This is a genomic window from Leptotrichia sp. (assembly GCF_057270615.1).
In genome coordinates this window covers 1-57,671 of the sequence record NZ_DBHIXN010000002.1, presented here as the reverse complement: position 1 = coordinate 57,671, position 57,671 = coordinate 1, and the positions used below count along the sequence as shown (strand labels likewise).

Here is a 57,671-nt window from a genome sequence, read left to right as displayed (position 1 = left end):
TCTTCTTACAACAATAGTTCTTGTAGGTTCACTTGCAATGCTAGTATTTGGAGGTTATAAACTTTTAGACAGTTCATCAAAGTTTATTGTTGTTTCATTGACTATAGCTACGATTATTGCTGTTGTGATAGCATTGTTTAAACATCATCCAATGGCACCTGACTTTGTAGGTCCGTCTCCATGGAAATTAGCTGCATTGCCATTTATTATATCATTAATGGGGTGGATGCCTGCACCAATTGAAATTTCAGCAATTAATTCAATGTGGACAGTTGAAAAGCAACAGGCAATGAAAGTTTCTCATAAAATTGCAATGCTTGACTTTAATGTAGGTTATTTTGTTACAACAATATTGGCATTTGTATTTTTGGCATTAGGAGCGTTAATTCAATATGGTACAGGAACTGCAATTAAAGGTGCAAGTGCTGCTTATATTTCTCAGTTTATAAAAATGTATTCAAGCGTAATTGGAAGCTGGTCAGGACTTCTTATTGCATTTATCGCATTTATGTGTATTTTTGGTACGACAATAACAGTTGTGGATGGTTATTCACGTGCGAATGCTGAATGTTTACGTTGGATTCGTAAACAAAAAAAAGTGACAACAAGACATTTTAATCTATGGATGATTGTAACTGTAATTTTAGCAATGATTATCGTATTTTTCTTTGCTGGAAATGTAGCTAAAATGATGAATTTTGCAATGATATTTTCATTTGTTTCAGCTCCTGTTTATTCTTACCTTAATTTTTCACTTGTTAAGGATAATAATAAATTACCTGCCTGGCTATGGTTTTTGTCAGTTGCAGGAATTATATATTTAGCAGGATTTACAATATTTTTCCTTGTTTATTTGTCAGGAATTTTAAAATAAAAAGATAATTAATATATTTTTAATAGGATGTTTATAAGTCGAAAATAATTTTATTAACGTAGATTTATAATACATCCTATTTTTTATTTACAAAAAAATCAAAGTATACTCAAATTTATTAAAAATTATATAAATTTACGATTTTAAGGTCATAGTTAAGTTAAAAAATAAGATTGCTGTTATAGTAAAATTATGATATAATATTCTTTAGAAAAATTATTAGGTGTGAAAAGAGGGAAAAAAAGGAAATGAGAAAAAAAGTAAAAATTGGTATTAAAAGTAAAAAGCTGATGCTAACTATGGCATTTTTAGCTACATCTGCATTTTCATTTGCTGAAGGTGAAAATTATCATGATTATAAGGCATTATTAATTGGAGATGTAAATGGAAATATTATAAAGGAAGACAATAGTTTAGCAGTTCGACCTTTGGCATCAGTTACAAAAATTATGACATCAATATTGACATTAGATAAAATAAAAACAGGGCAAATTTCTTATGATGATAAAGTAACAGTTTCATCAAAAGCTGCTTCAGTTCCTTATGGAGTAAAATTAACTGCTGGGAAACAGTATACAGTAAGAGACTTGTTAAAAGCTACAATTATAAAATCTTCGAATAATGCTGCTTATGCTCTTGCCGAATACGTAGGAGGAAATATTCCAAATTTTGTACATTCAATGAATGAAAAAGCAAAAAGCTATGGATTAGATTCGCTTAGATATTGTTCACCAAATGGATTGCCGCCTAGTTATACAGGTTCTTGCATGGATCAAGGAAATGCACGTGATTTGTATAAACTGGCTCAAATAACTTTAAAAGATTATAGTGAGTATTTAAATTTTTCAAAAAACAAAGTAGATTACATTGACAACGGAAATACAAAAGTAACTTCTACAAATACTCTTTTAGGAAATGTAGAAGGAGTCGATGGGTTAAAAACAGGTTATCACGATGCTGCAGGTTCAAATATAGTATTGACAGCAAATAGAGGTAATGATAGAATGATAGCTGTTATTCTAGGTTCAAATCATGCAAAAGACAGAAATGCAATTGGAGCAAGAGAAATAAATGATTACTATATAAATGGTTATGCAAAGAAAAATAATGGAGCAAATAATAATTATGGTTATGTAAATGACAACAGTAAAGTAAATAATAATAATCAAAATAATTATACTGACAGCAGTTATAACAACAGTGATGAATCTGACAGTGAAACTCAAAATAATAATGCCCAAAAGAAAAATAAAAAAGGGAATTTTTTTGATATGATTTTTGGAAAAAATAATAATAGTAATAATTCAGCAAAAAAAATGAAGATTATAAGTAAAAATGATATAGTGGCAGTAGTAAAAATAGGTGAAAATAAATATAATTTATATCCTACAAAAGATGTGGAAATAACTGCAACTCAACGACCCAATCTGACTTATACGGTAAACTTAAATTCAGGAGTGAATAAAAGCAGCAAAGGAAAAGTTGTAGGAACTTATGTTGCAACTGATGGAACGTTGACTTATAGTGGAGAATTAATTATGAAATAATATAAAAAGGGCTGTTTTTATAACGGCTCAATTTTTTTAAAATCACAGTCTATTTCACAAGGGTCAAGATCCTTGTTATCAAATAAATAATTATAACGGAAAGGAAATAAAATGTCTATTGGAGTATTTGATTCAGGAATTGGAGGACTTACTGTATTGAAAGAAATTAGAAAAGTCTTGCCAGATGAGGAAATATATTATCTTGGAGATACAGCAAGAGTTCCTTATGGAGAAAAGACAAAAGAATTGATTATAAGATATTCAAAAGAAATTGTTGAATTTTTACTTGAGAAAAATGTAAGTGCTATTGTAGTGGCTTGTAATACTGCTACGGCACTTGCGTTAAAGGAATTGAAAGAAACTTTTAAAATTCCGATTATTGGAGTGATTGAAGCTGGGGCAAGAACAGCAATAAATACAACAAAAAGTGGTAAAATTGGCGTAATTGGAACAAAAGCAACTATAAAGTCTGGAAAATATGAAGAGGAAATAAAACTTTTTAATAAAAAAGTGGAAGTATTTCAAAAGGCTTGTCCACTTTTTGTTCCTGCAGTAGAAGAAGGAATTTTAAGCGGAAAACTGGTGAATCAAATAATAAAGACATATCTTGATGATTTTAAAGGGAAAATAGATACTTTAATATTAGGATGTACTCATTATCCGTTGTTAAAAGATGCCATAAGTAAAATTTATCCAGATATAAAAATAGTTGATCCAGCTAAGGAAACAGCATTGGATTTGAAAGAGATTTTGCAAAAAAATGAATTTTTGAAAAATGATGCTAAAAAAAATGAAGAAGTAAAATATTATGTAACAGATGGGCAGGAAAAATTTAAGGAAATTGGTATTATGTTTTTGGAGGAAAATATTTCAAAAGTAGAACTGGTAAAATTATAAATGTTATTTATCAAGGAATCAGAATAAATAAAACAAGTCTTATTTTTATTTAATAGAAAATATAAAAAATAGAGAAAGGATGTAGATGTTTGAATATATTTTAGGAAAATTGGCAGTAAAAAAAATAGATTATGTTGCATTAGAAATAAATGGATTGGCATATAAAATTTATATATCATTAAAAACTTTTGAAAAAATAGCTGATATTGGAAATAATGAAAAATTATATATTTTTACAAATGTGAAAGAAGATGATATTTCACTTTATGGGTTTAAAACGCAAAATGAAAGAGAGCTTTTTAAGGCTTTGATAAGTATAAGTGGAGTAGGACCAAAACTTGCGATTGCAATATTGTCAACTTTTAATATGAGAGAAATTATAGAGATTGTTATGGAAGATGAGTCTAAAATCTTTACAAGAGTTCCAGGTCTAGGAATGAAAAAGGCTCAAAAAATAATATTGGATTTAAAAGACAAAGTTAAAAAAATAAATGTAACAGAAATAATTGAAGAGACTAGCAACATATCAAGCGGAAAATTGATAGCTTTAGAATCTTCTGATCCTAAAATTTTATTAATGAAAGAAGATTTAAAATTAGCTTTAGAATCTTTGGGATATACAAATACTGATATTTCCAAATGGATAAAAGATAGTGAATTGGCTCAATTAAAAGATATTAGTGAAGCTATAAAATTAGTTTTACAAAAAATTCAAAGTAAAAAATAGTTGTGTAAAAATAATATTAGTGCTATTTTTTAATAGGATTTAGTATTAAATTAAAATATATAAAAAATGTACCTTCAAACTTTTTATTTTAAAGTTAAGTTTTTAGGTACATATTTTTTTTAAAAAATTTTTCATATTCATATTAATCATCTCCATTCAGATTTATCTTTATTTTTTTATTTTGTTCATATCTCTTCTTGAACAAATATATAATATCATTTAATTTTGACAAAAATATGTAAAATTTGTGATTTTTTATGAAGTTTTAAATTAATATTTTTAAAATTAAATTAAAAAAGTATTGACAAAATCATAAAAATATAGTATTATTTAATTAATATTAAATATTAATTAATGAAAAGGAAGAAAAATGAATTATTATGAAGTGTTAAATGTATCTGAAAATGCTGATATTTCAGAAATAAAGAAAAAATATAGGAAATTGGCGATGAAATATCATCCAGATAGAAATTCGGGAGATAAGAATACTACAAAAAAATTTAGAGAGATAACAGAGGCTTATGAAATTCTTGGAGATGAAAAGAAAAGGAAAGAGTACGATTATAAAAGAAAAAATATTCAAAATCAAAGAAATGATAAAAGTAAAAATAAAAATTTCAAAAACAAATTTTCAGAAAATAATTTTACTTTTGGAAAAGATTTTTTTAAAAGTGCTAAAGAAATGAAAGGAATGTTTGAAAGTAGTTTTAAAATGGATAAAATGGAAGAAAAAAAAGCAAGGGCAGAAAAAGAAAACATAAGAAATAGATTTGATCGTTTTTTTGATGTAAAAAAAAATAAATAAATTGGGGAAAGGAAATTGAAAATGTTATGGGGAATTAGAAAATTTTGGGCAAATACTAGAAATATTTTTAGGCGACCATTTGGGCGTGGGAGCATTTATCGGCTGGAAAGACTTAGAAGTGTTGCACGAATGAGAGAAAATGGTAAAAGTAATACTGAAAGAAGCAGTTTGGGAGTTGACAAAGGGATAAAAAAATATGAAAAGCGAAAATTAAATGCAAGAAATCAAAAAAGTTATAAATTTTTTAATGTAAAAAATATTTTGATAATGATGGTTTTGATGTTTACATTTATTTTTGTGCATTTTTCAGGATATTCTACAAAAAGTCTTTATTTTTCAATTTTTATTTATATTGGAGTTACACTTTACTTGCTTATTGTGGAAAGATTTTTTGAAAAAGTAGAAGTTCAGGAGGAAATTAGAAATATAAAAAATGATAGAGAAAGGGAACATAATGTTTTTTTAGAAAGAGTGAAGGAAATAGAGGATTTAGAAAAAAATCAAATTGATCATATATTTTTGAAGGATTCAGAAGATTATGATATAAAAATTTGGAAAGTTGGAAGGGCAACATCGCTTTTAATTGGAAAACAGTCGCCTAGAAATAGAGTGGATATTGATGTAAGTGAAGGAATTTATTCTAATTTGGTTAGCAGAGCTCACGGTATTTTAAATCGTGTTAATGGAATTTGGTATTATGAAGATTTAGGATCGCAAAATGGAAGTGGAATTGAAAGAAATCTAGATAAGCGAAAAATAAAATTAAAAAAAAATATACCTGTAAAAGTGGAATCAGGCGATATAATTTATTTGGCAACTACAAAAATATTATTAAAATAAATAAAAAATGGAGGAATATTTTAAAATGAAATTGGATAGATGTAAAAATGGTCATGTATACGATGTTTCAAGATATAGCACGTGCCCTTACTGCAAATCTGAAGGGCTGGAAACAGAAATCCAAGATGACAAAATTAATTTAGTTGAGCAAATGGAAGATGAAGATAGAACTACTGCCTACTGGTCAAAAGACAGCACCATAGATCCTGTTGTAGGATGGCTTACGTGCATTGAAGGGCATGACAAAGGAAAGGATTACAGGATTGTGAGTGAGCGGAATTTTATTGGTCGTGGAGAAAATATGGATATTCAGATTTCAGGTGATACTATGATTTCTAGAAAAAATCATTGTTCGATAAGCTATAATCCAAAACAGCGTAAGTTTATGCTAACTCCTGGAGATTCTAACGGGCTAATTTATTTAAATGGAGAAGCTGTTTATAATACGGTAGAATTAAGGGCTTATTCAGTTATGGAAATGGGGGAGAGTAAGTTTGTGTTTGTAAATCTTTGTGGAGATTATTTTGATTGGGAAAAGGAAAAAGCAAGAGAAGAAAATATAAAAAGAAGATATGAAAATTTGACTGATGAAAAAATAGACAAAAATATGAATTTTGTGAATAGAAATAGTAAAAATGGGGATTTAGAAGTAAAAATTGAAGATTATGAAGAATAAATCTGTTAGATAATTGTATAAATTTAAAAATATAACGAAATAAATAATTTAATGACTTGGATTCTAATTTATCTACAATAAACTGATTCAAAATAAATCTTAAGAAAAATTAAAAATATAAATAAAAAAAGTTGCTGAACAATTGATTAAAAATATATTTTATAAAAATTGAATAATAGCAATACTTATAATCACAAGGGGGCAAGCCCCCTTGTCAGAGATTGGAGAAAAATAAGAAAAATAAAAATTTAGAAAAACTGTGTTTATTGGAATTTTTAAACTTTTACAAGTGGCTATTAATAAAAATAGAGGGAGAAAAAGATAATATGAGGAAGGATGAGGCAAAATTTATTACGGAATTTTTGAGCGAAGCTGGGACAAAAGCTGAAAATAGTGATTATTTTGGATATGTTTTGCTGGATAATTATGGGATTTGGGCTGTGGCAGATGGATTTGATGAGGAAGAAGGGGCAAAAGTTGCAGCAAGGATTGCTGTAGAATCTGTAATTGAATATTTTATGCTGCGTCCACGATTTAATTATGACGTAATAAAGGAAATGATGGATTATGCCAATTTAAAAGTTAAGGAAAAGCAGGAAGAAAGTCAAAAATATTCTCTTATGCATACTTCTCTTTTAATCGTCATAAGTAATTATAATTCAATTTTATATGGAAATATTGGAAATACAAGGTTTTATCATATTAGAGGCGGATATATTGTTTCTCAAAGTAAAGATGACACGATAGCACAGCTGTTGGTGGATGAAGAGGCATTAAATATATCAGATATGAGATTTCACAGGCAAAGAAATGATTTGCTCCAGGCAATTGGGGATTTTGGGAAAATTAAGCCCAATATTACAAAAAGTCCTGTGGAGCTTATGGAAAAAGATGTTTTTTGCTTGACAACTGTGGGATTTTGGGAAAATATTGATGAACACGATATGGAAAATGATTTATCCAGATTTGAGGATAAAAAGCAATGGCTAAATTCATTGGAAAAGAGGATACTTGCTTCGCTTAGGGATAATATTGAAAATTATACGATTGCACAGGTGGAAGTGCAGGCTGTGGCGAGTCCAGAGCCTATGGAAAAGGATAGAAGTAAACTTATAAAAAAGATAATTTTAGTAGTAATGATAGTTGTTGTGATTATTTTATTTATTATAATTTGGAATGTAAAAAGGCGAAATAGTATTTTACAGGCGGCAACACAATATGAAAAGTTAGCAGACGAAGAGATTTTGAAAAAGAATTTCAGTAATTCAATTGATAACTTGAAATTAGAAGCTGGAGAATATGAAAAATTAAAGCCAAAAAGCAAAGGAATAATAGGATTTCTTACAAATGCTGAGAAAAAAAGAAATGATGCGGATAAAAAAATTAATGAGATAAATAAGAAAATTGAAGAAACTGAAAAAATTAAAGAGGCATTTTCAGATATTAATGAAGGAAATGAACTGTTTAACAATGGGAATTATGATGAGGCAAACGTCAAATATCAGCAGGCTAAATATAATTTGAATGACAATAGCTATAAGCGTGATGAACTGAATACAGAAGAAATTTTAACGACGCTAGATTCACGGATAAATTCGGCTGTGAAATTAAAAGAGGCAAAGGCTTTGGAAATGGCTGGAGATAATGCAGTTAATGAAGGAAGCTATAATTTGGCAAAAGCTAGTTATAAAAATGCAGAGGACATGTATCTGGCAAATGGAAGGGCGGATTATGTTTCACAAATCGAGAAAAAAATAGAAGAAATAGCGGATAAGGAAAAAACGGCATATAATGGTGCAATGCTTGCAGAAAACAAAGGAGATTCGCTAGCACAAAGTAACATTAATTCTTCTAAAGAGGCTTATTATCAGGCACGTCAGATGTACCAGACGCTTGGAGATACTGTGAAAGCAGGAGAAATTGACAATAAGATACAAGAGCTTAATTCACAGCAAAATGCTGATTTACAGACTGCTAATAATCTTGTTCAAGAAGGACTTTCGCAAATAACAGCAAACAATCCAGCACAGGCAATAGGGATTTTGACACAGGCTAAAAATATTTATCAAAAAATGAAAGATACAAATAATGTAAATGCTGTTGGGAAATATATAAGCCAGGCACAGGAATTTATTAAATTTGAAAGCCAGAATGCCGAAAAACTGAAGGAAAAGGAATTGGAATATTCGGAAAAATTAAAATCTCAAGAAACAGAATATTCAGAAAAGCTAAAACAGCAGGAAATTCAGCTACAGCAGCAATTGCAGGCAAAAGAAGCAGAAATAAAAGTACAGCAAGAACAAATGGAAAAAGAAAGGCAAAAGCGGGAAGAAATCTCAAGAAAAGTAGAAAATGCTTCAAATCTAGAAAGGCAGGCTGATCAACTGGCTATAGATGAAAAATATGAGGAAAGTATCTCAAAATATGAAGAAACTAAAAAATTATTGGAAGAAGTAAATGCTGATGGAAATTTTGGGAATCAAGCAGGTAAGATTGAAGATTTAAATAAGAAAATTGAAAAAAATGAAGGATATTTGCTGAAAAAAAAGGGAGAAGAGGATCTGAAAAATAAAAAATGGAAAGATGCTATGGAAAAACTTACACAGGCAAAGGAAAAGCTGGAAAAGGCTGGCATAAAACAAAATGAATTGGAAAAAATAGGAAAAGAATTGAAAAGAGCCGTGAAAAAGGTAAATAAGAAATGGTGGCAGTTCTGGAAGATTTTTTAAGACGGGAGGGGAAAAAATGGTAAAAAATATAAAATTAAATACTTTCTTTTTTAAGGAATATGTGCAAATTGCTGAAAAAAATACATATTCAGCATACATTCCAAATGGAAATAGAGGAATTTGGTGTATTGCTGATTTTGAAGAAAAAATATATGATAAAAAGCAAGAAAATATAGAAATAGATCAAAAAATAGAAAATAATAATATTATAAATAAAAAGAATGTTAAAAGGAAAAATTTGGCAAAAGCTGGAGTTCATAAAGTTATTGAAAAATATTTAGAAAACAGTAGTTTTTCAATAGAAAATATGAAAAAGATAATACAGTCTTCCAAAGATAAAGTAATTTTTGAAAAAAGTAAATTTTTTAAAGTTGAAAAAAATAATAAAAAATATTTTGACTTAAAAGATTTTTATTCGCAAATCGTTATTATTATTGATAAAGAAGATATGATTGTGGGAAATATGGGGAAAACTGAACTTGCTTTGTATCGGGAAAATAAAATTATAGAAAAAATACGTGGAGAAGAAATTAAAAAAATAAAGTTACAGAAAAATGATTATTTGCTAGTTGGAAGTTCTGAATTTTGGAAAAATATTAATGAAAATGAAATTGAGGAAGTTTTTGTCAATATGAAAAGTAAAGAAAATATTGAAAAAAATTTGAGTAATAAAGTAAAAATTGCAGAAAGAAAATTAAAAAAGGTCATACCGTTTTTATCAATTTTTGTGGAAAATATTGAAAATGAAGACAATAAAGAAGAACTGAAAAGAGAAATTGAAAATAAAAACCAAAAAAATAAAATAGCTGTAAAATATATTTTTTTAGCTGCGATATTTGCACTTGTATTTGTTTCTGTGGGAAAAAATATTCAAAATAGGAATATAAAAATTCAAAGAGAAAAAAATATTAAAAATGTAATAGTTAAAAAAATTTCAGAACAAGAAAGGCATCTTAAAAATAATCTGGCTGTAAAAATGGAAGTTGAAAAAAATAGAATCAGAAATGAGAATACTGAGAATATTGAAGAAAAATCAGAAGATGCAAGAAAAAATGAGATAGAAAAAACAGTTGTAAGTGATAAAAAAGTAAATAAAAATATTAAAAATTTGAAAACAGTTCAAAATACAAAAAAAATCAGAAAAAACATAAAAACTAGAAAAATAAAAAACAGAAAAGTAAGAAAAAAAATTGATAGAAATAAAAAATACAAAGATAAAAGGTATGGTGATAAACGTTTAAGTGTAAATAATAATGGTTTTAGAAGAAATTCTAGTTTAAGAGGCAAAAGTGATAAATTTTCACAGCTCGAGAAAGAAATTGAGCAAAATTGGGAAATTTTGGGACGTGACAGAAATGGCAATGATATGAAAAGAATATAAAAGGGAAAAATAAAGATGGATTTTTTATCAAAGGGAACAATATTAAATGGGAAATATAAGATTATAAATTATGTGGCTAAAAGTGATTTTTCTAATATTTATTTGGCTGAAAATGGTCGAAGAAAAAAAGTGGCTGTGAAAGAATGTTATCCCTCTGAAATTGTTATGAGGTATGAAAATAAAGTTTTTACAGAGAAATATAGAAAAGATTTTGAGAAATTGAAAGAATGTTTTTGGAAAGAGAAACATATTTTAGAAAAGTTTTGTAAGAAGTCTAAAGGAAGTAAGGGGAAATTTTGGAATAAAGTTATTAAAGATAGTGTCATTAGGATTTTAGATTTTTTTAGCGAAAATGGAACAAATTATATCGTTATGGAATATTTTGGGATTACTTTGAAAAAGTATATTTTAGAGAATAAGATTCAAGATGACAAAACAAGAATAAACGATATTTTAAAAATATTTAGAAAAATTGTAAGAGTTGTTAGTAAGATTCATAAGAAGGGTATTATTCATTGTGATTTAAAACCTTCAAATATTTTAATTGATATTAGGGGAAATATTAGAATTATTGATTTTGGGTCAAGTTTGAGAAAAGGGCAAAAGATAGATTTTATTGAGGTTTCAGAAGGATATTCAGCTATTGAAGTTTATTCAAAAAAGGTTCGGATTGATGAGAGAGCAGATGTTTATTCACTTTCGGCACTTTTGTATTTTATGCTTTGTGGGAAGAAAATTGATGGGGCAGTTCAGAGATTTTATAAGCCAGAATTGGAATTTACAAGAGAAGTGATTTTGGGATTTGAGAAAATTGGGAAATTTAAGGAAGTGGAAAAAATAATAAAAAAAGGATTGGAATTTGAAAGGAAAAAGAGATTTGGGAGTGTTAGAGAAATGCTTGAAAAATTAGAATTATTATAAATAATATTTGTTAATTTTTAAAATATAGTCCATGTAAAAAAATTTTATAATTTTATATAAATGTATAGTAAAACTAATTTAAAACTGAACTCAAAAGCTATGGATATTTTGCTCAAACTCTAAGTTTATATAGTTTTTAATAGTTTAATTTTGAATGTGTATGAGTATATATAAATTTATCGGTATAAAGATTTTTTTATAAATTATACAAAAAGTTTAAATTTTCACAAATTTAATAAATAAAGGGGAAAATATAGAGATGAAATTGTTTTATGAGGAAGAATTACGGAGAAAATCCTATTATGAGATGTATCAGATTGCGATTGAGGAAAAGTTGGTGGATGTGTATTTGGAAACGCCTACGAGAGAGGAGCTAATTGCACTTTTGATGAAATATCGGGGAGTGAAGGCTAATTATTGTATTGACAAGTATAATAAAAATGGGCTTGTGAATGTTCAGCAGCTTTTTGACAGTAAGCTTGGAGAAAGGATTCATCATGAAAATAAAATACGAGTGCCGCACAAAATTATTTTGTATAAGGAACTTGATTTAATGAGAGAGGATAATTATAAAATTGAAATTCCTGAAAATGTGAGCAGTGCAAATGTTTTTCTTATAAATGCAAATAATTATCTTTGTGGAATTTTTCAGCTGGAAAAAGATTTGAAAAGTAGGAATAAATATTTTTTAATTAGTAAAAAAGAATTTTTTAGAGTTGAGACATTGAGAAATAATAAGTTTTCGTTTTTATTTTTTAAAGAAAATGACTTAAAATTTATTCATGAATTTTATAATTGGAAGGAAGATGAGCCATATCCGCTTTATCCATATCAGATGGATTATTATAAAGTTGAAATTGAAAATTTTGTTGTAAAAAATCTGGAAACTACCAATACTCCGCTTTGTATTGATTTTGGGACTGTAAATACAGCTTTGGGAGCATATCTGGATAAAAATTATGTAAGGGATTTGCCAACTAATGATATTTTGAATGGGAATGTTGTCATTGATGCGATAAACTATGTGAAATTTGATGATGGGGAAAGGCATTACCGTGAGATTTTTCCAACATTGGTTTATGTTGAGGATTGCAGCGATAGTAATAATATTAAGTATTCGTTTGGATATGATGTGGTAAGAAAATTGGAAAAAAATGATTATATTGTTAATGGATCGATTTTTTATAGCTTGAAAAGGTGGGTGCATGAGCATAATAAGCTGGAAAAAATTAATGATGAGTTTGGGAATATTTTGTATGTAAAAAGAAAGGAAATAATAAAGGCATATTTGGAATATGTTGTGAATCGTGCAGAATATATGTTTAAATGCAAATTTAAAAAAATTCATGCTTCCAGTCCTGTAAAATTAAAAGAGCAGTTTTTGACAATGTTTCAGGAAATTTTTATGGTAGAAAATAAATTTAATAAAAGTTCTGGAAATGAAGCTGATAAACAGAATAAAATTTCTTATGAAAAAAATTATGAATATGAAATTATTCGTGAAAATGCAATGGATGAAGCGATTGCTGTGCTTTATAATACGATTGAGATACAGATAAGGAAGGGGAGATATAAGGAAAATGAAGAATATAGTGCTTTAATTATTGATTGTGGTGGCGGGACGACGGATTTAGCAGCTTGTAAATATGTGATTAATAAGGACAGGATTTCATATTATTTGGATATAAGAACAAGTTTTGAAAATGGAGATGAAAATTTTGGGGGAAATGACTTGACTTATAGGATTATGCAGTTTTTGAAAATTGTGCTGGGGGCAAAGTATTCTGAGAATAGGGTTGTTTCTGTTAATAATTTGATAAAATATGATAATGATATGATTTATAAAGTGATTGATGATAGCGGTGTTGATAAAATTTTTGAAAATATGAATTTGGAATATGAAAAATATGAGAAAATAATACCGACAAAATATTCACACTTTGAAAACAAAATGAGCGAAGAATATCAAAAAATACGAAATAATTTTTATATGCTTTGGGAAGCTGCTGAAAATTTAAAAAAAGAATTTTTTACATCTGATGGAAGATTGCGAACACGTTTTGATGCACCTAGAAATTATGAAAAAAGAAATGACATTCATATAACACAGTTAAAAAGCTGGAAAATTCATACTTATGAAAATGAAATATTTAATACAATAACAGATTATCCAAGACATATTTTTACAATAAAGGAAATAGAAAAAATTGTAAAAGCCGATATTTACGGAATGCTCAGAAAATTTTTGAACACTTACTATAAGGAAGGACTGCTTTTTGAGTATTCGCTTATAAAGTTGAGTGGACAGTCGACTAAAATTAGTACATTTCAGGAAGTTCTAAAAGAATTTGTGCCAGGGAAAATGATTGAATATAAGGAGCTTAGTCATCGTGATGATTACGAACTAAAATTGAACTGCCTGGATGGAGCTATAAAATATTTGGATTATAAGAGATTTGGGCATATGGACGTAGAAATTGTAAATGAAGTACCGCTTGTGCCATATTCTGTATGGGTGGAAAAATACGATGGAGAAAAGGTTGAAATGATTCAGACTTCACGAAAAGCTGATATTTTGATTGGACAAATTGATAAAAAAAGTTCAGCTGAAGAACTAAAAATTTATGTCTATAATGCTGAAGGAGAACTTAAAAAAGAGATGATCTATAAAAATGAAGATGACTATGAGGAAATGGATGCAAGAGAAATTTTACCAGAATTTGTAAATATTATTTCTCAAAATGATACTGATACAATTCAAAATGATACAGTTAGATTTTTTGTTTATACTGATCTAAATAACTGGGGATTTTTTGTTGTTCCAATTCAAAGAAAGTCAGATCAGCTTTATCTTGGACGTAAGCAATATTTTCCTTATGAAGATAATTTAAGTGAAAATTCTTATTTTGATGGAAATCACTAAAAAAGGGGAAAAATATTGAAAAAAAAAGATGAACTAATTTGGTTAATGCCGACGATTTTTATTTTTATTATTCTTTTTATGATAAAATTTTGTACACCTAAAATTAATAGAAAATATATTATTAGTAAAATAAAACGTGAAAATCTTGAACTTTTTGTAGATATGAAAGGAACTGTTGCTGCAAATAATGTTACTAAAATTGGATTAGATGTAAATTTATCAGTTGATGATGTTTATTTTAAAGCTGGAGATTTTGTGAAAAAGGGCGATATAATAGTAAAATTTAGCGATTATCAGAAAAGTGATGTTAGTGAAAAAAGAGCATTGCTGGCTGTAAAAAATTCACAGTTGAGGAATCTTGAAAAACAGCAGAAATTAGGGGCGGATGTGAGTAAAAAAATTCAAGAAGTAAAAGGGGAAATAGATGGATTGGAGCTGGAAGTAAAAGATGAAATGAAAAATGCTGTGTTAGTTCAGAGAACTGTGAGAAGTCCGTTTGATGGATATATTATAAAAATTAATGCTGTAAAAGGTGGAATTGTAAATAAAAATGATACTATAGTTGTTTTGGCGAAAAAGAATGATCTAAAAATAGTAAGTGAAAGTATGACAGATGAAAAAATTAAAAATTTGGGTATTGGAAATATGGCTGAAATAAGTCTTTTTAGAAGAGAAAATAAAAAAGCTGGAGAAGAAAAAACACTTGAAGAATTAGTTGAAGTTAAAAATGATAAAAGTGAAAAAGATTTTAAAAATAGAAATAATAAAGGGGATTTAGATTTGTTTTCTGAAAAGAAAGTGATTGAAGCGGAATTATTTAGAATTAACAAAGTTGTAAATATGAATGTACTTGAGTTTTTGCCGATTTCTTTTAGGGATTTATTTTTAAGTGAGCAAGTGGATATTCGTGTGATTTATAGAAAGAAAGAGAATGTTTTAGCTGTTCCTAAAAAAGCGGTTATTTTTAAAAATCAGAAAAAGTATATTTATTTGATTGATAAAAATAATTTGGTTAAGGAAAGGGAGATTTTTGTTGGGGTGGATAATGGAGAAAAAGTTGAAATTTTTGGAATGAATATTGAGAAAGGGATGGAAATTGTGGAAAATCCTGATGATAAAATTACAAATAATGTAATTGTGGAAAGAAGAAATATTCAAGATGAAGAAATTGAAAAGAAAAAGAGAATAGAAAAATTAGAGAATGAAAATAAAAAAATAGAAAATAAAATGAATGAAAATGAGAGGGAAATTATTAGATTGAAGAAAAAATTATAATTTATTTTGATTACTTGAAAGTAAATATTAGGTTTAATCTACTAAAAAGATTTATGATGTATTTATTATTTAAATGGGGTTTAATATAAATAGTAGATCAATTAATCATGAATTTTGTGTGGGCGAGGCTTTTTTTAGTAAATAATATGAAATATGTTTTTGTTTTTTTAAATGGTGTCTAGTATAAATAAAAGATTTTTTACAAGGGGTAAAAACCCCTTGTCAGTAAACAAATAAAATTTTCTAATTTGAATTTCCAATTTTGTTAATTTTTCCATTATTAGTTACAGAAAGTTCATTTCCATTTGGAAAATCAGATTTATTTAAGGAAATTATTTTTTTGATAACTAATTTTTCTGAATCTATGAAAGGGCCTAAACTTTTGTAGGTTTGTCTTACAGGGATAATCTCTCCAGAGATAAAATTCCCGTTGCTGTCTATTTTAATTTTAAAAATTGGAGCAATTCCCATTGATCCAGAAACATTTATTTTTCCGAAAGTTGCAAAATTTCCTCCACTGTAAGAGATAAATTTATTTTTGTAAAGTTCAATTGCTCTTGTGACATGAGGCCCTTGTCCGAAAATGATGTCAGCTCCGTTGTCTATCGCAAAATGGGCAAATTCATAGACATTTCCCCGATCTTCTCCATGAAAAATTTCGTGATTTCGAGTAATATGTTCTGCTCCAGCACCTTCAGCTCCACCGTGAAACATAACAATTACAATATCAACTTTTGATTTTAATTCAGAAATAAGTTTTTTTACATAATTATAATCATTTAGTTTTACAGTAGCTGAATTTGGAGCGAATGAAACAAATCCAAATTTTTTTCCATTTTTTTCCAAGATGGTGCTTTCAGCGATACCTTTAATTCCAGAGTATTTTATATTCAAATTATTAAGATTTTGGATAGTTTCCTTAATTCCTGTTTGTCCAAAATCATTGCTGTGATTATTGGCAATACTTAAATAATCAAATCCAGCCTGCTTTAAGTATTTTCCATATTTTGATGGCATACGAAAAGCATAACATACATTTGGATTATCACAGCTTTTCGGAGTTCCACCAGTATCAAATAACGTTCCTTCCAGATTTCCCACAGTAATATCTGCATTTTGAAGCACATCTTGAGTATTTTTCAAAATATTTTCATCATTTTTTGGAAGTAAATCAGATGGATAATTTGAGCCAAGCATTATATCTCCAACTCCAATTATTGTAAATTCTGATTTTGTGTCTTTCTTGTCATTTCCATTTTTAGAAACATTTGTTTTTTTAGTGGTTAATATTTTTTCCAAATTAATAAATTTATTACTAAAGCCTTTAAAATGGGGAATTGTAATAATTAATGCAAGTACAAAAGCTAAAAATGCAAGTAAAATTAATAATATATTTTTTTTCATTTATTTAGTCCTTTCATAATTTATCAAATATATAGTAAAACTAATTTAAAACTGAACTCAAAAGCTGTGACTATTTTACTCAAGGCTTAAATTTATATGATTTTTAATAGTTTAATTTTAAATGAGCTTGGGTATATTTATAGTCAATTTTTGGCAAAGAGTTAAGTTTTTTATTGAACAAGAAAAATATAGTGTTAATATATTTTACATATATTTTTTATAAAAAGCAATATAATTTAAAAAAATAATTTAAAAAGAAAAATATTCTTTACATTTTATGTTTTTTCTATTATACTTTAACTATCTAAAAATAAAGAATGGGAGGATAAATAAATGAAAATTGCTGAAGCTCTTATTTTGCGTGCTGATATTCAAAAAAGAATTGCACAATTGAGAACAAGACTTAATAATAATGCTAAAGTTCAGGAAAATGAAGAACCTGCCGAAAATCCTGAACTTTTATTAACAGAATTAGAGGATTTGACTTCTCAATTAAATGATTTGATAATAAAGATAAATAGAACAAATACTCTTTCAAAAATTGATGGAATTTCATTGGTAGAATTAATTGCTAAAAGAGACACACTTTCTCAAAAGGCAGGGATTTTACGTGAATTTGTTGAAATTGCAAGTCAAAAGGTAGATTTATATTCTACAACAGAAATAAAAGTTTTTAGTACAGTCAATGTGCCAAAACAACAAAAAAAGCTAGATAAATTATCTAAAGAAATTCGTGAAACTGATACAAAATTACAGCAAGCAAACTGGACTATTGATCTAGTTGAAGAATGAAAAATATAATTTTAAATAAAAAAATTTGGCGTAGATATTATTAAGGTGAACATAAACCTTTGGATATTAGGGAAAAAATATCTTACAATGGAAGTAAAGTAATGCGGGGAAGTTACAAAGTTATAGTTAATCCCAGTATTGTTACATCTGTACGAATTATTGTAATTGTTACTACCGTATGTTAATTAATAATATTGAGGATGGGTTGTGGGATTGGTTTTGCTATGTAAAAATTTATAAGGAGAGAAAATATTTTATGAAAAAAATAGGACTTGTGCCACGTTTAATTATTTCAATAGTTCTTGGTATTTTGCTAGGATTAGTTTTACCGAGTCCAGTTATAAGGATTTTTGTTACATTTTCATCGTTGTTTAGTAAATATTTGTCGTTTATTATTCCATTTATGATTATTGGGTTTGTTGTAACTGGAATTTCAGATTTACGACATGGAGCTGGGAAATTGCTTGGTATTACAACTTTGATAGCTTATATTTCTACAATTGTTGCAGGAACGCTTTCATATTTTATGGCAATTAGCATTTTTCCAAAAATTCTTAATTTTGCTTCATTTGTAACAGTAGAACATCCTGAAAAAAATCTTTTGACAGCTTATTTTGACATTCCTGTTACACCAATGTTTGATGTAACTTCAGCGATTATTTTCGCATTTATAATGGGACTTTCGATTAGTTGGCTTAGAAATAATGGAGAAGGGCAGACTACCTACAATCTTTTTCGGGAATTTTCAAAAATAATTACAAAGTTGTTAAGCACATCAATTATTCCGTTACTTCCAGTTTATATTTTTGGAACATTTATGAATATGACTTACAGTGGACAAATTTTTGCAACACTTTCAATATTTTTTAAAGTATTTATTTGTGTAATAATTTTGCATATCTTATATACTGCAGCTTTATTCATATTTGCTGGCGGACTTTCAGGAAAAAATCCGTTTGTTTGTATGAAAAATCAGATTCCTGGATACTTTACAGCTCTTGGAACACAATCTTCAGCTGCTACAATCCCAATAAATATTGAGTGTGCTAAAAGAAATGGAACATCGCCTGAAATTCGTGAATTTGTAGTTCCTTTATGTGCCACAATTCATTTGGCTGGAAGTATTATTACAATTACAAGCTGTGTTGTTACTGTACTTATGATGCACAATATGTCCTACGGAATTTCAACAATTTTCCCATTTATAATGGTTCTTGGTGTAGCAATGGTAGCAGCACCTGGAGCACCTGGAGGAGCCATCATGTCTGCACTTCCATTTTTAGGAATGGTTGGAATTGCTTCCAGCAGCCCAATAGCTTCACTATTAATTGCACTTTACATAACACAGGATAGCTTTGGAACAGCGGCTAATGTTTCTGGAGATAATGCGATTGCCATTATAGTTGACTGGATATATCATAAATTTATAAAAAAATAAAATTAGTATGATTGAAAAAGTAGAAAATTTATGCTATAATTAATCTATAAAGGTAATGGATATACTCCATTTTAAGGTAAAAAATAGCGAGAAAAATACCTTCTTCTTAGTTGAAGGGGGTATTTTTTTATGTTATAATATTTTTGGGTTCGCTACCCAACCTTGAAATGGAGGGAGGTGAACAGTAATGATGAATGGTGATGTTGTTACTTTCATTGTTATGGTTATAATTTTGTATATAATCTTTAACAAATAGATGACAAATTGCCATTTTTTGCCTCCAAGATCTGCAGGAAATTATAACCTGCAGGTTTTTCCATAAAAATTATGAATATAATAAATTTTAATACTAAATTATATTTGAAAAATAGAAATTATATTTTATTTATTTCATAACAGGTGGTTATGTAGCAGGAATTATAACAAAGCTATTATTTTAGTAGGAATAGAAGAAAATAATAAAAAAAGTGAATTACTAATTAATTTTAGTTTTTCACTTTTTATTATGTTATTTTTTTGTTTTTTATATTAGTACCATAAAAGGTTAATTCCATTTTCCTTACATGTTTTTACGATTTCTGGTGTCCATACAGAAGCTTGAACTTCTCCAATGTGGGCTTTTTGTAATAAAAACATGCAGATTCTTGATTGTCCGATTCCTCCACCAATTGTTAATGGTAATTCATCGTTTAAAAGCATTTTGTGGAAATCAAGATTTTTTCTTTCTTCTAGGTTTAATTCTTTTAATTGACGTTCTAATGAAGCTTTGTCAACACGTATTCCCATTGAAGATAGTTCTAGTGCTCTGTCTAGGACTGGATTCCACATAATTAGATCTCCGTTTAATTCCCAGTCATCATAATCTGGAGCACGTCCGTCGTGTCTTTGTCCAGAATTTAACATTTTTCCAATTTGCATAATAAAGATTGCTTTGTGTTCTTTTGCAAATTTGTCTTCTCTTTCGTTTGGAGTTAATTCAGGATATAAATTTTCTAATTCTTGAGAAGTAATAAAAGTAACTTCTTTTGGCAAGAATTTTTCAAATTTTTCAAATTTTTCAGTCAATTCTTTTTCTGTATTTAAAAAGGCTTGATATATTTTTTTAACAGTTGCTTTTAAAAAGTCAATATTTCTATCTTCTTTTGAAATAACTTTTTCCCAGTCCCATTGGTCAACGTAAATTGAATGCATATTGTCTAAATCTTCATCTCTTCTTATGGCATTCATATCTGTATAAATACCTTTTCCTTTTTCGACACCATATTGTTTTAATGCGATTCTTTTCCATTTTGCAAGTGAATGTACAACTTCCAATGTTACATCTGGCATTTCCTTCATTTCAAAAGCCACAGGACGTTCAACGCCGTTCAAATTATCATTAATCCCAACAGACTTTCTAACAAACATAGGTGCTGAAATTCTTGTTAAGTCTAATGCTTTTGCAAGTTCTCTTTCAAAACAGTCTTTTACAGCTTTTATTGCAATTTCTGTTTCCATGATTCCATATTTTGGATCATAATTTTTTGGAATTATAGTTTTTGACATATACTCTCCTTCTTTCTCAATTTTTTATTCTACCTTTAGATGTTATCAAAATTATTATATATTGTCAAATTTTTTTAAATTAAGACTATTTTTTGTAAAAATAATTCTTTTTTTGATTAATTTTTAGATAAATTTTTTTGTAGAATAGATAAGAGCTGTTATTTATGATAAATTTTTTTAAAATAAATATATATTAATATTGTAATGATTATAAGAGATGTGTATTTTATTAAAGTTTTTTCTGAGACCTAGAAACTCTTTAAAATATGGGAATCCCATAGATACGTATATTTGTCATTTTATAAAAATATGTACAAAAATGTATAATTTTTTAACAGTAGTATACAGGTAATATACAGGTAATACACAAGAAAAATTAAAAAAAAGCCGGGATAATTCCCAGCAATTTAATTTATTTTTTCCAATTCTTTTCTCATCTTTTCAATATTAGTATGTGTATATCTCTTAGTCATGCTTATATTGGTGTGCCCAATCATTCCAGTTATGGCACTCTCATTATTTGACACCTCGGTTATCATTGTAGCAAAGGTGTGTCTGGTATCGTGTATGGTGTGCTCCATTCCTAATTTGGACATTATCATTTCAAATTCATTTTTCCGGAAATTGTTGTATACATAATAATTTTTTCCCGTTTTGTTAGGAATGAGATATTCTGTTTTGTTTTCCATCCGTTTAATTACAAGTGGAAGTATTTTTGGGTGTATCGGAATTATACGGTTTTTTCCTGCTTCGGTCTTGCTTCCTCCAGTAATTATGTTTTTTGTCAAATCCACATTTGACTTTGGAAGTTTCAGAAGTTCATTTACCCTCATGCCGGTATAAATTAATATAAGTATGACATCCGCATATCTTAGTTCTTTAATGTTATCCCAAAGCAGCGATATTTCTTCTTCAGTAAATATCTTCCTAACTATTTTAGCCTTATGCTTAGGGAGTTTAATAAATTTGCTGTAATCCTTGCTTATTATATCCATTTCCATAGCCTGCTCAAAAATCATGTTTATGTAGGATTTTACACGTTTAAGAGTTCCGGTTGCTAAGGAAAGGCTGTCAATAAAGTTTTGAAGCTCCACCGCTTTAATACTGCTTATCTTCTTATTGTGTAAAGGTTCTAAATAGTTGTAGTATGTCCTGTATGTCTTCATAGTTCCTGCTTCTATTCGGTTTTCTTTTTTCTTCATGCACATATCCATTACCTCTTTCAATGTTATGTCGGCTAAATGGACATCGTATGGGTTGATATTGTATTCAGCAAGGGCCTGCATAGCCGCTTTCCTGTTTTCAAAATATCCTATATATTTAAAAATTTGTTTTCCTTTATCGTTATAGCCAATTGTAATTCTGGCACCAAAAGGTTTTCTTCTTTTTCCACCTAGTTTTATAACGGATCCGTATCCATTTGGATTTTTCATAAAAAAATCACACTCCTTGTATTGAATTTTAAAGGTTTGTGTGATATACTTTTACTGGTGTTTGTGAGTATATCACATTACTTAGTCCCTATTGCCGTAGGGGCTATTTTTTTGTTTATTTTTTACTTTTTATCAATTCTTCACCATCGAATATAAATGACGTCATCGTTTCTTTTATAAGTCTAATAGTTGTTTCTTTTTAGTTTGAAATTCTTCTTCCGAGATTATTCCCTTATCCATTAAATCCTTAAATTTAAGAATTTCGTCAGGAACAGATATCTCAGATTTATTTTCTAACTGATTTGGGCTACTTTCATCAAATGTTGATTTAACACCAACTAAGGTTTTTAAGATAGCTCGGTAAACCTTATCGTCAACATCAACAACGCACTCTTGTCCATCTTTAAATTTAAGAGCTATGAGTTTACTCTTTTTATTCTTTGCACTCAGTCCTGCAAGTAAACCAACAGGTCCCAATAAAGCTGCCCCAATAGCACCTCTCATTACTGCACTTGAGGCAGATTTTGTGCTTGTTGCGTCCAGAATTTCATAATTTGTTACTTGTCCTTTGAGTTCTAAAGTTTTCAAGAACCCTGTCTGTATGTATGGGGAACCCAAGGCTTGATTTATTAACTTACCTTGATATGCCCCCGCAATAACTCTGTTTTTTGCCATATAAATCACTCTCCTTTCTGTGATTTTTTTATTTTAGTAGATTGAACACTAAAATAAAAAGTCATCTTCATCGCTGTTAACTTCATCTTCATCTTCACTACTGACTATATGATAATCTACTTTTGGTTTTGATTCTTCAATAAAGCTATCAAAGAGATTCGGATTTTCAAAGTTGCAGTATTTTACATCTTTTTTAAAAACCCAACCTAGCCTGTTTTTGGAAAACTCTCCACTAACGTTAAAAACTTTTTTTATATCATCCTTATCTAAAGGCATTCTTATGTACTTTTGTAATTCTAAAATAACTTTGGATGGAGCTAAAAGATTTCGACAAAAACAATTAGCTTCTTTTTCTAATTCGTCTATAACTTCCGAATTATTGCAAATTAAATCTTTTTTATGTAGTACATGATGGTTTAGAATAATGTGTCCTATCTCATGTCCTAAGGTAAAACACTTTCTTTCATCAGGCATCATCCAATTGTAATGAATTGTAAAGATTCCATTTTCGTATGTTGTGAAGCCTTCTTGCGAAATGTCGCAGTTTTGGTCAAAATCTGTATACTGTTTTAATCGCCATCCGTTGTTCACTATTATTTCCTCTAATTTCGCAACCGTCAAAGGATAATGATTGAAAAGTCTTTGTTCCTCTATAAACTCTACTAACATTTTGCACACGTGTTCGTATTGTGCTTTGTACTTCGCTGTCAATGTATATCCCACCTCTTTTATTTTTTCATTTGTTCAATCATATTATTTAGTAAATCTATCTGATTATCATCTAATCCTTTTGCATTTCTTGCAAGAATTGTAGCTTTTGCACTATCTTCATCTTCCCCATTTACCAGATAATCAATTGTAACCCCTAGATATTTCGCAACTCTTTGAAGTTTATCTCCTGTGGGTAAAGATTTATCCCAACGACGAATTACTCCATTTCCGATATCTGCTCTTCTTTCTAATTCGGCAATTGTGATTCTTTTCTGTGCGACTAAAAATTTAATCCGATCTAAAATACTTTCCATTTTATCCTCCTAAAAATAAGGGTTCAACATTGTTTTTAAAAAATGTCAAAAAACCTATTGACAATTAGGAATAAATACAGTATAATGTATTTAAGCTAAAAACAAAGCATAATGACCCATAAATTACAAGATATTTATAAATGTGGATTTGATAAGTGTCATTTACGTAATATCTTATTTTTATGCTTTAATTTTAGCACAAAATCTAAATTTAGTCAACATAAAAACTAAGTTATTTTAACTGAAAAGTGAGGTGGTGAAATTTGAACAAACAGGAATTTGAGATCGCCGTAAAAACAGCTCTAATAAAAAATGAGAAATTAAATTTATCGAAATTGGCGAAAAAACTGGGAATTAGTGCAGCATATCTTTCTGATGTAGTGAGAGGAAATAGAAAGGCTGAACATTACAGAAAAAGAATTTGTGAGATCCTAGATTTGGACTACGAAAATTTAAATTAAGAAAGTGAGGAAATTTAAATGTGTGAAATTTCAAATGTAAATGGAATGAGCAGTTTAGAAATTGCAGAAATTGTAGGAAAGGAACACAATAAAATTTTAAGGGACATTAGGGATGAAGTAGAAAAGCTAGAAAAACAAGGTATTAGAGCCGAAGCCATTTTTGGACTGGGCGAATACATAGATAAAAACAATCAGAAAAGACCTATGTACGTCCTTACAAGAGAAGGGGTACTTCAGCTGGCCGCAAGATACAGTGCAGTAGTCAGATTCAGGCTGATTGAAAAAGTAACTGTTCCAGGAAATTCGGTATCAGTACCACATCAGTTATTAGCACAGGCACAGTACCTTGTAGATGTGGAGAACAGGCTAAGCACTGTTGAAGGAAACATGGCGGGATTACAGAAAGGTATATCAAGGCTCGAACATAACGAGAGAAGAACAATAACAAGTAACCATTTGACAGTGATAGCCTACGCAAATATGAAAGGTATTAAACCTAACACATATAATTCAAGTGCTGTTGGAAAAAAGGCAACTAAACTCTGTAGGGACAGAGGGCTGTTGACAGGAACTGTTGTGGATAGCAGATATGGTTATATAAACACTTACCCTATTGAGGTCTTGGACGAGATATTTTTTGGGTAAATTAAAATCGATGAGTATGACAAATATCTGAAAATTAGAGAAGAGGAAGGTGATTGAGTGAAAAGAATTTTTAAATTAGGTTTGTTATTTTTAATAGGAATTTTGATTTACCTAAAAGGAGAGTAATAAGTTATGCAGCGCCATAAATATACATACTGGACAACAGAAGAACTTCAGACATTAAGAATTTTAAGATTTGTGGAAGGTCTCCCGTACAACGAGATAGGTATTGCGTTAAATAGAAATTGGCAATCCTGTTGCAATGCAGTTCATAAGTATTTCAAAAAAGAACTTGAAGATTATAAAAACAAGAAAAAATGTAAAGAAGAACTTATTTATGAATTGGCAGAAAAAGGAATTAAACGGGCGGCTATTGCTAAAAGATTGGGAATAAAAATACCAGCAGTAGATTATGTCATTCATATTAAAAAAAATCGTTTAAGGGCTAAGTAATGACAACAAACACCAAAAAAAATTAAGGGACGGCAATCCCAGAAAGGAAAAAAGCTATGGAAGTTTCGGAATCCTGGATAAGGAAACAGGCTACAAAATTACAATTATCAATAAAGGAAGCCGCTGAATTTGTCGGCAAAGGGCAGCAGTATGTGAGAGTGGGCCTGCAAAAAGGAAGACTTAAATTTGGAACAGCGGTACCTAAATTTAAAGACGAAAATGAAAGAGAAGCAAGAAGAAGGGCTGGGAAGCACAATTGGGATTATGACATTCAGCGTATTCAAGTTGAAAAGTACGTTGGGATAACTTATGAAGAATTTTTAAAAATGAAATTTGGAGGAATTTAAAATGAAATATGATGCTTTAGTAATGGTAAACAACCAAAACAAGGAAACGAGAAGAAAAATGGAAGAAAGAAAAATTAAGAACAGAATCAAGAAACTTGTAAGAAAGTTTGGGCTATCAAAATGACAGTCAGGGAAAAACTTGAAATAGAAATGGACAAGGAAGAGATTAAGAAATGGGAGGGAAAAAATGCTGACAGTGAAAAATCTGATAAAGGTACTGCTCCTGGTAACCGCAACAATTCTCATTCAGCTGGAAGTGATTAAGGAAAAAGGTCGATGGGTCGCTGGTGGAAACTTGGTGTTTCCAATACTGCTGGCTGTACTTCTTTGGTGGAACTGGTTTTTTAAGAAAAAATTGAAATGATGGAGCAGGTTATGAAACTGAAAAGGAAATTAAGAAAGCAGAAGGAAAAGCAGGAACTGGTGTCAAAGGCACTGGATTATAAAGAGTTTTCAACACAGAAGAATGAAAAGACAAAGGTTTTCTCAATGATGGCACTGTCAAATCTGTGCAAGCATTACAGAAATTATTTCACCATACCTAATATCACAGACGAAAATCTTGTAAATGGTGATACAAAAATACCTGTGCTGACTGAGAAAAATACGCTTTGGTGCACTTTTAAGCTTGAGGACATTATTCAAAGAACTTTCAGGGCTGTGAGCAGGCTTATACAGGAATATGAGTACGAGGATCTGCAGAATCCGAACCAGCGTAAGATAAAAGATTTTAAAAATGAATTTGTGATTGTTGAGTTTTCCAAGATGTATCAAAAGGAACTGTTGGAATTAAAGTTCAGATTTGGTAAATATCTGAAAACCAATTACAAAGAAACCGAGAAGGCTTTAAAAGAGATGATTGTACTGTTTGCCTACTATGAGATATTTAAAAAGCAGATTCAGGACAAACTGAATGATTTCAGTAAAAACAACAGGATGTACATGAAAACTTTTATCACGAAGACTGACAGGAAGTTTGAAGAAATAAAAGACGCCATTATAGAAGGCGGAGAACCTGACTCCAAAAAGGATATGCTGGAGCTTCTGAAATTTGAGGAGGCTGGGATTAAGATTAAATGGGTTGGGTACAGCAGGAAAACGGCTTTGAAAATGAAACTTCAATGAATAAATTAAAAATAGCGGAGGTATAAAACATGATTGGAATTCAAGTAGATGAAGACGAACTTTTGATAGACGGAACTATTAAATGTGAATCAGAAGAGGATTATTATATGATACTTGATGAGCTTTACAGGGATAGAAGGGAGGAAATAGAAAATGAGAACTTTGACTGATGTTCCAATAGGAATAAACGGAAAAATTCATTATGCAGATGTTATAGTACATGGAACTGTTTCAGAAAAGTCAGAATGGATTTTGGAAGAGTTTAAGAAGCTGCCGCTTTATCTTCAGGAAAAAATGCTGAAAGATTTGGAAATACTAAAAAAAAAATGCCGATACTGCAAATATCGACAACATATAAAAACAAACTAAGTAATTATACCACTAAGAAAGGAAAAATACAATATGTCAGAAAAGTCAAATGCGACAGTAAGAACATGGGAACTTTTGGAAGCTGTTAAAATTGTAGAAAATTTTATAAGTACTGAAAAAATAGGGAAAGAATACCTTAAAGGAATTTGTATTGAAACAAACCAAAAAGAGAACATATTGATTTTGAGAACAACAGATTTAAAAATATCTGCAAAAGTTGAAATGTTAGGACAAGTAAATAAGGCTGGGAAAGCTGTGGTTTCGTGTAAAATCTTTAAAGATTTAATAAAAGGCATTTCTTGTGCTAATGTCAACATAGCAATTGAAAAAGAAAAAATAGTTATTCAAACAGCAAATTCTAAAAGCTTAATTTCATTAATAGAGGATGTAGAGTTCCCAGTATGGCCTGGGGTAGACAAACTAAAATATTATTCAGTACAAAAATCAGATTTGAAAAATATATTTGAGAGTGTAAAATTCTCTGCTTCAGTTAATCCTAAAAATGAGGCAATGAATTGTGTAAAACTTGAGTACGAAGAAGAGAAATTAAAAGCTGTTGGAACTGATACGTATAGATTGTCCTATGCCGAAATTGATTTGAAAGATGGCGAGAGTCATCCTGAAGAAAGACTTAATGCAAGCGTTCCTTTGAAAACGGTTAATGGACTTGTTAAATCTATGAAATCAAAATTAGGAATTCCTAGAGAAAAAGTACTGATTGTTTGTGATGGCGATAAGGTACTGTTCAGATTTGCAGGAATTGAAATTGTATCGGATTTAACTAAGTTAGAATTTCCGGATTATAAAACTATAATTAAAAATTTGAATGTGGGTAAACAAGCAGTTCTTCACACAAAAGATTTTATTGCTGTGCTTAAGAGGGCTTACTCCATAGCAAAAGACAACAAGGAAGCTAAAAATAGTGCAATATTTGATTTTAGCCAAAATAAACTGACAATAAAATCAATTGATGAATACTCGGAGTTTAGAGAAGAAATCACAACACTTTACATTGGAGAGGATTTAAAAATATCATTGAATGTAAAATTTTTAATTGACTTTATTGGTAAAGTTAAGGATAAAACAACAGTGATTAAAATGTTAGACAATAAAAGTACTGTACTTGTAAAAGGTGAAACTGATGATAATTGGATATATCTGACAATGCCTTTGGCATTGAGAGAATACTAAGAAAAGAGGTTGAATAATGAAACTGAAAGTACAAAAAAAACATTTGTCAAATGAAAGCAAAATAGAAGAAATTATAAAATTGATGAAGGAGATATTAAACAATGGAATTAAAATTAGTAATCGAGATTGAAGAAGGAAGCAAACCAATAATTAAAGAGTTTTCAAAGGCGTTATTAGCACTTGGGAATACTACAACAATTACAAATCCTGCCAGAACAGTAGTTGGAAAAATCCAGAAATTTATGCAGATGACACCCGCAGAAGATGATTATGTTAAACAAGAGATGAAAAATTGGCAGACTAACGATGTAAAAGGAGTTGAAGCGGAAAATGACACTGTGGAAAAGTCTGAGAACATTGTGGAAAAACCTCAAAAGAAAGTTGAGAAGAAGCCGAAAGAAGAAGCCAAAACTGTAGAAACAGAAGCGCCTAAAAAAGAAGAAAATGTTCCAGCGGCTGCTGTTCCAACTTTAACACTTGAACAGTTAAGAGCTGGATGTGCTGAAATGTCAAGACTTGGAAAAGGTGCTGAGTTAAGAAATCTTATAAGAGAAGTTTACAAAATACCAAAACTGGATGACCTGGATCCTAAAAACTACGAAAATTTTGCGGATAATTTAAGAGAGTTAGGAGTAAGAATCTAATGGAAGGAAACCACAAGGATAGAAGCCATGCCCTGCTTAGTGCAAGTGGGGCTAGCAGATGGATGAAATGCAACCCAAGTGCAAGGCTTGAGGACATGTTTCCTGATTGTTCAAGCGAGTATGCGGAAGAGGGAACTTTAGCTCATGAAATGTCGGAGCTGAAACTGACAAAATACTTAAAACCTATGAGCCTTCGTACATTCAACAGCAAAATGAAAAAGCTGAAGTCTCATAAGCTGTACAAACCTGAAATGGAAAATTACACGGATGTTTATGTGGATAATATAAAGGAGCTTCTGATGTCGTTTGTCAAGCCAGGTACAGCTGAGATTGAAAAAAAAGTTGACTTTAGCGAGTATGTTCCGGAAGGCTTTGGGACTTGCGACTTTGTTACAGTAGATAATGGAACTTTGTACATACGTGATTTAAAGTATGGGAAAGGTGTGCCAGTATCGGCACAGGATAACCCACAGCTTATGCTTTATTCACTAGGTGCTTATCTTGAATTTTCACTGTTCAATGACATTGAAAATATAAATATGGGAATTATACAGCCGAGACTGGACATCGTAAGCATATTTGAGATTTCAGCAGACGAACTCATGAAATGGGCAGAAAACGAAGTCAAGCCCAATGCTGAAAAAGCATTCAAAGGTGAAGGTGATTTCAAGGTCGGACAATGCACGTTCTGCAGGGCAAAGGCTCTATGCAGGGCTAGAGCGGAAGCCAATATGTCACTTGAAACAGAGATGAAACTTAAAGGGAATATTTTAAGCAATGAAGAAATGGGAGAAATTCTTAACAGGGCAAGGGATGTCGTAAAATGGGTTAAGAATATTGAGAATTACTGCCAGCAAGCAATACTTCGAGGAGAGTATGTGCCAGGATGGAAAGTTGTCGAGGGCAGATCTGTAAGAGCGTTTTCAGATACCGAAAAGGCAATGGAAGTTCTGAAGGAAAAAGGAGTTGCAGAAGAGCTGATGTACGAAAGAAAAATGCTTACGTTGACACAGCTTGAGGGAGTAGTAGGGAAAAAAGATTTCAATGAGTATGTAGGGGATTTCATAATAAAACCTAAAGGTAAACCTACGTTAGCGCCGGAGTCAGATAAAAGGGCTCCATATGTAAATGATGTTATCAATGCAAGTGATGATTTTATAAATTTAGATAATAATGGAAAGGATGATTAGAATGGAAAATTTAAACGGAACTAGAGTAACAGTAAGAGGGAGATTAAGCTATGTGCATGTATTTAAACCGCATGCATCAGTACCAGGAGCAGAGGAGAAGTATAGCACAACGGTTCTTGTACCAAAAACTGATGTGAAAACAAAGCAGAAAATAGATGCAGCAATAAAAGCGGCTACAGAGTTAGGAGTATCAGAAAAATGGGGAGGAAAAATGCCAAATACAGTATTTACCCCAATTTGGGACGGAGATGGTGTGAATAATAGTGGAGACCCGTTTGGTCCTGAGTGTAAGGGGCACTGGGTGTTTACAGCTTCCGCAAAAGTTGACTATCCTCCACAAGTAGTTGATAGAAGAGTGCAGCCCATAACAGATCAGAGTGAAATTTACAGTGGATGTTACGCAAATGTGGCGGTTAATTTCTTCCCGTATCTATTCCAAGGGAAAAAAGGAATAGGCGCAGGATTAGGAAACGTACAGAAAATTAAGGACGGAGAAAGCCTTGCAGGTGGAAGAACTGCCGAACAGGATTTTGATGTTGTCGATGATGAAGATGACGCTTTATATTAATAAAAATTTAGATAATCACGTGGGTTTATCCTGCGTGGTTGTTTCAAACTAAGGAAGGATAAAAATCAGATGGATGTATTAAACATAGATATTGAAACGTTCAGCAGTGTGGACATAGCAAAAGCGGGGCTTTATAAATATGCTCAGAGTGATGATTTTGAAATCCTTCTTTTTGCTTATTCGCTAAACGGTTCTGATGTAAAAGTTGTAGACCTAGCTCAAGGGGAAAAAATCCCCATTGAAATAATTGAAAGATTAAACGATGGGAAAACTTTACTGCGAGCCTATAATGCCGCATTTGAGTGGAGCTGCCTTAATCAGGCTGGATATCCAACATCATTAAATCAGTGGGAGTGCACAATGATTCACGGCTATTATGCAGGCTATCCTGGCGGACTGGAAAAAGTTGGTAAGGCACTAGGATTTAAGGATGACAAGAAAAAATCAGCAACAGGGAAGGCTCTTATAAAATACTTCAGTGTTCCCTGCAAGCCTTCAAAGAGAAACGGTGAGAGAACTAGAAATATGCCCCACCACGAACCTGAAAAATGGCAACTGTATATCGAATATAACAGGCAGGATGTTGTGGCAGAAATGGCAATTGCCGACAAACTGAAAAGCGTCGTTGTTCCTGAATTTGAATGGGATTTGTGGAGAACCGACGTAAGAATGAATGCTAATGGAATCAAGATTGATACGCGACTTGTTGATAGTGCCTTGTATGTAAGTGATACCTGGAATGAGCATTTAATGGAAACTGCAAGACAGATAACAAAGCTGGACAATCCAAACAGTACGGTTCAATTGTCGAAATGGTTAAAAGAAAACGGTGTAGAAGTAGAAAACTTACAAAAAGCAACTGTGAAAAAACTGATTGATGAAACTTCAGGGAATGTGAAGAAAGTGCTTGAGATAAGGCAGGAGCTTAGCAAGACAAGTACTAAAAAATATGTGGCAATGAGAGAAGCACTTGGAAACGACGGAAGAGTAAGAGGGCTTTTGCAGTTCTACGGAGCCAACCGTACTGGACGCTGGGCTGGAAGGCTTGTTCAGGTTCAGAATCTTCCACGAAACTACTTGGCGGATCTTGACGACGCAAGGGAAATAGTAAAAAGAAGAGATGTTGACACGTTAAGCGTTTTATACAGCAACATACCTGATACTTTGTCACAGCTAATCCGTACAGCTTTTGTTCCAGAGGAAGGGAAGAAGTTTGTAATTGCAGATTTTTCGGCGATAGAAGCAAGAGTGATTGCCTGGCTTGCTGGAGAGCGGTGGAGAACTGAAGTATTCAGGACTCACGGAAAAATTTACGAAGCGTCAGCTTCACAGATGTTCGGAGTTCCAATTGAATCAATCGCAAAAGGCAAAGAAAATTATCATTTGAGACAGAAAGGGGAAATTGCTGAACTTGCATTGGGATATCAAGGTGGACCCGGTGCATTGACTGCAATGGGTGCGATAGACATGGGGCTTACTCAGGAAGAGCTGCCTGAAATAGTACGGATGTGGCGAAATTCAAACCGCAGAATAGTTGACCTATGGTACAGCCTTGGAAACGCTGCAGTAGATGTAATTGAATCAGGCTCAAGGGTAGTAGTAAAAGACTTGTTATTAAGCAGGGAAGGTGATTTGGCAAATGGTATGGATTTTTTTACCATAACACTTCCAAGTGGGCGTAAATTGTACTATGCTAACCCTGGAACTAGGGAAAACAGTTGGGGATCACGAGTTATTACTTACAAGTCGAGTAATCAGACAAGCGGAAAATGGGAAACAACAGATACTTATGGCGGGAAATTAACGGAAAATGTGGTTCAGGCTATCGCAAGAGACTGCCTTGCCGTGTCAATAAAAAGATTAACTGAAAAAGGATTTAAAATTGTAATGCACATTCACGATGAGGTGGTCATTGAAGCACCTATGGAAACATCTGTAGATGAAGTGTGTGAGATAATGGGGCAGGATATTGAGTGGGCTGAGGGGCTTATATTAAGGGCTGACGGCTTTGAAACATTGTATTATAAAAAGGATTAGTGAAAGGAGGAAAAATGACAAATAGGGAAATAGTAATATCGACTGCCGGGAGCAGAAAAGAAACTCACTGGAAAATCGAGAAGCTGCTGTGGAGTGAATTTATTAAAAGGCTTGAAAATCCTACAAGGACAACTGAAACATATGAAAGTTTTATGAAGCTGAGAAAATCACAGCAGGATAACCTGAAAGATGTTGGTGGATTCGTTGCCGGAGAACTGAAAGACGGAAAGCGTAAAAATACAAACTTGTTAAGCCGTTCGTTAATTACCCTGGATCTTGACAACATTCCGAGTGGGGAAACAAAAGAGGTTATGGAAAAGGTGAAAAATTTAAATGTGTCGTATGTAATACATCCTACCCGTAAGCATTCTGAAGTGGCTCCGAGATTGAGAGTTATGTTTCTTGCAGACAGGGATATGACACCTGATGAGTATGAACCTGTATCAAGAAAAGTTGCCCAGAGATTAGGGATTGAAATGTGCGACCCTACAACTTTTGAACCTGCAAGGCTGATGTTCTGGCCAAGCTGTTCGCAGGATGTAAACTATAAAATTTATTATAGTTTTAACCTTGAAAACCCACCTGTATCGGTTGACGGTACGCTTAATCTATACGACGACTGGAAAAATATGAGTGAGTGGCCACAAGTTCCTGGAGCTGAAAAAGTTACGGATAGGCTTCTTAAAAAACAGGAAAATCCATTAGAGAAAAGCGGACTGATTGGGGCCTTCTGCAAAACTTTCACGATAGCTGAAGCAGTGGAAAAGTTTATTCCGGAAGAGTATGAGATATCAGATGACGGAAAAAGAATGACATACACTCAAGGAAGCACATTTGGTGGAGCAATAATTTACGATGATGTTTTTGTCTATTCGCACCACGCAACAGATCCTTGTAGTGGGAAACTGTGTAACGCTTTCGATATGGTAAGGCTTCATAAATTCTCTGATATGGACGCAGATTCAAAGGAAGGAACACCTACGAGCAAACTGCCTTCATTTACTGAAATGTCAAGACTTGCAAGAGAAATAAAAGAAGTGTCAGCAATATTGAATAAAGAAAGATACGAAAAGGCAGCACAGGATTTTACGACAATTGATGACAAGGATACAGATGTTGAGTGGATGAACCTGCTGGCAGAAAATGAGAATGGAAAGTATTTAAAGACTATAAAAAATATAGAAATTGTACTGGAAAACGATATAAATTTAAAAGGAAGGTTTGCAATAGATGAATTTGCAAACAGGGCAATGGTTATGGGAACTACGCCATGGGACAATAGAAATGAAATAAGGCAGTACGAGGAAGTGGATGACAGCGGTTTAAGAAACTATCTTGAAAACAGGTATGGTCTTACCGGAGAAAACAAAGTCAATGATGCACTTCTGCTAGTTTCCCACAAAAGACGATACAACAGTGTAAGGGATTACCTGGAGAGCGTTAAGTGGGATGGAAAGCCTAGAGTAGAAATGCTTCTGAGAGACTATCTCGGTGCGGAGGACAGCATTTATACAAGGAAAGTAATGAAGGTATCTTTGGCGGCTGCAGTTGCGAGAGCCGTTGAAGGCGGAGTCAAGTATGATTACATGCCTATATTTACTGGAAAGCAGGGAATTGGTAAAAGTACATTCTTAGCAAAACTTGGAAAAAACTGGTATTCCGACAGCCTTCAGACTTTTGAGGGCAAGGAAGCTGCTGAAATGATTCAGGGAACATGGATTAATGAACTTGGAGAACTCACAGGATTTAACCGAAGTGAAACAAATTTGATAAAGCAGTTTTTAAGCAAGCGGGACGACATATACCGTAAGGCATACGGAAGGGTTACAGAGAAATATCCTAGGCGATGTGTGTTCTTTGGAACTTCAAATGATTCGGAGTTTCTAAGGGACAGGACAGGAAACAGGAGGTTCTGGCCGGTTGAAGTTGGGATTGTGAAGCCTAAGAAGAGCATTTGGGAAAACCTTGACAATGAAGTTGATCAGATATGGGCGGAAGCCTATATGAATTATATTATCGGAACAGATTTATTTTTAACTGGAGAAGCATTAAAGATAGCGGAACAGAAGCAGGAAGAGCATAGAATTTCAAACGCAAAGGAAGGTATCATATTAGATTTTTTGGAAAAAGATATACCAGAAGACTGGCATAAATGGAACTCAGAAAAAAGAAATGGTTTTTACAGCGGTTTCAATATCGAAGGTATTAGATTGGTTCCAAGAGATAAAGTATGTGCAGTTGAAATATTAGTTGAGTGCTTTGGAATGAAAAAAGGGTACATAAGAAACTCGGACAGTATGGAGATTAATGGAATACTGGAAACTATAAAGGGCTGGGAGCGGATAAGACACCCTTTGAAATACGGTGATTACGGACAGCAAAGGGGATTTAAAAAGGTGAAAAAATAAAACCAACTACAAAAACTACAATCTTTTTGGAACTTTTTAAAATTAAAGGCTGTAAAGAGAAAATCCAACTACAAACTCCGACTACAAAGTACCCCAAAAACTACAAAGTGGTTAATTTCTAAGGAAACTCTAAAAAATAATACTTTGTAGTTTGTTTGGCACTTTGTAGTTGACTTTGTAGTTGCTGAAACCCTTTATTAATGGTACTTAGATTATATTTAACTACAAAAACTACAATCTTTTCTATATAGAGTATAAAATAAAGGAATTAAAGAGATTAAAGGGTATAAATACACGTATATGGAGTATATAAATCCTTTATTTAATAGTCCCTATACACGCACGTGAAAAGTTTGTAGTTTTCTAAAAATTCGGAGGCGGAAATGTCAGAAAAAGAAATTGAAAATTATTTGGTTAGGAAAATAAAAAACAAAAAGGGAATTGCATATAAATTTACGAGTCCTGGAAACTCAGGAGTGCCAGACAGGCTTTGTCTACTTCCAAACGGAAAAATATTCTTTGTTGAATTGAAATCCCCAGGAAAAAAGCCGAGAGCCTTGCAAGTAAATCAGATTATAAAAATAACGAAACTAGGGCAAAGAGTTTATGTGGTGGATTCCAAAGAAAAGGCTGATGAAGTATTGGAAACTGAATTATTTAACTGGAAGGGGGATTAAGAATGGAGTTCAAAGCACACAATTATCAGAAATACTGCATTGAGAAAGTTATTGATACACAAAATGTCGGGCTGTTACTTGATATGGGACTGGGGAAGACAATCATAACGCTTACAGCAATTGATGAACTTAAATTTAACAGGTTTGAAGTTGACAGAGTTCTCATAATAGCACCGAAGAAGGTTGCCGAAAGTACGTGGCTTAATGAAGCGGAAAAATGGGATCATCTGAAGTACTTAAAATTTTCAAGAGTGCTAGGTTCGGAGAAGAAAAGAATAACGGCATTGAATACACCGGCTGACATTTATGTGATAAACCGTGAAAATGTTCAGTGGCTTGTCGAGTATTATAAAAATGACTGGCCGTTTGATATGGTTGTAATTGATGAATTTTCAAGTTTTAAAAACCATGCAAGCAAAAGATTTAAAGCATTGAAACTTGTGCTTGGAAAAATAGACAGAGTTGTAGGGCTTACAGGAACGCCAGCACCAAACGGGTTAAAAGATATTTGGGCACAAATATATCTGCTGGATAAGGGAGAAAGACTTGGAAAGAATATAACGGCTTTTCGTGAAAGATATTTTAACTATTCAAAATATGGCGGAAACCCTTTTGGGGAATATGAGCTGAAGGAAGGGTCAGACAAGTCAATTATGAACAAGATAAGTGATATATGTGTTTCAATGAAGGCGGAAGATTATTTGGAACTTCCAGATATAACCTACAATACAATACCGGTTGAACTAGATAACAAGTCAAGAAAGCAGTATGAAGAACTTGAGAAACAGATGATTTTAGAACTGAACGAGTCCGAAGAAATATCAGTTGCAAGTGCGGCGGCATTGACTGGAAAACTATTACAGCTTTCAAATGGAGCCATTTACGATGAAGAACGTAAGGTTCATAAGATTCACGACTGCAAGATTGAACGTTTTATGGAACTTATAGAAGAGCTTAACGGAAAACCTGCTTTAGTATTTTACAGCTTCCAGCATGACCTGGAAAGGATAAAAAAGGTACTGGCAAAATCAAAGTTAATAGTAAGACAGCTTAAAACTCCGGAAGATGAAAAAGACTGGAACAATGGAAAAATTGACATACTTCTGGCACATCCGGCAAGTGCGGCATACGGCTTAAACCTTCAGGACGGCGGAAACCATGTGATATGGTTTGGGCTTAACTGGAGCCTTGAACTTTACCAGCAGGCGAATAAAAGGCTTCACAGGCAGGGGCAGAAGGAAAAGGTTATAATCCATCACCTTGTGACACAGGATACAAGAGATGAGGATGTAATGAAAGCCCTGCAGAGCAAAGGAGATGTTCAGGAAGAACTTTTACAAAGCCTGAAGGCGAGAATTGAAAAATATAAAAGAGAAGAGGAGAAATAGATGGAACAATGGGAAATGATGGCTAAAATGGTCAAGGAATTTTATTTGGCTTTCAAGCAGGAAGAATTTTTAAATAAGGATATGATAGAAGAGAGAGAGCATTTAAGAGATTTACTGCTTATGGAAGAGAAAACGGAGTACATGAAAGCAGAGATAGAAAATGATACGGTAGGGAAACTAGATGCAGTTGTGGATATGGCTTATGTGTATATAGGAACATTATTGGAGCAATGTAAAGGAAATGTCGACCTTGTTGCGAGAATATTATATTTTGATTCAAGTGATTCAGAATTGATAGAAATATGCGACAAAATTGAGAAGAATAATTTCAATGGGATATTTCTTACAGCATTTAAAGAAGTTCATCGTTCTAATATGACGAAATTAGATAAGAGCGGCCAACCGGTTTATTATATGAAAGGCCCTAAAAAAGGGAAAATAGGAAAAAGTGAACTGTTTGAAGAACCGAAGTTAAAAGAAATTATTGAAGGGGAAGTCGAATAAGTTATGAGAGAGATATTGACTAATAAGGATGTTTTGGGGACAATAACATTTATAGTAATGTTATATATTTTTTATAAATCATTTGAATAAAATTTACAGAGTGCAAATATCAGGAAGGAGAAGCAGAAGTATATGAATGAAAAAGATATAGAGAAAATAGCAGATAAAATTCTAGAGAAAATTAAGAATGATAAGGATATAAGAAAAGATAAGCAATTGACACCTTTTCAAAAAACAGAGAAATTATTATCGGAACTGGAACTGTTAAAAGGTGCTATTGATTCCAAAAATATGCTTATAGAGGATTTGAAGAAAGAGGGAATATCAATTCAGAAAAGAGAAACTGGAGTTAATGTGCAGTCTAGCAAAGTATATTTATCAGAATTAGAAAAAGTAGAAAATAGGATTGAAAAATTACAGGAAGAAATTGCAAGAATAGAAAATGTGATTAGTATGGTTGAAAGAGCCTTGGATACGATTAGGAACGATAAATATTATAATATAATCGAGATGAAATATTTTGAAGATTTGACCTTTGAAGATATAGCCGAGAAATTAAACATTAGTGTAAGAACAGCAAAAAGGCATAAAAACTTTATGATTAGGCAACTGCAGTTAATTATTTTTTCAGATGATGTGTTAAAAAGTATACTAAATTAAAAATTGGCACTTTTTTGGCATTGTATATAATTTTTAATATGTTATAATATGTTAGGATGTAAGAGTATGAGTTAAGTACTTGTCATTAAACCTTAAATTTTTGTAAGTGTAAGACAGTTTAAAAGCTGTCTTTTTTTATAAATATTTTTTAATATATCACCTTGTGATTCGGCAGCCGCTTAGAATTGCAGGGTATTTTTTATTTTTGAGGAGGTGGAGAACTTGACATGAAATTGACAGAGAAGCAAAAAAGATTTGCTGATTATTACATTGAAACTGGGAATGCGACAGAATCTGCCAGAAGGGCAGGTTATAAAGGAAAAAATTTAAATAACGTAGCAAGTGAAAACTTGGCAAAAGTTGGTGTAAAAAGCTACATTGATGAAAAATTAAAGATTATGCAAGATGAAAGAACCGCATCTGCCAAAGAAGTGCTTGAGTTTCTGACCAAATCAATGAGAGGTGAACTTGATGAGGAAATCGTAGTTGTTGAAGGAACTGGCGATGGAACTAGTGAGGCAAGAAAAATAAAAAAACAAATTGGATTACGTGAAAGAATTAAATCGGCAGAACTACTTGGTAAACGATATAGATTGTTTACAGATAAAGTTGAAATTGAAGGAGTTGTGCCTGTTATGATTGTAGGTGAGAGTGAACTTGAAGAGTAAAAAGATAAGACTTCCTGATTTAGTCGGAAAAGGGTATAAGGATTTTTGGAACTTTAAAGGAAGATACAGAGTCTGTAAAGGGAGTCGTGGGAGTAAAAAAAGCAAGACAACGGCATTATTTTTTATTTATTCAATGATGAAATATCCTGGGGCAAACTTGCTTGTGGTAAGAAAAGTTTATCGGACGTTAAAGGACAGCTGCTTTACAGACTTGAAATGGGCTATAAATATATTAGGGGTACAGGATTACTGGTCAGTTAAGGAAAGTCCATTAGAGATAATTTATATTCCTACAGGGCAGAAAATACTATTTAGAGGATTGGACGATCCGCTTAAAGTTACTTCAATAACAGTTGAAACTGGAAATCTATGCTGGGCGTGGATTGAGGAAGCCTATGAGATAAACAAGGAGCAGGATTTTAATATGCTTGACGAAAGTATAAGAGGTACTGTTGAAGAGCCTTTATATAAGCAGATTACACTCACGTTTAACCCTTGGAACGAACGGCACTGGCTCAAAAAAAGATTTTTTGATGTTGAAGACGAAAATATAATGGCAAAGACAACCAACTACATGTGCAATGAATGGCTTGACGACAGTGACAAGAAACTGTTTGAGGATATGAAGAAAAACAACCCTAGACGTTATCAGGTGGCAGGGCTTGGAAACTGGGGAATTGTTGAAGGTCTTGTTTATGAGAATTGGGAAGAGAAAGAATTTGATGTCAATGAAATTTCAAAACGTAAAGGTGTGAAATCAGCTTTCGGACTAGACTTTGGGTATACCAATGATCCGTCAGCATTTTTCTGTGGGCTGATTGATGTAACAAATAAGGAAATTTATGTGTTTGACGAGATTTATAAAAACGCAATGAAAAACCGTCAAATTGCTGAAGAGATTATCAGAAAAGGCTATGGAAAAGAAAAAATTGTGGCAGATAGTCAAGAGCCTAAGTCAATTGACGAACTTTATGATTTGGGATTGAAAGGCATAAGAAAATCAAGAAAAGGTAGGGACAGTATTAATAACGGAGTTCAATATATTCAGGATTATAAAATTATCATTCATCCCAGATGTGTGAATTTCATAACCGAAATATCAAACTATATGTGGGATAAGGACAAGTTTGATAATCCAATAAATAAACCTGTTGATGATTTTAACCATTTAATGGATGCTATGAGATATGCACTGGAGAGCTATTCAAAAGGCCCCACATTTTCTTTTGATTAAGGAGAAAAAATGTTTAAATTTATTAAGAAATTGTTTAGGAGAAAAGATAAAATGGGAGAACAGAATATCAATCTTAGCGAAGTTGAAAATATTATAATGTGGTATTTTGCGAGTCGGAAATATAGAGAAATGAAAGATGGGAATGATTATTATTGTGGGAAACATGATATACTTTTTAGGCAAAGAACAGCTATTGGAGAAAATGGTGAATTGACAGAAATTCATAATTTACCAAATAATAGAATAGTGGATAACCAGTATAAAAAATTGGTAAAGCAAAAAGTAAATTATATAATTTCTAAAACTCCAAGCATTAAAAGTGAGAATCAGGAATATGATAATAAATTAAATGAACTGTTTGATAAAAATTTTCTTAAAATACTAAAAAGAGTAACCACTGATGTCTACAACAATGGACTTGGGTGGTTATTTTTGTATGTTGATGAAACAGGGAAATTGAGATTCAAGAGATTAAATTCAGTTGAGGTTATTCCTGTCTGGCTTGATAATGAGCATGAAGAGCTTGATTATGCAATAAGAGTTTACAGTCGAGAGATTTATAAAAATGGGGCATATAATACTGAAAACTACGTTGAGATTTACAGAAAGTCTGGAGTTGAGTATTACAAAATGAACAATACAAAACTTACAGCAATTGAAAAGAAGGCGTACCTAAGTGTTGATGATAAGCCTTACAACTGGCAGAAAATACCGCTTATATGCTTCAAAGCCGATGAGTTGGAACAATCCTTGCTTAAAAGAGTAAAATCGATACAGGACGCTTTAAACACGCTTATAAGTGATTTTATGAATAACATGCAGGAAGACAGTAGAAATACAATTTTAATTATTAAAAATTATGATGGTGAAAATTTAGGTGAATTCAGAAAAAATCTTTCAACATTTGGTGCTGTTAAAGTTAGGGAAAATGGAGATGTATCAAGTTTACAAGTTGAAGTAAATGCAGGAAACTATGAAAGCATTGTGAAACTGCTGAAGAAAACTATAATTGAAAATGGTGGTGGATTCGACAGTAAGTCTGATACACTTGGGAATAATCCGAATCAGCTTAACATACGTTCAATGTACTCGGACATAGACTTGGAAGCAAATGATTTTGAAACAGAGTTTCAGGCAAGTTTTGAAGAAATGATATGGTTTGTGGCAAATCATTTGAAGAATACTGGACAAGGTGATTTTCTTAAAGAAAAAGTGGAAGTTGTGTTGAATAGAGACATATTGATAAACGAGAGTCAAGCTATTTCAGATATTAGAAATTCGGTTGGGATAATTTCGGACGAAACATTGGTTGCACAACATCCTTGGGTAACAGATGTTCAAGAAGAACTTGCAAGAATGAAAAAAGAAAACTCAGAACAAGAAATGCAAGAGCAAAGTGATTATGGAAATTTTAGGAACGTTGTGCATAATCACAATGGTGATGTAGATGAATGATTATTGGAAAGATAGATTTGTAGAAGAAGAAAAACGTGTTAATGAAATGTCTGTAAAAGAGATAAAGAAACAGCAGGCTGAATACGACAAGGCAATCACTAGGATAAATCAAGATATTGAAATCTGGTACAACAGGATTGCTAAAAATAACGATGTATCTTTAGCAAATGCGAAGGAAATGCTTAATAAGAAAGAAAAACAGGAGTTTAAATGGACTGTGGAAGAGTATATAAAAAAAGGCTCTGGGAAAGAAGGTTTATCATTTCAAAAAGAACTTGAAAATGCAAGTGCAAGGTATCATATAGAGAGATTAGAAGTATTAAAACTTCAGGTACGAGCAAGAATAGAAAGATTGTACGATGATAATGGGAAAGGTTTTGAGAAGTACTTGTCGAAATTGTATAAAGACCAATACAATCATACTTTTTTTGAAATAGCAAAAGGTACTGGCATGGATATTGGTTCAAATTTGTATAAGATGAATGATAAATTGGTAGACACTGTTGTTTCTAGTCCTTGGGCTTCAGATGGAAAACATTTTTCAGACAGGATATGGGAAGATAAAAATAAATTGATAAATACGTTACATACTGAAATGACTCAAGCGTTTATTCGTGGAGACAAGCTAGATACCTTAATAGAAAAAGTTGTTAAAAGAATGAGTGCAAGTAAAAGCAACGTGGCAAGACTTGTCTATACTGAAAGTGCCGCTTATGCTTCTAAAGCTAGAATTAAGACTTATGAGGATTTAAATGTTGAACGATACGAAATTGTTGCAACTCTTGACAGCAGAACTTCTGAAATTTGTCAAAGCCTTGACGGCAAAGTGTTCGAGTTTAAGGATTACGAGATTGGCACAACTGCTCCACCATTTCACGTCAACTGCAGAACAACAACTGCTCCGTATTTTGAAGATGAGGGAGAAGGAGAACGTGCTGCGAGAGATGAAGAGGGAAAAACTTATTATGTTCCAAGTGATATGAAGTATAAAGACTGGGAAGTTGAATACGCAAATAAAAGATTTGTTAATACAACTGTAAAAATTCCTGAAGGAAGATACAGATTACTTGGAAATATTAAAGATTCAAGGTATAATAGTGTAGAAGAGCTTTTGCAAAAATATGAAGAAAAAATAGTTAAAAATACCTATGAAAGTGCTATGGTTGTAACTGAGCGTGGAGAAATATACGTTATAAAGGGTGATAAAGGTTCGTTACCTATGCAAAGAATCGAATCAATACGTTTTGAGAACGCTTCTATAACTCACAATCACCCAGAAGGAAGGCATGAATGGGGATTCAGTGGTGGAGATTTTGACACTTTCAGGAATGGGAAGTTCAAATATATGAGAGCGATTGATGAAAAATATGTGCATGAGTTGTCAAAGGATATGTTTGAGATGGATATGACAGATTTTGATGATGATATTCAAAAACTTAGAGAATTAAATTTTGAAGATGTTGCACAGATTTTACAAAAACTAAATGCAAAAGATAAAAACCTAAACTATAGGAGAAAAAAATATGCTATCAAGAGATCATAGGCTATATAAAGCATTTAAACAAATAAGAGATAAAGAAAAAGAGTATCAGAGAAAAAGAGCCGAAATGGGATGGAGAGGGCTTGATGGACCTTTTACGAAAGAGGAAATTGAGCTTCACAAAGAATTTTTTGAGTTTATGAAAAAAGTTCTAAAAGAAGAAAAAGATTTAGATTTTAAACTTTCAGATCTGTGGGAAATGTACAAGGAAGACAATCAATAAAGAAAAAAACTAATCACGATTATTAATTTAGTCGTGATTTTTTATTTTCGCCTTTTAAGATTTGCAGGCGTAAAAGAACAAATCTAATACTATTTCCCATTAAAGCAATAGATTTATTATAAATTCTATTTAACAAGAGGTCTTGATCCTTTGCCATAAAAAAATAAATAAAATATAATTTCTATTTTTTAAATGGGATTTAGTATAAATCTAATCTCGTTGGCATACAACGTAAAAAATGAATAGGAGTGAATAGATTATGAACAAAGAAGATTTGTTGAAATTAGGTCTGTCAGAAGAACAGGCAGAAAAAGTGCTGTCAGCAAATGCGGAACAGTTGAAAGGATTTATTCCAAAATCAAGATTTGATGAAGTGAATAATACAAAAAAACAGCTGGAAAAAGACTTAAAGGACAGAGATGTGCAGCTTGAAAATTTAAAGAATAGTTCAGGGGATTTGGAAACAATGAAGCAGACTATTGAGAACTTGCAAAAGGATAATAAAGCTGCAAAAGATAGTTTTGACGCTGAACTTGCTAAATTTAAACTGGAAAGTGCAATCGACAACACTTTGCTGAGTTCAAATGCGATTAATATTAAAGCAGTTAAGGCTTTACTTGACATGGGTAAAATTAAACTGGATGGAGAAGTTCTGATTGGTATTAATGAACAGATAGAAGCTTTGAAAACTGCTGAAGACAGCAAAATGTTATTTAAAACAGCGGAATCAAAACCGAAGGAGCCTAACTTTTCAGGAGTTAAACCTGGAGAAGGGAATACAGGTACAGAAGGTGCAAACCAAACAAAATCATTAGGAGACGCCATAATGGCAAGACTGATGGTAAATAAAAATGAATAATAGGAGGTGGCTTATATGCCAATAACATTAGCAGAAGCTAAAAAGAACGTACAGGATGATTTGCAGATTGGAGTAATCGATGAATTTGCAAAAAGTAATTTTATTATGAGTAACATACCATTTGACAACGTGGTTTCGCCTACTGGTGGAGGAACTACAATGACTTATGGTTATACAAGGTTGAAAACTCAACCAACTGCTGACTTCAGGGAAGTCAATCAGGAGTACACACCTGCGGAAGTTTCTAAAGAGAGACATAATGTAGACTTGAAAATCTTTGGGGGATCATTCCAGATTGATAGAATTATTGCAGATATGGGTGGAATTGTTTCAGAAGTTCAATTGCAAATGACTCAAAAAATTAAAGCGGCATCAGCGTTATTTAATGACACGGTTATCAATGGGGATTCAGGAGTAAATGCGAAAGCGTTTGACGGATTAGAAAAAGCAGTTACAGGAAGTACAACTGAATTTATACCAACGGCAGCAATTGACTTATCAGACTCAGCAGCGGTAGACACAAACTACAAACTGTTTTTAGACTTGTTAGACGAGTTTTTAATGGGGCTAGATGGAACACCATCAATGTTAGCTGGGAACACAAAACTGATTGCCAGATTAAGAGCTTGTGCAAGACGTTCAGCCCAATACACTGTTACAATGAATGAATTTGGACAGCAGGTTGAAAGATACGGAGTAATTCCGTTTGTTGACTTGGGAACTAAAGCGGGAACTAATGACCCAGTTTCAACAATAAATGGACAAGGGGAAACTTCTTTATACGCTGTAAGATTTGGTATGGATGGATTTCACGGAGTTGCACCTACAGGAAATGCTTTAATCAAATCGTGGTTACCTGACTATAAAACGGCTGGTGCAGTAAAAACAGGTGAAGTGGAAATGGTTGCGGCAGTTGCATTAAAAGCTACGAAAGCTGCAGGAATTTTCAGAAAAATCAAGGTTAAATAGGAGGATTTTGTATGGGTGTTAAAATATATGCACCAAATGAAAACTATTCAGGAAGTAGTGCTGGAGTAACTTTTGTAAATGGGGTTGGAGAAACAGATAACCTGTATTTGATTGAGTGGTTTAAGGATCACGGATACAAAGTAGATGAAGAAAGCATTGATTCTGAAGAAAAAACTAAGAAAACTAAAAAATAGGTGGTAGCCATGGATTATATCATAGACATCAAGGAAGATGTAAAAAAATATTTAAAGTCGCTGGGTTACGAAGTTGTAGATGGTGACTTATTTTTATTAGACAATTCCATTCAGACAGTAAAGTATTACATCTGTAATAAAACTAACCAAAAGAAAGTTCCCGAAGGATTAAAATATGTCTGGATAAATAGAAGTGCGGCAGAGTTTCTTGATTTCAAATTAAAATTAAATCAGCTTAATATACTAGGATTGAATTTTAACCGTATAGCGAAAGAGATAAGTGAAGGAAAAACTAAAGTAGTTTTCGATGATACTAAAAGTACAGGAGATAAATTTGAAGTATATTTAACGAATCTTTTAACTTATGGAGAAGAAGAAATACTAAGATTTAGGAGGCTGGCATGGTAAGTGATATTTTAAAAAGTGCAAAAGACGCAATAAAGTCTATGTGGAGTGGGCTATGCACGGTTTATAAAAATGAGAAGTCTAAAAATAAGTATGGTATAGTGACCTCTGAAAAAGTAGAAATATATAAAGATGAACCTTGTCATTTAAGTTTTGAAAATGTTAGCCAAGCAGATCAAACGGAATTAGGAGCGAACGTGTCTCAAGTTGTCACTCTTTTCGTTTCCCCTGAAGTTTATATTCCTCCAGGGAGCATAATTGAAGTAACTCAAAACAATGTGACAAGAACATATAAACACAGTGGAATTTCTGCAATTTACACTAATCATCAGGAAATTATACTTGAATTAGAGCAGGAGAAAGCATAATGGCAAGTTCAAAAATAAAAGTACAGTTTGATGGTCTGAAAGAGTTTCAAAAAATAATTGAGGAGATGGAAAAGGAAAAAGAGCAGTTGATGATTGATACTATAAAAGAATTGGCTGCGAGATTGTTACGTAAAGTAATTAAAAGAACTCCTGTAAGTTCTCCTAATTTTGGAGTTGCTGCTTACAAGAGAAATAATAAGAAAAAAGGTATAAAAAAAGGCGATACTATCTATGATAAAAAGGGTAAAGCCAGAGTTTTGAAAACTAAGACTGTTTCATATAAAAAAGATGGTAAAACAATCTCTAAAACCTATGGCGGTCAAGGTGGAACTTTAAGAAGAAATTGGACTGTTTCCGATGTGAGAAAAAATGGCGGTAATTATGAAATAGAAGTTTCAAACTCTACAGAATACGCAAGCTATGTTGAATTTGGACATAGACAAACTCCAGGAAGATTTGTTCCTGTTATTGGGAAGAGATTAAAAAAGTCTTGGGTAAAAGGTAAGTTTATGCTTACTATTTCTGAAGATGAATTAAAAAGGCAAGCTCCGGCTGTTATTGAGAAGAAGATTACCGAATGGCTTAAAAAGTTAGGAGGATAGATGTTAAATGAAATTGTAAATGGAATCGGATTAAAACTTTCAAAAAGTTTTAATGGAATAGATATTCACAAAGAAGAACTTGAGCAAGGTTTTGAAGAGCCTTGCTTTTTTATTGACTTATTGAATCCTGGTGAAAAGCAGATTATTGGAAATAGATATTTGAGAAGTTATCTGTTCGATATTGTATATTTTCCTAAGAAGAAAAGTTCAGAAGAGATATTCGAGGTGTTAGATAAACTTTATTCGGTGCTTGAGTATATTGAACTTGATGATAGTACACTTATTCGGGGAATTGACAGAAATTCTAGGGAAGAAGATAAAGTATTGCATTTCTTCGTTACATACGAAATGTTTATTTATAAATTAGACGAGGAAAAACCTAAGATGAAAAAACTAGATGTAAATAATGGATTGAAGGAGGATTAATATGACAGATATTAATAGTACTGAAAATAAGATACAGATAAAAAAAGAAAATGTTGAAAATAAATCAGAAGAAATTAAATTTGTAAAAAGTCAGATTATAAGTTCTGATAAATATAAAAACAGAGCAGATTTATTAAATGTTTTACTAGAAGATGATAAAGAATATACTTTATCAGAAATTGAGAAAAAATTAGAAGATTTTTTAAGTAGGGAGGTTAGATAATGGCTTATGGTGGCGGTACTTGGCTAGTACAAAATAAAGTTTTACCAGGTACATATATTAATTTTGTAAGTAAAGAAAGAGCTGAACTTGTATTTTCGGATAGAGGATATGCTGCGATTGGAGTTGAACTTGATTGGGGAATTGATGAAGAAATATTCAAAGTAGAAAATGGCGATTTTATTGAAAATTCTACTAAGTATTTTGGCCATTCCTATGACAGTGATAAATTAAAGGGATTAAGAGATTTCTTTAAATATACTCAAACTGGATATATTTATAAATTAAATACAGGTGGAGCTAAAGCGACAAATGCTTTCGGTAGTGCAAAATATACAGGGGAGAGAGGAAATGATATAAAGATATCAATCCAAGCAAATGTTGATAATGCATCGCTTTTTGATGTTACTACTTTTGTTGATTCAGAAAAAGTAGATGTTCAGACTGTAGCTGCTGCTCAAGATTTGAAAACGAATGACTTTGTAATTTTTAAATCGGATGCAACACTTGCTGTAACGGCGGGAACACCTATGACAGGTGGGACAAATGGAACTGTGACAGGTGCATCACATCAAAAATTTTTAGATAAGATTGACAAATATTTTATCAATGTTCTAGTTTGTACTTCAAATGAAAAAACAATAAAAGATTTATATGTTCAATACACTAAGAGAATGAGAGACAAAGTTGGTGCTAAATTTGTATGTGTAGTTTATCGTGCTACTGATCCAGATTATGAAGGTGTGATTAATGTTAAAACTAAAACATTGGATTCTGATTTCCCTGAAAATTCAGCAGTTTACTGGGTTGGTGGAGCAGAAGCGTATTGTGCTGTTAATAGAAGTTTGACAAATCAAAAATATAATGGTGATTTTAAGCTCGAAGTGGAAGAAACACAAACAGAATTAGAATTAGCTGTAAAAGCAGGGTATTTCATATTCCATAAAACAGGAGATGAAATAAGAGTTCTGAAAGATATTAATTCGTTTGTTTCATTCATAAAAAGAAAAAATGTAGACTTCTCATTTGCTCAAGTGATGAGAACCTTAGACCAAATTGCTACTGATGTTGCAACAATTTTTAATAAAACTTATTTAGGTTCATCTAACAATAGTGAATATGATAGGAATGATTTGAAACGTGATATTTCAAAACATCACGAAACATTGGAAGATTTGAGAGCAATAAAAGATTTCAATGAAGAAACAGATATTACAGTAGTTGAGGGCGAAACTAAGGAAAGTGTACTAGTTACAACTAATATAAAACCTGTTGTAGCTATGGAAAAACTTTATATGAACGTAATCGTACAATAAAAGCTAAAGGAGTGTGGGAATAAATGGCTGATACAGCAATTATGAAAGGTAAAGACGCTATATCTGGAAGTCTTGCTAAGTGTTTTGTTACGATTGAGGGCAAAAGATTTAATTTTATGCAGGCTATAAATGTAAAAGCAGAAATGGAAAAGAATAAGGTTGAAGTTCCAATCTTAGGTAAAACTGGGAAAGGGAATAAAGCGGCAGGATGGAAAGGAACTGGAAGTGCTACTTTCCATTTTAATACGTCTATATTTAGAGAAGTATTGCAGGAGTATACAAGAACTGGTAAAGATTTGTATTTTGATATGCAAATTGTAAATGAGGATCCGACAGCAAGCGTGGATAAACAGACAATAATGTTGATTGACTGTAATTTAGATGGCGGAATTATTGCACAGTTTGATGCGGATGCCGACTATTTGGAAGATGAGTTTGATTTCACATTTGAAGATTGGAAACTTGTGGATAAATTTAAGCCGCTTGATGGAATGAATAAATAGGAAGTCAAAAACTCCCTTTTAAAATAATTTAGGAGGATATTTAATAATGAAAGATTTAAAATTTTTTTTAAAACAGAATACAATACCTGTGGAAAATCAGGAAGTGGAAATTTCAAAAAGATTTAAGGATGATCAAGGAAATTTTGTAAAATTTGAGATAAAACCTATTTCAAATGAAATGGATGATATTTTAAGAAAACAAAACACAAGACAAGTTAAAAAAGCTAAAGGAGTATTTGTGCCAGAAACAGATACCCAAGGATACTATATGGATTTAGTTTTGAAATCATTAGTTTATCCTGATTTAAACGATAAAGAATTACAAGATTCTTGGGGAGTAATGGATTCAAAAGAATTAATAAATGCAATGCTACTTCCAGGAGAATACTCGTCATTGCTTCAAGAAGTCCAAAAAATAAACGGTTGGGACATCAACATAGAGGACATTAAAGAAGAAGCAAAAAACTAATTGAGGCAAATGTGGCAGAGTATAATTACGCTTACTATTGCCTTCATAAACTTAAAATACGGCCAAGTGAATTTGCAGAAATGGATATTTATGAAAAAGGATTCATTATGGCCTGTATTGATTTAAAAATAAAAAGAGAAAAAGAAGCAGAAAAGGAATCTAAGAGAAAAGCTGGTCGAAGAAGACGTTAGGAGGTGGGAAATATGGCTACAATACAAAACAGTATAATCTTAAATGACAGAATGACACAGACATTTACAGCAATAAATAATGCAATAAGTGCAACAGTAAATAGTTTATCCAGTCTTGATGGAAAATCTATGAATATTAATACTGCTAATTTGACAACAGCAAGGCAACAATTAGCATTGGCTGATAACGAACTCCAGAAAATGAAAGGTGACAGTAAAGGGGTGAACGATAACCTGAGTAAGACACCAGGTATTGCTGATACGATAAAGAAAAAAATGATGCAGGTAGGTGCGGCAATAGCAGGTGTTATGGGTGCAAAACAATTATTGGAAGCATCTGATCAAAATGCACAGATAACGGCTAGATTAAATCTAGTAACAGATGCACCTGAGCAATTAAAAAAACAGATTTATCAATCAGCAAATGACGCAAAAGTTGCTTATACAGATAGCATGAATCAAGTAGCAAAACTAGGTTTACTTGCAAAAGATGCTTTTAACAATACTAATGAAATTGTTCAGTTCACAAATCTTATGCAAAAAGCATTCAAGGTATCAGGAGCAGATGCAGTAGAAGCAACAAGTGCAATGTATCAACTTACTCAAGCTATGGCAGCTGGAAAACTTCAAGGAGATGAATTTCGTTCTGTAATGGAAAATGCTCCAATGGTGGCTCAAGCTATAGCTAAATATATGAATGTGTCAGTTGGTGAATTGAAAGAATTAGGAGCAAAAGGGAAAATAACGGCAGACATAATAAAAAATGCTTTGTTTAGTGCTGGAGATGATATAAATGCCAAGTTTAAAACTTTACCTCTCACATGGTCGGATATTTGGACTCAAGCTAAAAACTTTGCATTGCGGGAGATGGAAGGCATACTTAAAAAGATAAATCAACTAGCCAACTCTCAAGCCTTTCAATCCTTTATAACTAATCTAAAAATTGGATTTATTGGATTAAAAGCAGTAGTGAATGGGGTTGTAGATGGAATTGCCATGGCTGGGAAATTTATAGCAGATAATTGGTTAATAATAAGTCCAATAATTTACGGAGTTACAGCTGCACTAATGACTTATGTAATTTGGCAAGGAATTTCCACAGCTTTAGAATGGTTAAATGTAGCGGCTAAAACGGCCCTAAATGTAGCAACAACTATTTTAACAGTTGCTAAAATTGCTTTAACATTTGCTCTTTACGGCTATACTGTGGCTCAAACTGCAGCAAATGAAGCAGCTTGGGCATTTCCTGGAACTTGGCTTGTGGCAATCATAATTGGGCTAATAGTAGTTATACTATGGGCTTTGGTTATTACTGTACAATGGGCGACAGGAACTCAGAGTGCATTGGAAACAATTGGCGGAATGTGGTACTGGTTATGTGCAGTTGTTGTGGACGTATTTATCATAATTTGGGATATAATAGTTGTCTTTGTTTCAGTAGTCATAATAGCTTTTATTGCCCTTGGTGCTTTAGTGATAAATGTTTTTATAGGGATATGGAATGCGGGAGTGTGGCTTGTAAACATACTTTTGCAAGCGTGGTACTGGCTTGTTAATAATGCCGCAATGGTTTGGGCTTGGCTGAAAGTCACGATATGTAATATTTTAAAAGGAATTTATAATTTTTTTATAGGAGTCGCAAATGGATTTATAGATGGATACAACGCAATAGGAAGAGCTGCGGTAACAGTTGCAAACGGATTTCACAATGCTTTTGCCAATGCCATAAATTCTCTGGCAAAAATGGTTGAAAGTTTTGTTAATGGATTTTTACGAGGGTTAAATGAAATTGGTAAGGTTGTAGATTCTGTTATTGGTACGCATTTTTCAAATGGCGGGGCTCTTAGTATAAGTGTTGGCAGAGTTGGTGGCGGAGGTGGAGCTTCGTTTACTCCAGCTCAACATATTCAAGCTACGGCTTATGGAGATGCCAATGGTGTTAAAGTGGCACAAAAACAGGCACCTCAATTTGGATATGCAGGGTTTGCTAATCCTTCAGGGTTAATGGAAGGTGTTATGAATGGTGCTGGGAAGTTGGCTGGTACAAAACTTACTAATCCTAATGCAAACTTTGACAAAGGAAAAAATGATGTTAGAAAAGGTGTAAAAGGATTAACTGATGGACTTAATAAGGCAAAGGATAGTTTAACAAATATAGGAAAAGACAAACCTGTGCCAGATAAAGGAAAAGGTGGAGACAAAGGAAAAGGCGGTAAAGATGGCGGTGGTAAGGGTAAAGGAGACGAAGGTGGTGGAGGAAAAGATAAAAAAGATCCACATAGTAAAAGAACTGCTGACAATACAGGTAAAATGGCTGATAAAATGACAGATATGGATGAAGATATGAAATATCTGAGAGATGTTGCCGAAAAAGAATATGTAAATAAATTTACTACCGCTGAGATAAAAATAGATATGACAAATTACAATGATATTTCAAAAGAAGCAGATGCGGATGATTTTATAGACGCTCTTGGAGAAAGATTAGCAGAACACGTTTATACCGCAGCGGAAGGGGTGCATAACGATTAATGAGAACACAAGGTTATATATTTTATATTGATAGGGTGCTTTTACCTGTAGCACCTTCCTCTGTTACTGTTACACATAAAAACATGAATAATGTTATAAATTTAATAAATGATGCAGAATTTAATATGTTAAAACAGGAGGGTCTGCAAGAAATAAGTTTTAAATTTATGCTTCCATCCCAACGTTATCCATTTGCTAGATATTTAGGGTTCTATCAAAGACCAAGCTATTATCTAAATAAATTGAAAAACTTAAAGAAAAGGGCAAAACCATTCCAACTAATAATAATTAGGAATTATCCAAATTCTGGTCGTGCCTATTTTAGCACTAATCTCAAGGTATCAATTGAAGATTTTAGTGTAGAAGAAGATGCTGAAGAAGGAATGGATGTTTATGTGGATATTAAATTTAAAGAATTTATTGACCCTAGACCAAAACAATATATAAAAAATGCTGATGGAACTATGAGTATTCAAAATCAAAGGTGGACAGATAAAGTGGAAAGTCGAATAAAAGAAATGAAATATGGAGATAAAATATGGCAAATTATTAGGAATGAAACTGGTGGTCTTGACCAGCTTCAAACTGTTATTGAAGTAAATGGGATTTCGTCTCTTACAGGTTTTGTATCAGATAAATTAAGGTTGTGGTAAAAAATGCTTGAAAATATATCGCAAAAAATAAAATCCTTTATGTCAAAACCAAATGAGGAAAGCTATGAAATGAAAAAGGATATTGAACTAGTAATTGCAAGTCAGAGTACTAAAACTATAGTTTCACCTCTAGTTACAAACAGTATAGAATTAACTTTAGAAAGAAAAGCAAGTCCAGGAAAATTAACATTCAAAATGATTTTTGATGAAAAAGTTCAAGAAGGTGATCAGGTAAGTTTGAAATATCGTGGACAAAATGTATTTTTAGGATATGTATTTGCTCGAAAAATTAGTAAAGATAACATTGTGTCAATTACAGCTTATGATCAATTAAGATATTTAAAAAGTAAAGCTTATTACGTTTTTAAAAGTAAAAAAGCAAGTGAAATTATTAAAATGATTGCGGAAGATTTTAAACTCACAATCGGAGAAATAGAAGATACCGGACATGTATTCGAGAAAAGGCGTGAAGATGGAACAACTTTAATTGATATGATTCAAGGAGCTTTAAGTGATACATTAAGATTTACTGAGAAAAGATATGTAATTTATGATGATTACGGGAAATTGACATTAAAAGAGACTGGAACTTTAAAAATAAAAGATTTGATATTTGATAATACTTCCGGAAAGGATTTTGACTTTGAAAGCAGTATAGATAAAGAAACATATAATCAAGTTGTCCTTGACTATGTAAACGACAAGGAGAAAAAACTTGAGAAATATCAAGTATTTGATAGCGAAAATATTACTAAATGGGGGCTTTTGCAATATTTTGAAAAAGTGAACAGAAGTAATGCGACAGAAGCTGAAAGAAGAGAACGTGCTAATAAGATGCTCAAATATTATAATCAAAGAACAAAAACTTTAAAACTTAAAGGAATATTTGGAGATGTTAGAATTCGTGGCGGTTCTTCTTTCATCGTTTACATGGATGTTGCTGAATTTAAACTTGCAAATTATATGTTAGTTGATAAAGTTACACATAAATTTGGGTTCAAGGAATATTTTATGGATTTGGATCTTGAAGGAACTATAGGTAAGGAGGAAGGACACGATGGCGAAACTAGAACGAGCACTCAAACAGATGATAAATAATGCTGTTGAGTATAATAAACCTTCTGAAATTTATGCAGGGAAAGTAGAGAATACATCCCCTCTTACCATAAGACTCGATGTAAACGTACCTGCTTTAGAGGAAGATGAACTTATTTTGACACATTTGGTAAAAGATTATGAAGTAGACATCACTGTAGGACATTCAACAGAGGAAACAGAAGTTGTCGAGGGTGCAGTGACTGACATAAAAAAACATAAACATGAGTATAAAGGACGAAAGAAAATAACAATTCATAATGGATTAAAAATCGGAGAAGGTGTTTTGCTAATAAGACAACAAGGGGGGCAAAAATTTATTGTTCTTGACAGAATTGATGACCCACAAACAGAAGGTGAGTGGTTATGATACCAAAGATTGAAATAAGTGCAGATGTAACAGTGAGAGAACAGCCTACAAAAACATACAAGATGGAACTTTACAAGGGAAATTATATTCTAGGATTTGTAGACGGTCAAAAAGCAATGGAACAAGCAATATATAAAATAATACGTACAGAACGGTATAAATATATAATATATTCTTGGAATTATGGAATTGAGCTTGAAGATTTATTCGGAATGCCTGTTGAATATTGTATTGTTGAACTCGAACGTAGAATATCAGAAGCATTGCTTCAGGATAATAGAATAACAGCGGTACATAGTTTTGAATTTGATACCGAAAATGAAAGAGGAACAGTACTTATAAAAAAATTTGTTGCCGAAACATTATTTGGAAAAATTCAAATCGATAATGGATTATCGGTAGCGATAATTTAAGGAAGGAGGTTGTTATGTTTGAAGTGATAACTTATGAAAAAATAATGGAAAGAATGCTTGCTAGAATCCCTAACAATTTGGATAAGAGAGAAGGTTCTGTAATATGGGATGCCTTAGCTCCTGCCGCAATGGAACTAGAAAGTATGTATTTCGTACTCCAAGATTTTATTAAGGAAACATTTGGGGATACCGCAAGCAGAGAAAATTTAATACGTAGAGCTTCGGAACGTGGAATATCTCCATACAAAGCGAGTAAAGCGGTGTTAAAAGGTGTTTTTGATATTGAAGTGCCATTGGGAAGTCGTTTCAGTTTGGAAGATTTGAATTATATAGTAATAAAATTCATCCAACACAATACAACTACAAATCTTTATGAATACGAACTAAAATGTGAGAATTCAGGAAGAATAGGAAATGAAAAAACAGGGAAAATAATTCCTATTGATTACGTAAATGGGTTAGGACGTGCTGAAATAATAGAACTCTTAATTCCAGGTCGTGATGAAGAAGAAACGGAAGCACTAAGAAAGAGATATTTTGATAGTTTTAATATGAAAGCTTATGGTGGTAATATTTCTGATTACAAATTAAAGGTACATGAAATAGAAGGTGTAGGGGCTGTTAAAGTGACTCCTATATGGAATGGAGGCGGAACAGTATTACTAACTATACTAGATAGTGATTTTAACCAAGCAAGTACAACTCTGATTAAAAAAGTTCAGGATATAATAGATCCTACAATGGATGCTCAAGGTCTAGGTGTTGCTCCAATAGGACATATTGTTACAGTTCAAGGTACAATTGATGTACCAGTGAATATTGCAACAACTATTTCTTTTGAACCAAACTATACGTGGCCACTTGTGAAGTTAAAGGTTGAAGAGATTGTTAAAAAGTATTTATTAGAGCTTAGAAAAACCTGGGCTTTGAAAAATGAAATAACGAGCAATAATTTAGTTGTGAGAATTTCAAGACTTGAGGCTAGAATACTTGACGTGAATGGTATTTTGGATATTCAGAATACAACTTTAAATGGAAGTCCTAATAATTTACAACTTACAGAATATGAAATTCCGACATTTGGAGGTATATCTGTATGAAATTTTTAGAAATGATAAATGTAAATTTATTGGAATATTTACCTGATTTTATGCAGGAATATAGAGAAATTAGACAAATAATGAAAAGTGAAGAACCTGAGTTTAAAACTTTGTGGGATTTATTTAAAAAGGTGTTTAACAACCAGTTTATACAATATTGTGATGAGAATGGAATAAGTAAATTTGAAGAAATGTTAAATTTACACAGGTATGAAAACGATACATTGGAAATTAGAATTTTCAGAGTTCTAACATACTGGAATGATCAAATTCCATACACCTGGAAAGTTTTAACTCAGAGATTGAACCAACTATGCGGAGTAGGAAATTATGAATTAAAGCCTAATTTTAATAATTATGAACTAGGAATAACAACTAAATTTGATGATTCTAGGAAATACGATGAATTAAATAATATGCTAAAAATGATATTACCAGCAAACTTAGGATTTAAGAGTATCAACATACTTACTCCTAAATCTAAAAATAAAATTTATGCATCAAATGGGATAATAAGTTATGCGAAATACGAAATAATTGCAAAACTTCCGAATGTAGTATTTAGTATACACGCAACTGTAGGATTTATGCATGGTAAAAAATATATTATAGGAGGGTAAAAAAATGGCAATATTTAAAGACACTACGATAACAGATAATGGAAGAGCATTAATAGCCGATACTTTAGCAAATAATAAACAGATAATTTTTACAAGGATGATTACATCAAGTAAAATCTATGAAGATTCAACTGATATATCAAAATTAACAAATATAGATGAGATAAAGCAAACGGTAAGTATGTCTAAAATAAGTCAAGAAGGAACAAGAGTAAGATTAAATGCAGTGTTTACAAATTCAACAGTGAATACAAGTTATAAAATACAAACCATAGGACTTTATGCGAAAACCGGAACAGGAAATGAAATACTGTACAGTATAACTAGAGCAAAAGAACCAGATGTAATGCCTGCAACAAATGGAATAAATTTAGCAACAGTAGAAATTGACTTGATAACAGAAATTAATAATTCTAACGGAGCAACAATGCTTATGAATCCATCTACTTTAGTAACTACTTCAAATTTGGTTGCTGAATTAGAAAAAATAGCAGGACTAGAATTTGGTGGAAACATACAGGACATCGGCAGCAAAACTAGAGGGAAATGTTATTTTGATAATGTAACAAAATTTTACTACGAATGCATCGAGGATAATTCTTTAACTTACAACGATTCAGGGAAATTTAGAGCGATAAGTAATAAACCACTTTCAGACAAATTGGAAAATTT

64 protein-coding genes (1 of these 64 running past the window's edge) are annotated in these 57,671 nt (G+C 32.0%); 58 read left to right on the top strand and 6 right to left on the bottom strand.

The window, feature by feature from the left end:
• From ACO409_RS00825 to ACO409_RS00770, 12 genes are all read left to right on the top strand, one after another.
• Positions 1-874: the 3' portion of an NRAMP family divalent metal transporter gene (locus tag ACO409_RS00825; RefSeq protein WP_485553938.1), read on the top strand. 410 nt of this gene lie to the left of the window's left edge; 874 of the gene's 1,284 nt are visible here — the last part of the coding sequence; its start codon lies off the left edge, out of view; its stop codon occupies positions 872-874.
• Positions 875-1,122: 248 nt separating this feature from the next.
• Positions 1,123-2,421, top strand: a complete 1,299-nt coding sequence (locus ACO409_RS00820; protein WP_485553937.1) for a D-alanyl-D-alanine carboxypeptidase family protein — start codon at positions 1,123-1,125, stop codon at positions 2,419-2,421.
• A gap of 111 nt (positions 2,422-2,532) precedes the next feature.
• Positions 2,533-3,318 (top strand): glutamate racemase, encoded by a 786-nt coding sequence (gene murI / locus ACO409_RS00815; protein WP_485553936.1) that lies wholly within the window; start codon positions 2,533-2,535, stop codon positions 3,316-3,318.
• Positions 3,319-3,403: 85 nt separating this feature from the next.
• A complete protein-coding gene (ruvA, locus tag ACO409_RS00810; RefSeq protein ID WP_485553935.1) occupies positions 3,404-4,045 on the top strand; it encodes a Holliday junction branch migration protein RuvA in 642 nt (213 codons plus the stop codon).
• A 370-nt stretch (positions 4,046-4,415) separates the two neighbouring features.
• Positions 4,416-4,850, top strand: coding sequence for a DnaJ domain-containing protein (locus tag ACO409_RS00805; protein ID WP_485553934.1), 435 nt, complete (start codon positions 4,416-4,418; stop codon positions 4,848-4,850).
• Between the two features lie 21 nt (positions 4,851-4,871).
• On the top strand, positions 4,872-5,690 hold the full coding sequence (locus ACO409_RS00800; protein ID WP_485553980.1) for an FHA domain-containing protein: 819 nt from the start codon (positions 4,872-4,874) through the stop codon (positions 5,688-5,690).
• A gap of 25 nt (positions 5,691-5,715) precedes the next feature.
• Positions 5,716-6,366, top strand: coding sequence for an FHA domain-containing protein (locus tag ACO409_RS00795; protein WP_485553933.1), 651 nt, complete (start codon positions 5,716-5,718; stop codon positions 6,364-6,366).
• 326 nt (positions 6,367-6,692) lie between these two features.
• Complete coding sequence (locus ACO409_RS00790; RefSeq protein ID WP_485553932.1) at positions 6,693-9,095, top strand: PP2C family protein-serine/threonine phosphatase; 2,403 nt, start codon at positions 6,693-6,695, stop codon at positions 9,093-9,095.
• Between the two features lie 16 nt (positions 9,096-9,111).
• On the top strand, positions 9,112-10,476 hold the full coding sequence (locus tag ACO409_RS00785) for a hypothetical protein (protein ID WP_485553931.1): 1,365 nt from the start codon (positions 9,112-9,114) through the stop codon (positions 10,474-10,476).
• A gap of 15 nt (positions 10,477-10,491) precedes the next feature.
• The gene (locus ACO409_RS00780) at positions 10,492-11,397 is read left to right on the top strand and encodes a serine/threonine protein kinase (protein WP_485553930.1); all 906 of its coding nucleotides are present in this window, start codon (positions 10,492-10,494) and stop codon (positions 11,395-11,397) included.
• Positions 11,398-11,656: 259 nt separating this feature from the next.
• A complete protein-coding gene (locus ACO409_RS00775) occupies positions 11,657-14,320 on the top strand; it encodes an acetate and sugar kinases/Hsc70/actin family protein (protein WP_485553929.1) in 2,664 nt (887 codons plus the stop codon).
• Positions 14,321-14,335: 15 nt separating this feature from the next.
• Positions 14,336-15,595, top strand: a complete 1,260-nt coding sequence (locus ACO409_RS00770) for an efflux RND transporter periplasmic adaptor subunit (protein WP_485553928.1) — start codon at positions 14,336-14,338, stop codon at positions 15,593-15,595.
• Between the two features lie 243 nt (positions 15,596-15,838).
• On the opposite strand, the gene ACO409_RS00765 is transcribed toward ACO409_RS00770, so the two are convergent.
• Complete coding sequence (locus ACO409_RS00765; RefSeq protein ID WP_485553927.1) at positions 15,839-16,999, bottom strand: CapA family protein; 1,161 nt, start codon at positions 16,997-16,999, stop codon at positions 15,839-15,841.
• 333 nt (positions 17,000-17,332) lie between these two features.
• Here ACO409_RS00765 and ACO409_RS00760 point away from each other — a divergent pair, with 333 nt between their 5' ends.
• Entirely contained in the window at positions 17,333-17,791 is a 459-nt protein-coding gene (locus tag ACO409_RS00760; protein ID WP_485553926.1) for a DIP1984 family protein, read from the top strand.
• A gap of 256 nt (positions 17,792-18,047) precedes the next feature.
• A complete protein-coding gene (locus ACO409_RS00755; protein ID WP_485553925.1) occupies positions 18,048-19,229 on the top strand; it encodes a dicarboxylate/amino acid:cation symporter in 1,182 nt (393 codons plus the stop codon).
• 528 nt (positions 19,230-19,757) lie between these two features.
• Here the strand turns inward: ACO409_RS00755 and asnA are convergent.
• From asnA to ACO409_RS00730, 5 genes are all read right to left on the bottom strand, one after another.
• Positions 19,758-20,774 carry an aspartate--ammonia ligase gene (gene asnA, locus ACO409_RS00750; RefSeq protein ID WP_485553924.1) on the bottom strand — a complete coding sequence of 339 codons (1,017 nt, stop codon included), beginning with the start codon at positions 20,772-20,774 and terminating at the stop codon, positions 19,758-19,760.
• 407 nt (positions 20,775-21,181) lie between these two features.
• Positions 21,182-22,207, bottom strand: coding sequence for a tyrosine-type recombinase/integrase (locus ACO409_RS00745; protein ID WP_485553923.1), 1,026 nt, complete (start codon positions 22,205-22,207; stop codon positions 21,182-21,184).
• 174 nt (positions 22,208-22,381) lie between these two features.
• On the bottom strand, positions 22,382-22,882 hold the full coding sequence (locus tag ACO409_RS00740; RefSeq protein ID WP_485553922.1) for an SHOCT domain-containing protein: 501 nt from the start codon (positions 22,880-22,882) through the stop codon (positions 22,382-22,384).
• 48 nt (positions 22,883-22,930) lie between these two features.
• Complete coding sequence (locus ACO409_RS00735; RefSeq protein ID WP_485553921.1) at positions 22,931-23,593, bottom strand: ImmA/IrrE family metallo-endopeptidase; 663 nt, start codon at positions 23,591-23,593, stop codon at positions 22,931-22,933.
• 17 nt (positions 23,594-23,610) lie between these two features.
• The gene (locus ACO409_RS00730) at positions 23,611-23,907 is read right to left on the bottom strand and encodes a helix-turn-helix domain-containing protein (protein WP_485553920.1); all 297 of its coding nucleotides are present in this window, start codon (positions 23,905-23,907) and stop codon (positions 23,611-23,613) included.
• A 263-nt stretch (positions 23,908-24,170) separates the two neighbouring features.
• On the opposite strand from ACO409_RS00730, the gene ACO409_RS00725 reads away from it, so the two are divergent.
• From ACO409_RS00725 to ACO409_RS00510, 44 genes are all read left to right on the top strand, one after another.
• Entirely contained in the window at positions 24,171-24,368 is a 198-nt protein-coding gene (locus tag ACO409_RS00725) for a hypothetical protein (RefSeq protein ID WP_485553919.1), read from the top strand.
• Between the two features lie 18 nt (positions 24,369-24,386).
• A complete protein-coding gene (locus ACO409_RS00720) occupies positions 24,387-25,013 on the top strand; it encodes a Rha family transcriptional regulator (RefSeq protein ID WP_485553918.1) in 627 nt (208 codons plus the stop codon).
• A 132-nt stretch (positions 25,014-25,145) separates the two neighbouring features.
• Positions 25,146-25,466, top strand: a complete 321-nt coding sequence (locus tag ACO409_RS00715) for a hypothetical protein (protein WP_485553917.1) — start codon at positions 25,146-25,148, stop codon at positions 25,464-25,466.
• Positions 25,467-25,522: 56 nt separating this feature from the next.
• On the top strand, positions 25,523-25,813 hold the full coding sequence (locus ACO409_RS00710) for a hypothetical protein (protein ID WP_472355012.1): 291 nt from the start codon (positions 25,523-25,525) through the stop codon (positions 25,811-25,813).
• A 1-nt stretch (position 25,814) separates the two neighbouring features.
• A complete protein-coding gene (locus ACO409_RS00705; RefSeq protein WP_485553916.1) occupies positions 25,815-25,937 on the top strand; it encodes a hypothetical protein in 123 nt (40 codons plus the stop codon).
• 63 nt (positions 25,938-26,000) lie between these two features.
• Positions 26,001-26,177 (top strand): hypothetical protein, encoded by a 177-nt coding sequence (locus ACO409_RS00700; RefSeq protein ID WP_485553915.1) that lies wholly within the window; start codon positions 26,001-26,003, stop codon positions 26,175-26,177.
• A gap of 11 nt (positions 26,178-26,188) precedes the next feature.
• Positions 26,189-26,938, top strand: coding sequence for a hypothetical protein (locus ACO409_RS00695; RefSeq protein WP_485553914.1), 750 nt, complete (start codon positions 26,189-26,191; stop codon positions 26,936-26,938).
• Positions 26,939-26,967: 29 nt separating this feature from the next.
• The gene (locus ACO409_RS00690; RefSeq protein ID WP_304077862.1) at positions 26,968-27,108 is read left to right on the top strand and encodes a hypothetical protein; all 141 of its coding nucleotides are present in this window, start codon (positions 26,968-26,970) and stop codon (positions 27,106-27,108) included.
• Positions 27,092-27,307 carry a hypothetical protein gene (locus tag ACO409_RS00685; RefSeq protein ID WP_485553913.1) on the top strand — a complete coding sequence of 72 codons (216 nt, stop codon included), beginning with the start codon at positions 27,092-27,094 and terminating at the stop codon, positions 27,305-27,307. The genes ACO409_RS00690 and ACO409_RS00685 overlap by 17 nt, the downstream gene beginning before the upstream one ends.
• A 33-nt stretch (positions 27,308-27,340) precedes the next feature.
• Positions 27,341-28,498 carry a DNA polymerase III subunit beta gene (dnaN, locus tag ACO409_RS00680; protein ID WP_485553912.1) on the top strand — a complete coding sequence of 386 codons (1,158 nt, stop codon included), beginning with the start codon at positions 27,341-27,343 and terminating at the stop codon, positions 28,496-28,498.
• A 101-nt stretch (positions 28,499-28,599) separates the two neighbouring features.
• Positions 28,600-29,142 (top strand): hypothetical protein, encoded by a 543-nt coding sequence (locus ACO409_RS00675; RefSeq protein ID WP_485553911.1) that lies wholly within the window; start codon positions 28,600-28,602, stop codon positions 29,140-29,142.
• On the top strand, positions 29,142-30,332 hold the full coding sequence (locus ACO409_RS00670) for a DUF2800 domain-containing protein (protein ID WP_485553910.1): 1,191 nt from the start codon (positions 29,142-29,144) through the stop codon (positions 30,330-30,332). The genes ACO409_RS00675 and ACO409_RS00670 overlap by 1 nt, the downstream gene beginning before the upstream one ends.
• 1 nt (position 30,333) lies before the next feature.
• Complete coding sequence (locus ACO409_RS00665; protein ID WP_485553909.1) at positions 30,334-30,900, top strand: DUF2815 family protein; 567 nt, start codon at positions 30,334-30,336, stop codon at positions 30,898-30,900.
• Between the two features lie 69 nt (positions 30,901-30,969).
• Positions 30,970-32,937: a DNA polymerase gene (locus ACO409_RS00660; RefSeq protein WP_485553908.1), complete on the top strand. Its 1,968-nt coding sequence runs from the start codon at positions 30,970-30,972 to the stop codon at positions 32,935-32,937.
• Positions 32,938-32,951: 14 nt separating this feature from the next.
• A complete protein-coding gene (locus ACO409_RS00655; RefSeq protein ID WP_485553907.1) occupies positions 32,952-35,345 on the top strand; it encodes a virulence-associated E family protein in 2,394 nt (797 codons plus the stop codon).
• Positions 35,346-35,728: 383 nt separating this feature from the next.
• Complete coding sequence (locus ACO409_RS00650) at positions 35,729-36,022, top strand: VRR-NUC domain-containing protein (protein ID WP_485553906.1); 294 nt, start codon at positions 35,729-35,731, stop codon at positions 36,020-36,022.
• A 2-nt stretch (positions 36,023-36,024) separates the two neighbouring features.
• Positions 36,025-37,410 carry a DEAD/DEAH box helicase gene (locus tag ACO409_RS00645; protein WP_485553905.1) on the top strand — a complete coding sequence of 462 codons (1,386 nt, stop codon included), beginning with the start codon at positions 36,025-36,027 and terminating at the stop codon, positions 37,408-37,410.
• A complete protein-coding gene (locus ACO409_RS00640; protein ID WP_485553904.1) occupies positions 37,411-37,914 on the top strand; it encodes a hypothetical protein in 504 nt (167 codons plus the stop codon). It begins immediately after the preceding gene.
• Positions 37,915-38,046: 132 nt separating this feature from the next.
• Positions 38,047-38,574 carry an RNA polymerase sigma factor gene (locus ACO409_RS00635; RefSeq protein WP_371466900.1) on the top strand — a complete coding sequence of 176 codons (528 nt, stop codon included), beginning with the start codon at positions 38,047-38,049 and terminating at the stop codon, positions 38,572-38,574.
• A gap of 227 nt (positions 38,575-38,801) precedes the next feature.
• Positions 38,802-39,242: a terminase small subunit gene (locus ACO409_RS00630; protein WP_485553903.1), complete on the top strand. Its 441-nt coding sequence runs from the start codon at positions 38,802-38,804 to the stop codon at positions 39,240-39,242.
• Positions 39,232-40,476, top strand: coding sequence for a PBSX family phage terminase large subunit (locus tag ACO409_RS00625; RefSeq protein WP_485553902.1), 1,245 nt, complete (start codon positions 39,232-39,234; stop codon positions 40,474-40,476). Before ACO409_RS00630 ends, ACO409_RS00625 begins: the two co-directional genes overlap by 11 nt.
• 9 nt (positions 40,477-40,485) lie before the next feature.
• Positions 40,486-41,931 carry a phage portal protein gene (locus ACO409_RS00620; RefSeq protein WP_485553901.1) on the top strand — a complete coding sequence of 482 codons (1,446 nt, stop codon included), beginning with the start codon at positions 40,486-40,488 and terminating at the stop codon, positions 41,929-41,931.
• Positions 41,924-43,474 carry a minor capsid protein gene (locus ACO409_RS00615; RefSeq protein WP_485553900.1) on the top strand — a complete coding sequence of 517 codons (1,551 nt, stop codon included), beginning with the start codon at positions 41,924-41,926 and terminating at the stop codon, positions 43,472-43,474. Before ACO409_RS00620 ends, ACO409_RS00615 begins: the two co-directional genes overlap by 8 nt.
• A complete protein-coding gene (locus ACO409_RS00610; protein WP_485553899.1) occupies positions 43,455-43,694 on the top strand; it encodes a hypothetical protein in 240 nt (79 codons plus the stop codon). Before ACO409_RS00615 ends, ACO409_RS00610 begins: the two co-directional genes overlap by 20 nt.
• A 259-nt stretch (positions 43,695-43,953) precedes the next feature.
• Complete coding sequence (locus tag ACO409_RS00605) at positions 43,954-44,553, top strand: phage scaffolding protein (protein ID WP_485553898.1); 600 nt, start codon at positions 43,954-43,956, stop codon at positions 44,551-44,553.
• Positions 44,554-44,568: 15 nt separating this feature from the next.
• Positions 44,569-45,522, top strand: a complete 954-nt coding sequence (locus ACO409_RS00600; protein ID WP_304077783.1) for a major capsid protein — start codon at positions 44,569-44,571, stop codon at positions 45,520-45,522.
• A gap of 11 nt (positions 45,523-45,533) precedes the next feature.
• Entirely contained in the window at positions 45,534-45,716 is a 183-nt protein-coding gene (locus ACO409_RS00595) for a hypothetical protein (protein WP_485553897.1), read from the top strand.
• A 9-nt stretch (positions 45,717-45,725) separates the two neighbouring features.
• Complete coding sequence (locus ACO409_RS00590; RefSeq protein WP_485553896.1) at positions 45,726-46,124, top strand: hypothetical protein; 399 nt, start codon at positions 45,726-45,728, stop codon at positions 46,122-46,124.
• Entirely contained in the window at positions 46,118-46,489 is a 372-nt protein-coding gene (locus ACO409_RS00585) for a hypothetical protein (RefSeq protein WP_485553895.1), read from the top strand. The genes ACO409_RS00590 and ACO409_RS00585 overlap by 7 nt, the downstream gene beginning before the upstream one ends.
• Positions 46,489-47,091: an HK97 gp10 family phage protein gene (locus ACO409_RS00580; protein ID WP_485553894.1), complete on the top strand. Its 603-nt coding sequence runs from the start codon at positions 46,489-46,491 to the stop codon at positions 47,089-47,091. The genes ACO409_RS00585 and ACO409_RS00580 overlap by 1 nt, the downstream gene beginning before the upstream one ends.
• Positions 47,092-47,517 carry a phage tail terminator family protein gene (locus tag ACO409_RS00575; RefSeq protein ID WP_304077769.1) on the top strand — a complete coding sequence of 142 codons (426 nt, stop codon included), beginning with the start codon at positions 47,092-47,094 and terminating at the stop codon, positions 47,515-47,517.
• A 1-nt stretch (position 47,518) separates the two neighbouring features.
• Positions 47,519-47,740, top strand: coding sequence for a hypothetical protein (locus tag ACO409_RS00570; RefSeq protein ID WP_485553893.1), 222 nt, complete (start codon positions 47,519-47,521; stop codon positions 47,738-47,740).
• A complete protein-coding gene (locus ACO409_RS00565) occupies positions 47,740-49,053 on the top strand; it encodes a phage tail sheath family protein (protein WP_485553892.1) in 1,314 nt (437 codons plus the stop codon). Before ACO409_RS00570 ends, ACO409_RS00565 begins: the two co-directional genes overlap by 1 nt.
• Before the next feature lie 23 nt (positions 49,054-49,076).
• Positions 49,077-49,556 carry a phage tail tube protein gene (locus tag ACO409_RS00560; RefSeq protein ID WP_304077760.1) on the top strand — a complete coding sequence of 160 codons (480 nt, stop codon included), beginning with the start codon at positions 49,077-49,079 and terminating at the stop codon, positions 49,554-49,556.
• Positions 49,557-49,602: 46 nt separating this feature from the next.
• On the top strand, positions 49,603-50,025 hold the full coding sequence (locus tag ACO409_RS00555; RefSeq protein ID WP_146961762.1) for a phage tail assembly chaperone: 423 nt from the start codon (positions 49,603-49,605) through the stop codon (positions 50,023-50,025).
• 11 nt (positions 50,026-50,036) lie between these two features.
• Complete coding sequence (locus ACO409_RS00550; RefSeq protein ID WP_304077749.1) at positions 50,037-50,216, top strand: hypothetical protein; 180 nt, start codon at positions 50,037-50,039, stop codon at positions 50,214-50,216.
• Positions 50,217-50,228: 12 nt separating this feature from the next.
• Positions 50,229-52,748, top strand: a complete 2,520-nt coding sequence (locus tag ACO409_RS00545; protein ID WP_485553891.1) for a tape measure protein — start codon at positions 50,229-50,231, stop codon at positions 52,746-52,748.
• Positions 52,748-53,401, top strand: coding sequence for a hypothetical protein (locus ACO409_RS00540; RefSeq protein ID WP_485553890.1), 654 nt, complete (start codon positions 52,748-52,750; stop codon positions 53,399-53,401). The genes ACO409_RS00545 and ACO409_RS00540 overlap by 1 nt, the downstream gene beginning before the upstream one ends.
• A gap of 69 nt (positions 53,402-53,470) precedes the next feature.
• Entirely contained in the window at positions 53,471-54,499 is a 1,029-nt protein-coding gene (locus tag ACO409_RS00535) for an XkdQ/YqbQ family protein (protein WP_485553889.1), read from the top strand.
• Positions 54,459-54,866 carry a DUF2577 domain-containing protein gene (locus tag ACO409_RS00530; protein ID WP_485553888.1) on the top strand — a complete coding sequence of 136 codons (408 nt, stop codon included), beginning with the start codon at positions 54,459-54,461 and terminating at the stop codon, positions 54,864-54,866. Before ACO409_RS00535 ends, ACO409_RS00530 begins: the two co-directional genes overlap by 41 nt.
• Entirely contained in the window at positions 54,863-55,279 is a 417-nt protein-coding gene (locus ACO409_RS00525; RefSeq protein ID WP_485553887.1) for a DUF2634 domain-containing protein, read from the top strand. Before ACO409_RS00530 ends, ACO409_RS00525 begins: the two co-directional genes overlap by 4 nt.
• Before the next feature lie 14 nt (positions 55,280-55,293).
• Entirely contained in the window at positions 55,294-56,379 is a 1,086-nt protein-coding gene (locus tag ACO409_RS00520; protein WP_485553886.1) for a baseplate J/gp47 family protein, read from the top strand.
• Positions 56,376-56,999 (top strand): putative phage tail protein, encoded by a 624-nt coding sequence (locus tag ACO409_RS00515; RefSeq protein WP_485553885.1) that lies wholly within the window; start codon positions 56,376-56,378, stop codon positions 56,997-56,999. Before ACO409_RS00520 ends, ACO409_RS00515 begins: the two co-directional genes overlap by 4 nt.
• 4 nt (positions 57,000-57,003) lie before the next feature.
• On the top strand, positions 57,004-57,671 hold a 668-nt coding region (locus ACO409_RS00510; protein ID WP_485553884.1), incomplete at its 3' end, for a phage tail protein.

Bases quoted from the DNA above. Each gene is read 5' to 3' on its own strand.
- ACO409_RS00820 (WP_485553937.1), top strand. From the start codon at position 1,123: ATGAGAAAAAAAGTAAAAATTGGTATTAAAAGTAAAAAGCTGATGCTA.
- murI (WP_485553936.1), top strand. From the start codon at position 2,533: ATGTCTATTGGAGTATTTGATTCAGGAATTGGAGGACTTACTGTATTG.
- ruvA (WP_485553935.1), top strand. From the start codon at position 3,404: ATGTTTGAATATATTTTAGGAAAATTGGCAGTAAAAAAAATAGATTAT.
- ACO409_RS00805 (WP_485553934.1), top strand. From the start codon at position 4,416: ATGAATTATTATGAAGTGTTAAATGTATCTGAAAATGCTGATATTTCA.
- ACO409_RS00800 (WP_485553980.1), top strand. From the start codon at position 4,872: ATGTTATGGGGAATTAGAAAATTTTGGGCAAATACTAGAAATATTTTT.
- ACO409_RS00795 (WP_485553933.1), top strand. From the start codon at position 5,716: ATGAAATTGGATAGATGTAAAAATGGTCATGTATACGATGTTTCAAGA.
- ACO409_RS00790 (WP_485553932.1), top strand. From the start codon at position 6,693: ATGAGGAAGGATGAGGCAAAATTTATTACGGAATTTTTGAGCGAAGCT.
- ACO409_RS00785 (WP_485553931.1), top strand. From the start codon at position 9,112: ATGGTAAAAAATATAAAATTAAATACTTTCTTTTTTAAGGAATATGTG.
- ACO409_RS00780 (WP_485553930.1), top strand. From the start codon at position 10,492: ATGGATTTTTTATCAAAGGGAACAATATTAAATGGGAAATATAAGATT.
- ACO409_RS00775 (WP_485553929.1), top strand. From the start codon at position 11,657: ATGAAATTGTTTTATGAGGAAGAATTACGGAGAAAATCCTATTATGAG.
- ACO409_RS00765 (WP_485553927.1), bottom strand. From the start codon at position 16,999: ATGAAAAAAAATATATTATTAATTTTACTTGCATTTTTAGCTTTTGTA.
- ACO409_RS00760 (WP_485553926.1), top strand. From the start codon at position 17,333: ATGAAAATTGCTGAAGCTCTTATTTTGCGTGCTGATATTCAAAAAAGA.
- ACO409_RS00755 (WP_485553925.1), top strand. From the start codon at position 18,048: ATGAAAAAAATAGGACTTGTGCCACGTTTAATTATTTCAATAGTTCTT.
- asnA (WP_485553924.1), bottom strand. From the start codon at position 20,774: ATGTCAAAAACTATAATTCCAAAAAATTATGATCCAAAATATGGAATC.
- ACO409_RS00745 (WP_485553923.1), bottom strand. From the start codon at position 22,207: ATGAAAAATCCAAATGGATACGGATCCGTTATAAAACTAGGTGGAAAA.
- ACO409_RS00740 (WP_485553922.1), bottom strand. From the start codon at position 22,882: ATGGCAAAAAACAGAGTTATTGCGGGGGCATATCAAGGTAAGTTAATA.
- ACO409_RS00730 (WP_485553920.1), bottom strand. From the start codon at position 23,907: ATGGAAAGTATTTTAGATCGGATTAAATTTTTAGTCGCACAGAAAAGA.
- ACO409_RS00720 (WP_485553918.1), top strand. From the start codon at position 24,387: ATGTGTGAAATTTCAAATGTAAATGGAATGAGCAGTTTAGAAATTGCA.
- ACO409_RS00715 (WP_485553917.1), top strand. From the start codon at position 25,146: ATGCAGCGCCATAAATATACATACTGGACAACAGAAGAACTTCAGACA.
- ACO409_RS00710 (WP_472355012.1), top strand. From the start codon at position 25,523: ATGGAAGTTTCGGAATCCTGGATAAGGAAACAGGCTACAAAATTACAA.
- ACO409_RS00705 (WP_485553916.1), top strand. From the start codon at position 25,815: ATGAAATATGATGCTTTAGTAATGGTAAACAACCAAAACAAGGAAACG.
- ACO409_RS00700 (WP_485553915.1), top strand. From the start codon at position 26,001: ATGCTGACAGTGAAAAATCTGATAAAGGTACTGCTCCTGGTAACCGCA.
- ACO409_RS00695 (WP_485553914.1), top strand. From the start codon at position 26,189: ATGAAACTGAAAAGGAAATTAAGAAAGCAGAAGGAAAAGCAGGAACTG.
- ACO409_RS00690 (WP_304077862.1), top strand. From the start codon at position 26,968: ATGATTGGAATTCAAGTAGATGAAGACGAACTTTTGATAGACGGAACT.
- ACO409_RS00685 (WP_485553913.1), top strand. From the start codon at position 27,092: ATGAGAACTTTGACTGATGTTCCAATAGGAATAAACGGAAAAATTCAT.
- dnaN (WP_485553912.1), top strand. From the start codon at position 27,341: ATGTCAGAAAAGTCAAATGCGACAGTAAGAACATGGGAACTTTTGGAA.
- ACO409_RS00675 (WP_485553911.1), top strand. From the start codon at position 28,600: ATGGAATTAAAATTAGTAATCGAGATTGAAGAAGGAAGCAAACCAATA.
- ACO409_RS00670 (WP_485553910.1), top strand. From the start codon at position 29,142: ATGGAAGGAAACCACAAGGATAGAAGCCATGCCCTGCTTAGTGCAAGT.
- ACO409_RS00665 (WP_485553909.1), top strand. From the start codon at position 30,334: ATGGAAAATTTAAACGGAACTAGAGTAACAGTAAGAGGGAGATTAAGC.
- ACO409_RS00660 (WP_485553908.1), top strand. From the start codon at position 30,970: ATGGATGTATTAAACATAGATATTGAAACGTTCAGCAGTGTGGACATA.
- ACO409_RS00655 (WP_485553907.1), top strand. From the start codon at position 32,952: ATGACAAATAGGGAAATAGTAATATCGACTGCCGGGAGCAGAAAAGAA.
- ACO409_RS00650 (WP_485553906.1), top strand. From the start codon at position 35,729: ATGTCAGAAAAAGAAATTGAAAATTATTTGGTTAGGAAAATAAAAAAC.
- ACO409_RS00645 (WP_485553905.1), top strand. From the start codon at position 36,025: ATGGAGTTCAAAGCACACAATTATCAGAAATACTGCATTGAGAAAGTT.
- ACO409_RS00640 (WP_485553904.1), top strand. From the start codon at position 37,411: ATGGAACAATGGGAAATGATGGCTAAAATGGTCAAGGAATTTTATTTG.
- ACO409_RS00635 (WP_371466900.1), top strand. From the start codon at position 38,047: ATGAATGAAAAAGATATAGAGAAAATAGCAGATAAAATTCTAGAGAAA.
- ACO409_RS00630 (WP_485553903.1), top strand. From the start codon at position 38,802: ATGAAATTGACAGAGAAGCAAAAAAGATTTGCTGATTATTACATTGAA.
- ACO409_RS00620 (WP_485553901.1), top strand. From the start codon at position 40,486: ATGTTTAAATTTATTAAGAAATTGTTTAGGAGAAAAGATAAAATGGGA.
- ACO409_RS00615 (WP_485553900.1), top strand. From the start codon at position 41,924: ATGAATGATTATTGGAAAGATAGATTTGTAGAAGAAGAAAAACGTGTT.
- ACO409_RS00610 (WP_485553899.1), top strand. From the start codon at position 43,455: ATGCTATCAAGAGATCATAGGCTATATAAAGCATTTAAACAAATAAGA.
- ACO409_RS00605 (WP_485553898.1), top strand. From the start codon at position 43,954: ATGAACAAAGAAGATTTGTTGAAATTAGGTCTGTCAGAAGAACAGGCA.
- ACO409_RS00600 (WP_304077783.1), top strand. From the start codon at position 44,569: ATGCCAATAACATTAGCAGAAGCTAAAAAGAACGTACAGGATGATTTG.
- ACO409_RS00595 (WP_485553897.1), top strand. From the start codon at position 45,534: ATGGGTGTTAAAATATATGCACCAAATGAAAACTATTCAGGAAGTAGT.
- ACO409_RS00590 (WP_485553896.1), top strand. From the start codon at position 45,726: ATGGATTATATCATAGACATCAAGGAAGATGTAAAAAAATATTTAAAG.
- ACO409_RS00585 (WP_485553895.1), top strand. From the start codon at position 46,118: ATGGTAAGTGATATTTTAAAAAGTGCAAAAGACGCAATAAAGTCTATG.
- ACO409_RS00580 (WP_485553894.1), top strand. From the start codon at position 46,489: ATGGCAAGTTCAAAAATAAAAGTACAGTTTGATGGTCTGAAAGAGTTT.
- ACO409_RS00575 (WP_304077769.1), top strand. From the start codon at position 47,092: ATGTTAAATGAAATTGTAAATGGAATCGGATTAAAACTTTCAAAAAGT.
- ACO409_RS00570 (WP_485553893.1), top strand. From the start codon at position 47,519: ATGACAGATATTAATAGTACTGAAAATAAGATACAGATAAAAAAAGAA.
- ACO409_RS00565 (WP_485553892.1), top strand. From the start codon at position 47,740: ATGGCTTATGGTGGCGGTACTTGGCTAGTACAAAATAAAGTTTTACCA.
- ACO409_RS00560 (WP_304077760.1), top strand. From the start codon at position 49,077: ATGGCTGATACAGCAATTATGAAAGGTAAAGACGCTATATCTGGAAGT.
- ACO409_RS00555 (WP_146961762.1), top strand. From the start codon at position 49,603: ATGAAAGATTTAAAATTTTTTTTAAAACAGAATACAATACCTGTGGAA.
- ACO409_RS00545 (WP_485553891.1), top strand. From the start codon at position 50,229: ATGGCTACAATACAAAACAGTATAATCTTAAATGACAGAATGACACAG.
- ACO409_RS00540 (WP_485553890.1), top strand. From the start codon at position 52,748: ATGAGAACACAAGGTTATATATTTTATATTGATAGGGTGCTTTTACCT.
- ACO409_RS00535 (WP_485553889.1), top strand. From the start codon at position 53,471: ATGAAAAAGGATATTGAACTAGTAATTGCAAGTCAGAGTACTAAAACT.
- ACO409_RS00530 (WP_485553888.1), top strand. From the start codon at position 54,459: ATGGCGAAACTAGAACGAGCACTCAAACAGATGATAAATAATGCTGTT.
- ACO409_RS00525 (WP_485553887.1), top strand. From the start codon at position 54,863: ATGATACCAAAGATTGAAATAAGTGCAGATGTAACAGTGAGAGAACAG.
- ACO409_RS00520 (WP_485553886.1), top strand. From the start codon at position 55,294: ATGTTTGAAGTGATAACTTATGAAAAAATAATGGAAAGAATGCTTGCT.
- ACO409_RS00515 (WP_485553885.1), top strand. From the start codon at position 56,376: ATGAAATTTTTAGAAATGATAAATGTAAATTTATTGGAATATTTACCT.